The following is a 54,030-nucleotide window of genomic DNA, read 5'->3' as shown; positions in this document are numbered from 1 at the left end:
CCCGGGCGCGCGACCAGACCGTATGCGGCGCGATGGTCCTGACCGGCGCGATGAACGTCCTGATCGGCGGTGTGTGATGAGCGAACGGTTCATCGGGCGCGGCTGGGCGTTCCCCCTGCGGGTCGGCCCGACCGGCGGCATCGCCATGGTCGAGCGGGAACGGGAGCTCGAGGAAGCCATCCGGCTGGTCCTGGGCACCGCTCCGGGCGAGCGGCCGATGCGGCCCGAATTCGGCTGCGGCATCCACGAGTACGTCTTCGCCCCCGGCGACGGCGACACCGCCGGGCGGGTCGCCCAGCAGGTGCGCGAAGCCCTGGAGCGCTGGGAGCCCCGGATCGCGGTGGACGAGGTCGTCGTGGCCTTCGACGCCGTGGAGGCGGGCACCCTCTACATCGATGTGCACTACACGGTGCGCACCACCAACGACCGGCGCAACCTGGTCTTCCCCTTCTACACGATCCCCTCCGAGGAGGGGGCCGAGGAAATGGTCGCGGACTGATGGCCCTGCCCTCCCCCAACCTGGACGACCGTCGGTTCCAACAACTCGTCGACGAGGCGAAGCGGTACGTGCAGCAGCGCGCGCCCGAGTGGACCGACCACAACGTCTCCGACCCGGGCGTCACCCTGATCGAGACGTTCGCCTACCTCGTGGACCAGCTGCTGTACCGGCTGAACCGGGTCCCGGAGAAGAACTACCTGGCGTTCCTGGACCTGTTGGACATCCAGCTGTACCCGCCGTCGGCCGCCGTCGCCGACATCGACTTCTGGCTGTCCGCCCCGCAGCCCGACACGGTCACCCTGCCCGCCGGAACCGAGGTGACGACCGCCGCGGGCGAGAGCGAGGAAGCCGTGGTGTTCGCGACCACCGGCGATCTGCGCATCGTGCCGAGCGAGTTGATGCGCCTGGTCACCGCGCCCCGCACCGGTGACATGACCGACCGGACCGGCGCGCTCGCCGAGGGCCGCGACATACCGTGCTTCGGGGCTACGCCCGAGCCCGGCGACGCCCTGCTGTTCGGCCTGCCGACGGCGGTACCGCGCTGCGTGGTCGCGGTCCGCCTCGACAGCCGCGTCGAGGGCGTCGGCGTCGACCCGCGCCAGCCCCCGCTGGTGTGGGAGGCATGGGACGGCGGACGGTGGCAGCGCTGCGAGACCGACTCCGACAGCACCGGCGGTCTCAACCGGCCCGGCGAGATCATCGTGTACGTACCGGCCGGGCACACCGCGTCGCTGCTGAGCGGCACCCGCGCGGGCTGGCTGCGCTGCCGGGTCACCGAGCCCGAGCCCGGCCAGCCGTTCTACTCGGAGTCCCCGACCGTGCGCGAGGCCGCCGTCTTCACCGTCGGCGCCACGATGGCCGTGGAGCACGCCGAGCGGGTGACCGACGTACCGCTCGGCGCGTCGGAGGGGGTTGCGGGGCAGACCTTCCGGCTCGGCCGCCCGCCCGTGCTGCTCGACGGGGAACCGCCGGCGGTGGAGGTATCCTCCGCCGAAGGGTGGCAGCGCTGGGAGGTCGTGGAGCACTTCGGCCGCTCGGGTCCCGACGACCGGCACGTCCGAGTGAACGCCACCACCGGAGAGTTCGCCTTCCCGCCGGTGCTGCGCGAGGCCGACGGCACCCTGCGGCCCTGCGGGGCCGTGCCGCCCAAGGGCTCCCGGATCCGCGTGGCCCGCTACCGCACCGGGGGCGGCCCCGCGGGCAACGTCTCGCGCGGCGCGATCTCCGTACTGCGCAGCTCCGTCCCGTACGTCGCCCGGGTCATCAACCGGGAGGCCGCGCGCGGCGGTGTCGCCGGGGAGACGATCGACAACGCCAAGCTGCGGGCGCCGGAGACCCTGCGCATGCAGGAACGCGCGGTGACCGCCGAGGACTACGAGATCATCGCCCGCCAGGCGGCGCCCTCGGTGCGCCGGGTCCGCTGCCTGCCCGCCACGGACGGGGCGGGGGGGCCGGCCGGGGCGGGCGCGGTACGCGTCCTGGTGGTCCCGGACGCGGTGGCCGACGAGGGCGACCGGCTCCGCTTCGAGCAGCTGATCCCCTCCGACCAGGTGCTCGCCACGATCACCACCACCCTCGACGAACGGCGGCTGATCGGCACGCGCCTCGTCGTGGAGCCGCCCGTCTACCAGGGCGTCACCGTCGTCGCCCGGCTGTCGGCACCCGCCGCGGACGCCGACCGGGTGCGCGAGGCGGCGCTCGCCGCGCTGTTCCGCCACCTCAACCCCCTGCACGGCGGGCCCGACGGCGCCGGCTGGCCCTTCGGGCGGCCCGTCCAGTACGGCGAGGTGTTCGGCGTACTCCAACGCGCCATCGGGGACGTCCTGGTGGAGGAGATCCGGATGTTCGCCGCCGACCCGATCACCGGACGGCGCGGAGCCCCCGTCGACCGGATCGACATCGGTACGGGCGCACTGGTCTTCTCCTACCAGCACCAGGTGGTCGTGACGGAGCCGGAGCAGGGGGTGCGCGGATGAGCCGGGCCGCCGTCCCCGGCCTGCCCAGCCGGCACCCGATCGGCGAGCAACTGCCGGCGCTGTACGCCGACGACGACTTCGCCCAGCGGTTCACGGCGGGGCTGGACACCGTCCTCGCCCCGGTGTTCACGACCCTCGACAACCTGCCCTCCTACTTCGACCCCCGGCTGGCCCCGGCCGACTTCCTGTCCTGGCTGGCCTCCTGGGTCGGCGGTATCGACGACCCCCGGTGGCCGACCGGGCTGCGCCGTGAGGCGGTGGCGCGCGCGGTGGAACTGCACCGCTGGCGCGGCACCCGGCGCGGCCTGACCGAGGCCCTGCGCCTGGTACTGGGTGTGTCCGCCGAGGTCCGCGGGGACGGCGGGGCCACCTGGTCCCGTACGGCCGGCGGCGAGCTGCCCGCGGCTCCGGCCGGCGAGGTCCTGGTCCGGGTATGGCCGCAGCACGGGGCGGCGGTGGACGCGGACCGGGTCCGCGCGCTCGTGCGGACCCTGTGCCCCGTCCACACGGTGTGCCGGGTCGAGGTCCTGTCCGGACCGCCCGCGGACGAAGGGAAGTGACAGTGGTGCGTGCGTGTCCCGTGTGCGGGTCGTCCAACGGAGAGACGGACGACTTCTGCGGCAACTGCGGCGCCTACCTGGGCTGGTCGGGCTCGGCCCCCGCGCGGGGGCCGGCCGTTTCGGGGGCCGACGCCCCCGACCGGGCCGGCCACGCCCGCCCCGCGCCCGCCCCGGCAGAGTCCGCGGCTGCGCCCTCCGCGCCCGAGCCGGCCCCGCCCACGGCCGCCGCAGCGGAGTCCGGCCCGGCCGGTCCCGTGGCGGCTGCGGGCCCGGCCGAGCCGGACTCGGCCCCGCCGACCGCCCCGCCCCGGCCGGCCGCTCCGCCGACGCCGGCCGCCGCAGACCGGCAGCCCACCGCGGAGCCGTCGCACGCATCCACCCCGCCCGCGCCCGCCGCGCCCCCGGGCACGGAACCGGGACCGCCCGCACCTTCCGGGACGGAGGCCACTCCCCCGGTGCCCCCGGTGCCGCCGGTGCCCCTGGTGCCGCCGGCGCGGCCCCCCGCCGCCCCCCGGGCCGTCGCACCGCAAGCCGTCGCGCCCCGAGCGCCGGCCTCCCCGCAGCCCGTCCTGCCCGCGAAGGCCGTCGCCCCGCGCCCGGTCGTGCGTACCGCCGCGGTGAGCGACGACGTGTCCGGCCTGCCGTGCCCCGCCTGCGGCACGCCCAACCCGCCGGAGCGCCGGTTCTGCCGCCGCTGCGCGGCTCCGCTGACGCCCACCGCCGCACCGGCTCCCCTGCCGTGGTGGCGGACGATCTGGCCGTTCCGCCGCCGCACGCGCGGGGGTTCCGGCCGGATGACGCGCTTCCTCGTGGTCCTGGCCGTCGTACTGGCCCTCTGCGCGGGCGGCTTCCTGCTGCTGCCGGCCGGACGCCACCTGATCGAGGACACCCGCGACAAGCTCGGCAAGGCCAAGGCCGTGACCGCCGCCCGCGCCGAGGCGAGCGCCGAGGTGCCCGGGCATCCGGTGGGCCACAGCACGGACGGCCTCAGCAACCGCTACTGGGGCGCGCCCGGCCCCGGCGCCTCGGTGACGTACACCTTCGGCAAGCCGTTCCGCCTGGTCGACGTGATCATCACCAACGGCGCCTCGTCCGCGCCCGAGGAGTACGCGCGGCAGGCGCGGGCGCTCCAGATCGATATGGAGGTGACGACGCGGGACGGCCGCAAGGTCCACAAGAAGCTCGCCCTGAGCGACAAGCCCGGGCCCCAGACCTTCCCCACCGGCATCAGCGACGCCACCGCGGTCCGGCTGACCCTGGACGGACCCGCCGGGGCCGCACCGGAGCGCCATCTCGCCCTGGCGGAGGTGGAGTTCTTCCAGCGGAGCTGACGGCCCCCGGCGGGGCCGCACCGCAGTAGCGTGTCCGGATGGAGACGCACGTACGACTGGAGCCCTGGTCGGCCGGGGACTTCTGGCTGCTGGAGCGCAAGAACGAGCCCGTCATGACCGAGTTCCTGGGCGGCCCCGAGCCGGCCGCGAAACTCCTCGACCGACAGCGGCGCTACGAGGCCCTGAGCGCGCGGGAGCCGGCCGCCGGGCGAATGTTCCGCGTGGTGTGGACGCCCGACGGGGACCTCGCCGGGGACCCCGCCGGGGGCGGGGGCACCCGGAGCGTCGGGTCCGTGGGCTTCTGGGAGCGGGAGTGGCGGGGCGAGCCGGTCTACGAGTCCGGCTGGGGCGTCCTGCCCGAGTTCCAGGGCCACGGGCTGGCCGTGGCGGCGCTGACCGGGCTCCTGGCGTACGTCCGCGCCCACGGCTCCCGCGACAGCGTCCACGCCTTCCCGGGCACCGACCACCCCGCGTCCAACGCGGTGTGCCGTCGTGCCGGGTTCGAGTACCTGGGCGATGTCGACTTCGAGTACCCGCCCGGGGTGCCCCACCCGAGCTGCGACTGGCGCTACCGGGTGGGGCGCCCGCAGGGCGCGCTCCCGCCGGTCACACCGTCAGGATGATGCGGCCGCGGACCCCCGGGGTCCCGAGCCGGTCGTGGGCCTTGGCCACCTCCGCGAGCGGGAAGGTCTCCGCGACCCGGAGGGTCAGCTCGCCCGCGTCGGCCAGGGCCACCAGCCGGGCCAGATGGGCCCCGTCCGCCGCGACCTCCTGCTCCTCGACCCGGATGCCGCGCTCCGCGACCGGGGCGTGGTGCGGGATCAGGCCGACGTAGACCCCGCCGTCGCGTACGGCGCCGCCGAAGACCCCGGCGCGGACCGCGCCGTCCACCGGGTTCAGCCCGGCGGCGGTGACCTTGACGCGGAGCTGGCCGGCCGCGGGGCGCGGGGCCGGGACCTCGGCCAGGGCGACCTGCTCCGGCCCGCCGAAGCCGCTCACCACGGCCGCCAGCACCGTCTGCTCGCTCATCGTCGTCTCTCCCGTTCGTCTGTTCGCCCGTTCTCGGTGAGCACTAACCTAGGGAGAGTTACTCTCTATCCGTAAGTACGCACTCCAAGGTGCGTACCCGACCCGGAAGTGGGGCACCCATGGCCACCAGCACCGCCGCGGCCCGCCGCGACGAAGCCCGTACCGCCTACGACGCCTTCCTCCGGGAATGCCCCACCGGCCAGCTCCTGGCCCGCATCAGCGACAAGTGGGTCGGCCTCATCGTCAGCGCCCTCGGCCAGGCCGAGGACCGCTCCATGCGCTACAGCGACCTCGGCCGCAAGATCCCCGGCGTCAGCCAGAAGATGCTCACCCAGACGCTGCGCTCCCTCGAACGCGACGGCCTCGTCACCCGCACCGTCACCCCCACCGTCCCCGCCCGCGTCGACTACCGGCTCACCGACCTCGGCAGCAGCCTCGGCCGCCTCCTGTCCTCCGTGAAGCTCTGGGCCGAGAACCACTTCGACGAGGTCAGCGCCCATCGCGACACCCACGACCGGACCACCGCCACCTCGTAAATTCAGCCGCGGACGACGCCCCGGAAATGGCATGCTGGCCGGGTGAACGGACCCGGCATTGCGCTCACCCTCGCCCCCGAACTGCGCCTCTTCGCCCCGCCCAGCCGGCGCGCCGAACGCGTACCGACCACCACCGACGGCGCCTCCAGCCTCGGCCACGTCGTCGAATCGGCCGGCGTCCCGCTCACCGAAGTCGGCCGCCTGCTCGTCGACGGCCACGAGGTGCCCGTCTCCTACGTGCCCCAGGACGGCCAGAACGTCGAGGTGTTCGGGGTCGAGCGGCCCCAACAGGTCCCCGGCGCGCCGCTCCGCTTCCTCCTCGACGTCCACCTCGGCACCCTCGCGCGCCGCCTGCGCCTGCTCGGCGTAGACGCCGCCTACGAGAACGAGGACATCGGCGACCCCGCCCTCGCCACCCGCTCCGCCGCCGAGCGGCGCGTCCTGCTCTCCCGCGACCGCGGCCTGCTGCGCCGCCGCGAGCTGTTCGCCGGCGCGTACGTCTACAGCGACAACCCGGACGAGCAACTGCGCGACGTACTGGGCCGGTTCGCTCCCGCCCTCGCCCCGTGGACGCGCTGCACCGCCTGCAACGGCACGCTCCGCGAGGCCGACAAGGAGAGCGTCGGCGACCTCCTGGAACAGGGCACGCACCGCTCCTACGACGTCTTCGCGCAGTGCACCGCGTGCGAGCGCGTCTACTGGCGCGGCGCCCACCACGCCCGCCTGGAGCGGATCGTCGACGAGGCCCTCGTGGAGTTCGGCACGGCCTAGAAGGCGTAGGTGTCGCCCGTGTCCAGGGCCAGCACCACGTGCTCGTTGTTGGCGTGGTTCCGGTCGGTCGCACCGCCGTTCCACCACGTGTCGACCCGCACCGCCACCTCGGGCGTCCGCTCCCGCAGCTCCAGTTGCAGCGCGACGTGCCGCCCGCGCCCGTGCAGCGGCAGCGGTCCCGTCTCACACACGACCTCGCGCGAGCCCGCCCGTGCGCAGCCACCCGACAGCTCCTGCCGGTCCGCGAGCTCGGCCGACAGCCGCACCCGCAGCGTCGCGTTGGGCAGTGCGGCGGGCCCGTCGTTCTCCGGAACCAGCCAGATCCGCAGCCGCGACCCGGCCAGGGCCACCCGCCCGTGGTAGGCCACGTCGGCCTCCGGGCCGTCCGCCACCGGGCCGTCCGCCACCGACGCCTGCGCCGGCCCGGGGACCCCCGCGCCGAGGGCCAGGAGACCCGCCACCACCACACTTCGTACGGCACCACGGCGCACCGACACCACCTCCTCGCGCGGAGGCTAGCCACCCGCACCCCCGGCCGGTCGGACCATCACACGAACGAGGGCGCGCCCACCCCCATCTGCCGTGCGCGCCTTTGCGCCGGGCCCGCACGGGCCGGGCCGGGACCCGCCGGGCCGGGCCCGGATCCGCACGCCCCGCGCGGCCGCCGGGCCCGCCTATGCTGGCGGGTATTCGCCCGTACGAACGACCGAGGAGCCCGCACATGAGCACGGCCGCCACCCGAACCGCCGTAGTCACCGGCGCGAGCAGCGGCATCGGCGCGGCCACCGCCCGGCAGCTCGCCGCAGCCGGCTACCACGTCGTCCTCACCGCCCGCCGCAAGGACCGCATCGAGGCCCTCGCCGCCGAGATCACCGAGGCCGGCCACCGGGCCACCGCCCACGCCCTCGACGTCACCGACCGCGTCGCCGTCGACGCCTTCGCCGCTTCCCTCGAGCGCTGTGACGTCCTCGTCAACAACGCGGGCGGCGCCCTCGGGGCCGAGCCCGTCGCCACCGGCGACCCCGCCGACTGGCGCACGATGTACGAGGTCAACGTCATCGGCACGCTGCACGTCACCCAGGCGCTGCTCCCCGCCCTCACCGCCTCCGGCGATGGCACGGTCGTGGTCCTGTCCTCCACCGCCGGCCACTCCACGTACGAGGGCGGAGGCGGCTACGTCGCCGCCAAGAACGGCGCCCGCATCCTCGCGGAGACCCTGCGCCTGGAGATCGTCGGCCAGCCCGTCCGCGTCATCGAGATCGCCCCGGGCATGGTCAAGACCGAGGAGTTCGCGAAGACCCGGTTCCGCGGCGACGCGGAGAAGGCCGAGAAGGTCTACGCGGGCGTCGCGCAGCCGCTGTCCGCCGACGACGTGGCCGACACCATCACCTGGGCGGTGACCCGCCCCAGCCACGTCAACATCGACCTCCTGGTGGTCCGCCCCCGCGCCCAGGCCTCGAACACCAAGGTCCACCGCGAGCTCTAGACGGCTCAGAGGACTCCCGCCGCCTTCAGATGCGGCATGGGCGGGGGTCTCGCCCCAGGTGGTGAAGTCGTGCGTCCACATGATCAGCACCTTCGCCCCGCACGCCTCGGCCGCGAGCCGCACCTCGTCGTGGACCGCCCCGTACGGCGGCCTCAGCAGCTTCGGCGTCCGCCCGAAGGCCTCCTGGAGCCGCTCCGCGGCCCGTAACACCTCCGCGTCCCTGCCGGCCGCGTCGAGCGTGGTGAGGTCGGAATGGTTGACGGTGTGGTTCTCGACGGTGCCCCGCCCCTGGTCGGCGAGCGCGGTGAAGTACCCGGTGTCGTAGGCGGTCGCCCCGGAGAGCAGGAACAGAGCGGCGGGCACCCGCTTCTCCAGCAGGATCCGGGCCGCGGCCGGATCGTGGTTCCAGCCGTCGCCGATGGTGATGAAGACGACCTTCTCGCCGGTCGGCACGTGTGACACGACGGGCGGCATCCCCGGCTTCGCCTGGGCGGACCCGGCGACCCCGAAGGCGAGCGACAACGACGCGAGCGCGGCGACGACCACGCGGGATCTCCCCATACCACACAGATTGGTCTGCACCAATTTGCATGGTCAACCACTCCTCCGAAAAAGGAAGTTGCCACTCCGCCTACCCGAAGCCCGGACAGGCGTGGCGCACCATATGACATTCCGTCACGCGTTCGAGTGACCATCAGGCGATCAGCCCTGCACAACGGAGATCCACGTCTAGGTTCAGCGGGCAACACCAACAGCCCCCGACCGGGATGGCAGTCCCGCCCGAGGGCCTCACCAGCAAGGAAGAGAGACCTTCCCCATCACTGAACACGACCCTAGCGCCGCCACGCGCTTCATGGACCTCACGGACCCCCGCTACGCCTACATGTTCGGCTTCCTCCAGGCCGACGGACACCTCGCACAGGGCACGGGGCAGAAGGGCAAGCTCACCGCCGAGATCAACGCACGTGACATCCATATCCTCCGCGAGTTCCAGCAGCTCACGCCCTACTTCAGCTCCATCACCGAGCGCGTCAGGAGCACGAACTTCGCCGAGTTCCACCCCTCCGCCACATGGAGCCTCTGCTCCCTCGATGCCCGAAGTACGATCAACAGGCTCGGCATGCCCTACGGACGCAAGTCGAGGACGATCAAGCCGCCCCGCGTGGAATTCGCGCGCCGCGACTACCTTCGGGGGATCATCGACGCCGACGGATCCGTCGGCTTTACGGGCAAGGGCCTTCCGTTCGTCTCACTCACCACCGCCAGCACGACAGTGGGGGCGTACCTGTGCCACTTCGCGAAGAAGGTCACCGGGGCAGAGCGGACCATCAAGCGCAATGCCCGGGACGGGATCTACAACGTCCTCTACACGAAGGAAGCGGCGATCGAGCTTGCCGCACACCTGTACTACGACGGCTGCCTGGGCCTGGAGCGCAAGAAGGCCAAGGCAGCCGCAATGCGCGACTGGGTCCGGCCGACGAACATGCGGGGCGCCCCGCCCCGCCGACGCTGGACCCCGAAGGACGACGAGGTCCTCTTGCAGTTGAACGACGCTGCGGCGGCCGGGAGCGTTCTCGACAGGACCGAGCAGAGTTGCTCCATGCGCCTCTGGCGGCTACGGACCGGCAAAGCCTGAGCAGGACGACACGGAGGGGCCTGGGCCGATCACGACCCAGGCCCCTCCGCTCCCCCGAAATCCCCGCCCGACCTCAGCCCTTGATGCAGATGACCTGCTTGAGCTTGGCCACGACCTGCACCAGGTCGGTCTGCTGGTCGATGACCTGCTCGATGGACTTGTACGCGCCCGGGATCTCGTCCACGACGCCCGAGTCCTTGCGGCACTCCACGCCCTTGGTCTGCTCCGCCAGGTCCCGCGCCGAGAACCGCTTCTTCGCCGCCGTCCGGCTCATCTTCCGGCCCGCTCCGTGCGATGCCGAGTTGAAGGACTTCTCGTTGCCGAGGCCCTTCACGATGTACGAGCCCGTGCCCATGGAGCCCGGGATGATCCCGTAGTCACCGCTACCGGCGCGGATCGCGCCCTTACGCGTGACCAGCAGGTCCATGCCGTCGTACCGCTCCTCCGCCACATAGTTGTGGTGGCAGCTGATCTCGCGGTCGAAGGAGACCTTCGCCTTGCGGAACTCCTTCCGGAACACCTCCTTGAACAGGCTCATCATCACGGCGCGGTTGTACTTCGCGTACTCCTGCGCCCAGAAGAGGTCGTTTCGGTACGCGTCCATCTCCGGTGTGGCTGCGAGGAAAACCGCGAGGTCCCGGTCCACCAGGCCTTCGTTGTGCGAAAGCCCCCGAGCCACGTCGATATGGAAGGCCGCCAGCTCGTTGCCGATGTTCCGCGATCCCGAGTGCAGCATGAGCCACACCGAACCCGACGAATCTATGCAAACTTCGCAAAAGTGATTCCCTTGGCCAAGGCTTCCCATTTGCCGCATCGCGCGGTCCCGCCGGAACTTCACCGCATCCGTGACGTAGTCGAAGCGCTCCCACAGGTCCCCGAAGCCCGCCTCCGAGAAGCCGTAGAGCCGCGCCGGGTCCACCGCCTCGCGGTGCATCCCCGCCCCCACCGGAATCGCCCGCTCGATCTTCGACCGCAGCCCCGACAGGTCCCCCGGCAGGTCATTGGCCGTCAGGGAGGTCTTCACCGCCGACATGCCGCAGCCGATGTCCACGCCCACCGCCGCCGGGCAGACCGCGTCCTTCATGGCGATCACCGAGCCGACGGTGGCCCCCTTGCCGTAGTGGACGTCCGGCATGACGGCCAGGCCCTTGATCCAGGGGAGGGTGGCGACGTTGCGCAGCTGCTGCATCGCGCCGTCCTCGACCGACGCCGGGTCGGTCCACATCCGGATCGGGACCTTCGCCCCGGGTATCTCTACGTACGACATTAGGAATCAATCCCCCGAAAACCACAGAAAAGCCAGAAAGCGCAAAAGCCTCGCTCTTGATCCCAAATACGACAGAGGACCGGCGCCGGCACCAGCGTGTGCGATAGACATTGTGTCCAGCCGCGCCCAAGTCGCGGCAACGCATTTTCCTGACCGTCGGGGGCCCGCCGGTCGAAGGGAGCCAGTGGACGTGCAGCGCAAGGCGGTACGGCGGCGATTCCTGCCAGGCATCGCGATGCTCACCGCGCTCGCGGCCGGAGCGGCCGGCCTGACCGGTTGCACCGGCGGGAGCGGCGGCGGGGGAACCAGCGACTCGAAGGCCGGCGGGAGCTCCGCCGCGCCCGCCCAGCCGGGGAAGTACCGCAGTCTGCCCGCGCCCTGCAAGGCCGTCGCCGACAGCAAGAAGCTCAAGGGCATGCTCCCGGCCGGGGACAGCCTCACCCCGCAGCAGCGCGACCAGATGTACGCCGGCGTCGCGGACTCCTCGTACGACGGCGACCGGCACGTCGGCTGCCGCTGGACCGGCCAGAGCCCCGAGGAGACCCGGCTGCTGTCGGTCGGCTTCGAGCGCGTGGTCTCGTACGACCGCTCCGCCACCAGCGACGACGACAAGGCCAAGCAGGTCTACGTACGCCGGCTCACCGACGCGAAACTGCCCTTCCCCGGGCCGTCCGCGAGCCCCACCCCGGCGGCCCCCACCCCCGCTCCCCCGGCTTCGCCCACGCCCGCCTCCGGGGTTGCCTCGTCGCCCGGCGCGAGCCCGTCCGCCCCGGTCGAGCTCGGATCCCGCGTCCTGGAGGACCTCGGCAGCGACGCCTTCCTGGACGACAAGCTCAGCCCCGCCGGGGCCAGCGCCGCGCAGTCGCGCACCGTGCGGATTGTGTTCCGCACCTCGAATGTCCTCGTCACCCTGGAGTACAGCGTGCAGCCCGCACTGCCCGGCACGGTGCCGCCGAGCACCGAAACCCAGGACAAGGCACGGCAGTTGGCGCAGGCTCTGGCCGAGCGTTTCAGTGAGTGAACGGTGTGCGCCGCGCCCGCGGGTGACGGCGCGCACAGCAGGCGGCCACCCGGTCGGGCTACCGTTGCCCGGGTCCCGCGTCCGAAGAACACCCGACCAACGTACTGAAGGAACCATGCACCGATCAGCCTCGCGCCTCACCCGCGTTCTCGCCTGTGCAGCCGTCCCGGTGATCCTCACCGTCGCCGGGTGTTCGTCCGACTCGGGCAAGGACTCGGGCTCGAACGGCGGCAAGAAGTCCGGTTCGTCCTCGTCGGCCAAGCCCAACGCGAAGGCCTCCAAGACCCTGGAGAAGGCGAAGTACGCCACGCTCCCGGACCCCTGCAAGGCCCTCCAGCCGGGGACGATAGACACGCTCGTCCCCGAGGTGAAGGACAAGAACGGCACCGGGGCCAAGTCGAACGACCTGGCCAGCCGTGCCAGCTGCTCCTGGAACGGTCTGGACGAGGACGGCCTGAAGGGCTCGCAGTACCGCTGGCTCTCCCTCTCCTACTCCCGCTCGGACTCGGACGCCACGCTCGGCGACGCCAACAAGCGCGCCGAGGAGCACTACACCAAGCAGGTCGAGGCGGCGAAGACCACCGAGGGCGCTCAGGACCCGAAGGTGGAGGCGGCCGGCGGCATCGGCGACCAGGCCACTTCGGTCGTCTACACCGTGAAGAAGGACGTCGACTCCTTCAACACGACGGTCGTGGCGCGCGTCCAGAACGTGGTGGTCACGCTCGACTACAACGGTGCGGCGTACGAGGGTGCCGGCGCGCCGGACCACGCGAAGCTGCTGCAGGACGCGATCACGGCGGTCAAGGAGGCCGTGGCCTCGGTGGACACCGCGAACAAGGCGCCGGCGGAGCAGCCGCAGTCCCCGCAGCCCCAGTAGGGGCGACCGCGCGGCGGGGCGGGGCGGGGAGGCGGGGCCTCCTTGGGCGTTGACATCCGGTCACCCGTACGCTGTGCCTGCTGCAGCTCGGTAAAGGCACGGTAAGTGCCCGCACCCGGCAGCAGCGCTCTGCACTCTGCGCTCGGTATGTGCTCGACAAGGGGAGGGGATCGCGGGTGGCCGCGATGCAACTGACTCGTACGCACCGGATACTCATAGGCGTCGTGGTCGCGGGAGCCGTGGTCATCGCGGGGATCGGGTTCGCGGGCTCGTACTCCGCGGTGCGTGCGCTCGCCCTGCAGAAGGGATTCGGCAGCTTCTCGCTGGTGTTCCCGATCGGCATCGACGCGGGCATCTGCGTCCTGCTGGCGCTGGACCTGCTGCTGACGTGGCTCCGGATCCCCTTCCCGCTCCTGCGCCAGACGGCGTGGCTGCTGACGGCCGCGACGATCGCCTTCAACGGCGCAGCATCCTGGCCGGACCCGCTGGGCGTCGGGATGCACGCCGTGATCCCGATGCTGTTCGTCGTCACGGTGGAGGCCGCACGGCACGCGGTGGGCCGCATCGCCGACATCACCGCGGACCGGCACATGGAGGGTGTGCGCATCACACGGTGGCTGCTGTCGCCGATACCCACCTTCAAGCTGTGGCGCCGGATGAAGCTGTGGGAGCTGCGCTCCTACGAGCAGGCGGTCACGATGGAACAGGACCGGCTGATCTACCAGGCCCGCCTGGAGGCGCGGTACGGGCGCTCCTGGCGGCGCAAGGCCCCGGTGGAGGCGCTGATGCCGCTGAAGCTGGCGAAGATCGGCGTACCGCTCGCGGAAACGACCCCGGACGCGCTGGCGGCGACGGGCATCGAGCCGGCGGTGCTGCCTCCGGCGGCGCCGCAGCAGAACCAGCAGCAGATCCACCAGCAGGCTCCGGCCCTGGCGGCCGGACCGGCGGCCGGGCCCGAGCAGCAGGTCCCGCAGGGTCAGCAGGTCCCACAGGGCCAGCAGGTCCCGCTCCAGCAGCAGAACCCGGCCGGAACCGCCGCCGGCGCGGCCCAGCACACCGGCCCGGCCTTCGCCGTGGACCCGACGGCCATGCCCGCCGCCCACAACAGCGCCTGGTTCGCCGCTCCGCTGGCGCCGCAGGCGGCGTACGAGGGCGGCTACAACCCCCAGTACGTGGAGGGCCTGGAGCCGACCCCCGTCCTGCCCCCGATGGGCCCGGAGGAGGAGCGGCCCGCGCAGCAGGAGATCCTGATTCCGGCCCCGCGCGAGGAGGAGGCCCCGCAGGAGGGCCCCGAGACGCCGGACGAGGCCGAGTTCGCCGAGGTCGCGTACAAGGTGTTCTGCGCGCTGGTCGACGAGAAGCAGGACTACCCGTCGGCGGAGGCCCTCGACATACACCTGTCTGACGGTTACGGCGTGACGCACCCGCGCAGCGGCTCGCTGCTCCGCCGGATGATCCCGGCGTTCAAGCAGCGGTACCACAAGGACCGCGAGGCCGAGCACATCGCCTGACGGCGACGAACGGCGACGGACGGCGCAAGGGCCCGCACCCCGAGGGGTGCGGGCCCTTGCGCGTGGTTCCGCGGGATCAGACGGCGAGCAGCTTGCGCACGCGGTCCGCGCCCACTGCCAGCAGCAGCGTGGGCAGTCGCGGCCCGGTCTCCCGGGTGACGAGGAGCCGGTAGAGCAGCGCGAAGAACGTCCGCTGCGCGACCTTGAGTTCCGGCGTCGGCTTGGCGTCGGGCTCCAGTCCGGCCATGACCTTCGGGACTCCGTAGACGAGCGTGGTCAGCCCGTCCAGCGACCAGTGCGAGTCGAGTCCGTCGAGCAGCAGCCGCAGCGACTCGCGGCCCTCGTCGTCCAGGGAAGACAGCAGCTCGGTGTCGGCCTCCTCGCGTACGAGGGTCCGCTGGTCGGCCGGGACCTGGGTGGTGATCCAGTTCTCGGCGCGGTCCAGGCGCGGCCGTACCTCGTCGAGCGAGGTGAGCGGCTGCGACGGGTCGAGGTCCGTCAGGATGCGCAGGGTCTGCTCGTCGTGGCCGGCGGTGACGTCGACGACGGACGCGAGCGTCCGGTACGGCATCGGCCGCGGGGTGCGCGGCAGCTCGGCGGCGGCGGTGCGCACGGCGCGCGTGTGCGCGGCGGCGTCGGCGGGCAGGACGGAGCCGTCGGCGACCTTGGCCTCCAGCTTGTCCCACTCGTCGTAGAGCCGCTGGATCTCCTGGTCGAAGGCGATCTTGAAGGACTGGTTGGGGCGGCGGCGCGCGTACAGCCAGCGCAGCAGCTGCGGCTCCATGATCTGCAGCGCGTCGGCCGGGGTCGGGACCCCGCCCTTGCTGGAGGACATCTTGGCCATGCCGCTGATGCCGACGAACGCGTACATCGGTCCGATCGGCTGCTCGCCGCCGAAGATGTGCACGATCTGGCCGCCGACCTGGAAGGACGAGCCGGGCGAGGAGTGGTCGACACCGGACGGCTCGAAGACCACGCCCTCGAGGGCCCAGCGCATCGGCCAGTCGACCTTCCAGACGAGCTTGCCGCGGTTGAACTCGCTGAGCTTGACCGTCTCGGTGAACGCGTCCTCGGCGCAGACGTAGGTCATCTCGGTGGTCTCGTCGTCGTACGAGGTGACCGTGGTGAAGTCCTTGCCGCACTCGCCGCAGTACGGCTTGTACGGGAAGTACCCGCCCCCGCCGGTGCTGCCGTCGTCCTCGGCGGCCGCGCCGGAGCCCTCGGCGGCCTCCAGCTCGGCCTCGTCGGCCTGCTTCTGCTGGGGCTTCTTGCCGCCCGGCTTCTGCTTGGTGCGGTACTGGTCGAGGACGGCGTCGATGTCGCCGCGGTGCTTCATGGCGTGCAGCACCTGCTCGCGGTACGCGCCGGAGGTGTACTGCTCGGTCTGGCTGATCGGGTCGTACTCGACGCCCAGCTCGTCCAGGGCGCCGATCAGGGCGGCCTTGAAGTGCTCGGCCCAGGAGGCGTAGGGGGATCCGGCCGGGGCGGGGACGGAGGTCAGGGGGCGGCCGATGTACTGGCCGTAGGTCTCCTCGTCCACGCCCGGGATGCCCTTGGGCACCTTGCGGTAGCGGTCGTAGTCGTCCCAGGAGATCAGGTGCCGGACCTCGATGCCCCGGCGGCGGATCTCGTCCGCGACCAGGTGCGGGGTCATGACCTCGCGGAGGTTGCCCAGGTGGATCGGGCCGGAGGGCGAGATTCCGGACGCGACGACGACAGGTTTGCCGGGTGCTCGGCGCTCCGCCTCGGCGATGACCTCGTCCGCGAAACGGGAGACCCAGTCGGTCTCGGTGCTGCTCTGAGCCACGACACGTCCTTCTACTCGAATGCTGGCTTCAGCCATTCTCCCAGACGGATCGGGCCGCTCCGGGGTTGCTCCGCGGCCCCATATCCAGAAGAACCGGCAGCGGCCGCGTGGGATACTCGGCACTTGTCGGAACAACCAAGTGCACCCACCGGCACAACCTCACAGGAACGGCAGCTCATGGCCTCGGTCCCTTCCCTCGCTTCTTCCGTCAATCAGCGCGTCGCGGACGCCCTTGCCTCGGCCCTGCCGGAGGCCGGTGGCGCGGACCCGCTGCTGCGACGAAGCGACCGGGCCGACTTCCAGGCCAACGGCATCCTGGCGCTCGCGAAGAAGGCCAAGGCCAACCCGCGCGAGCTGGCGGCGACCGTGGTCGAGGGCATCCCGACCGGTGACCTGATCCAGGAGATCGAGGTCTCCGGCCCCGGCTTCCTCAACATCACCATCACCGACCGGGCGATCATCGAGACCCTCGCGGCGCGCGCCGGCGACGACCGCCTCGGCGTCCCGCTCGTGGCTAACCCCGGCACCACGGTGATCGACTACGCGCAGCCGAACGTCGCCAAGGAGATGCACGTCGGGCACCTGCGGTCCGCCGTGATCGGCGCCGCGATGGTGGAGATCCTGGAGTTCACCGGCGAGAAGGTGGTCCGCCGCCACCACATCGGCGACTGGGGCACCCAGTTCGGCATGCTCATCCAGTACCTGCTGGAGCACCCGCACGAGCTGGACCACGAGTCGGACGCGGAGGTCTCCGGCGAGGAGGCCATGTCCAACCTGAACCGCCTCTACAAGGCCTCGCGCGCGCTCTTCGACTCCGACGAGGAGTTCAAGACGCGGGCCCGGGCCCGGGTGGTGGACCTCCAGGCGGGCGACCCGGAGACCCTCTCCCTCTGGCAGCGGTTCGTCGACGAGTCGAAGATCTACTTCTACTCCGTCTTCAACAAGCTGGACATGGACATCCAGGACCCCGACGTCGTCGGCGAGTCCGGCTACAACGACATGCTGGTGGAGACCTGCAAGCTGCTGGAGGAGTCGGGCGTCGCCGTCCGCTCCAACGGCGCGCTCTGCGTGTTCTTCGACGACGTCAAGGGCCCGGACGGCAACCCGACCCCGCTGATCGTGCAGAAGTCGGACGGCGGCTTCGGCTACGCCGCGACCGACCTCTCCGCGATCCGCGACCGGGTGGGCAACCTCGGCGCGACCGAGCTGATCTACGTGGTCGACGCACGCCAGTCCCTGCACTTCAAGATGGTCTTCGAGACGGCGCGCCGGGCGGGCTGGCTGAACGACGGGGTCAAGGCCGTGCAGCTGGCCTTCGGCACCGTGCTCGGCAAGGACGGCAAGCCGTTCAAGACCCGTGAGGGCGAGACGGTCCGGCTGGTGGACCTGCTGGACGAGGCCGTCGAGCGGGCGACGGCCGTGGTCCGGGAGAAGGACAAGGACCGTGGCCTGCTCACCGAGCGGGAGATCGTCGAGAACGGCCTCCAGGTCGGCATCGGCGCGGTCAAGTACGCGGACCTCTCCACCTCCGCCGCGCGCGACTACAAGTTCGACCTGGACCAGATGGTCTCGCTGACCGGTGACACGTCCGTGTACCTCCAGTACGCGTACGCCCGGATCCGGTCCATCCTGCGCAACGCGGGCGACCGTTCCCCGGTGGCCCACCCGGAGCTGGCGCTGGCGCCGGCCGAGCGGGCGCTGGGCCTGCACCTGGACGGCTTCGGCGAGCTGATCGCCGAGGCTGCCGCGGAGCACGCCCCGCACAAGCTGGCCGCGTACCTCTACCAACTGTCGTCCCTGTTCACGACGTTCTACACCGAGTGCCCGGTCGTGAAGCCGGAGCCGGAGCTCGTGGTGGGTGAGAACCGCCTGTTCCTGTGCGAACTGACGGCCCGCACCCTGACGAAGGGCATGTCCCTCCTCGGCATCCGCACCCCCGAGAAGCTCTGACCTCCCACCACTGCTGGCACAGGGGTGCCGCCCCCGGCCTTCCGGCCGGGGGCGGCACCGTTTCAGCCGAGGATGCGCCGTACCGGCACCAAGGTTCCGCCCGAGGGCCCCGGCACATCCGCCCCCGGGCCCTCGCGTTCCCCGTCGCTGTCCGGACCCCGACGGCTAGGGTGGACGTGTCCGATCCGAGGAGGAACCGGAAATGACGAGCGCGACACCTGAGCCCGGCGGATCAGTGCCGCCGATGCCGGAGTACACGCCGAAGGCGTTGCGCGCCGCCATAGCCGCCCACGCCCCGGATCTGCTGCCCGACTTCGACGACACCTGGCGGCAGCAGATCGCCGACGCCTACGACATCGCGCCGGTGCCCGCGTTCATGGCCCGATGGTGGGGCGAGTACGCCCTTGCGCGCGATCCCGAGCTGGACCGCCACGTCAACGATCTCGAAAAGCGGGCAGCCGAAGCCGTCGACGCCGAAGCGGCCCACAAGCTCCTCGGCGAAGCGTCCCGCATCCGCCACGAGCTGCGCACGCGGAAGCCCGGCGAGTGAGCGAAGAGTTCACCGGGCCGCCGTGGGCCGTGGACTGTACCCAGGACGCCGAGAAATACCGGCTCGGCCTGCCCGACCCCGCCCGCGAGGCGCTGTGGGAGGTCCTTTTCGAGCTACGCACGTCGCACACCCCGTACCGCGGGGAGCACGTGGAACCCGCGCGGTCCACCGTCCCCCGGGGCCCCCACATCGCGTATTTCGACGGCTTCCGCGGCTGGATCCGTTTCACGTTCCTTCCCCGGGTGGCCGAGCCGCAGATCGTGGTCGAGGAGATCTTCTGGCAGTAGAGGCCGACGGGGGCGGGCCGGTCGGGCAATCGTTCACCCGAACGGCTCGATTCGGGCCGTGCGGGCCGGGTAGGGGACGGCCCGTCCTTCCCCCATCCGCCACCGGAGGCATCCGTGCCCGACATGAACGGCCCCTACAAGCCCGGCACCCCCTGCTGGATCGACCTGATGGTTCCCGACCAGCAGGCCGCCCTCGACTTCTACTGCGATCTGTTCGGCTGGCAGGGCGAGGTCGGCCCGGCCGAGCAGGGCGGCTACTCCGTCTGCACCCTCAAGGGGCAGCCCGTCGCCGGCATCATGAAGGCGAGCAACCCGGACGGCACCGTCCCGGACCCGATGCCGCCGACCGTGTGGACCACGTACCTGTCCACCGACGCCATCGACGCCACCCTCAAGACCGCCACCGACGCCCACGGCACGGTCATGATCGGCCCGATGGACGTCATGGACCTCGGACGGATGGCCGTGGCGGCCGACCCGACCGGCGCCGTGTTCGGCCTGTGGCAGCCCGGCACCTTCGACGGCGCCGGCATCGTCAACGAGCACGGCGCCCTCATCTGGAACGAGCTGAGCACCAGCGACGTCCCGGCCGCCGCCGCGTTCTACTCCGCGATCCTGCCGATCAGCACGGCCTCCTCCCAGATGCCCGGAGCCGAGGGGTACACGGAGTTCCAGGTCGCCGGCCGCGTGGTGGGCGGAATGATGAACCTGGACAAGACCCCGCCCGGCACTCCCCCGAACTGGCTGCCGTACTTCCAGGTCGACAACGTCGACGAGATCCAGGCGGCCGCCGTACGGTCCGGGGCCACCGTCCTCGCCCCCGCCTTCGACATGGTGGCCGGCCGCATGGCCGTGCTGGCGGACCCGCAGGGCGGACCCTTCGCGGTGATCACGGCGACCGCCCCGGATCAGACCGCCTGACGCGACCGGGCGCACGGGGGACGCTCTCCCCGTGCGCCCTCCCCCTTCCGGAACTCGCACCAGACGACCTTGCCGGGGGTCCGCGCCAGGACCCCCCAGTCGTCGGCGAGCGCGGCGACGAGGGTCAGCCCGTGCCCGTGCGGTCCCCCATCGATCCGGGACAACCCGGGCCCGCTGTCGTGCACCTCGACGCGCAGGGTCGCGTCCTCGAAGCCGAACAGCCGCAGCAGGTAGCCGCGGCCGGACGGGACGCCGTACCGCAGGGCGTTGGTCGCCAACTCGCTCACGCAGAGCGACATTTCGTCGAGGACGTCGATGGCGCCCCACGCCTGCAAGGTGTCACGTGTGAACTGGCGCGCAGCTGCGACGGTTCGAGGTGAGCGCAGGTAGAGCCGCTCGCGCACGAGTGCCGCCTGAATAGTTGGATTCACGGGACGATCGTCGCGGTGTGTGACTAGCGTGTGGCTGAGCGCCGACCCGTACTCCTTGATGAGTACGGGTCCGCACGGGGTATTCCGCCTGCGTGGGTGGGGAGTTCGCTGTCATGCCACCGAGGAAACGAGCACGGCCGAACGCGACGACCATGAAGATGGTCGGCGCGATGGTGGCCGCCGCGCGGATCGCCAAGAACCTGACGCAAAAGCAGCTCGGAGAGCTGGTACGGCTCGACGCGGAGACCATCGCCTCCATCGAGCAGGGCCGCCGCGCGCTGATGCCGAACGTCGCCGAGCTGATGGATCTGCATCTGGGCCTGCCGGGCCTGCTGACGGTCGCGGCGCTGGAGATGCCGACCATCGACGCGACGCCGCCGTGGGCCGAGGAGTACATGGACCTCGAAGCCGCGGCCATCGCGCTCTCCTGGTTCGACAACCAGGTCGTTCCGGGACTGCTCCAGACGGAGAACTACGCCCGGGCCGTCTTCAGGTGCCGCGTCCCGGCCCATCCGGAAGCAGAGATCGAGGCGCTGACGGCCCGCCGCATCGCACGTCAGGGAATCATGCACCGCAGCACGCCGCCGACCCTGAGCTTCGTGATGTGGGAGGCCGTGCTCTGCGACCGCATCGGCGGGGACGAGGTGTACGCGGAGCAGGTGCGCCACCTCCGTGCCTGCGCCGACCTACCGGACGTGAGCCTCCAGGTCATGCCACTGGGCCGCACCTCGCACGCGGGCCTCAACGGCCCGTTTATCCTCCTGGAGACCCCGAACCATCAGCACCTCGGCTACACCGAAACCCAACGCGGCAGCCAGTTGATCTCGGACCCCGATGAGGTCAGCATCCTGGCGCGCAAGTATGCAATGCTGCGAACGCAGGCCCTCAACACCGAGCAGACACGAGGCCTGTTGGGCCGCCTGCTAGGAGAGACATGAGCGCCACGACTGCACTCCAGTGGTTCAAGTCCAGCTACAGCGGCGATGAGGGCGGCGCCTGCCTGGAGGTTGCCGTGGCCTGGATCAAGTCCAGCTACAGCGGCGGCGACGGCGACGCATGCCTCGAATTCGCCACCGGTCAGGACACGGTCCACGTCAGGGACTCGAAGGTCCAGGACGGCCCCGTCCTGGACCTCGCCCCCGCGAGCTGGGCGCAGCTGACCGGGTGGGTCAGCCAGTAGCGCGGCCGGCCACGGCCGTCACTCCGCCCGCTCGGCGACCAGCGGCGCGAGGCCGTCCAGGATGCGGTCCAGGCCGAAGCGGAACTGGAAGTCCGGCTCGCCCGAGCCGCTGAACGCGTCGGAGTCCAGCAGCCGCGTCACCGCCGGGTGGCTGTCCGGGCCGGCGAGCAGCCGCAGCGTTCGGACGTACTGGGCCAGGGCCTGCGCCGGGGCCACGCCCGACTTCACGATGGCGTCGATCATGTCCGCGGCCATGGTGGCCTCGTTCCGCACCAGGCTCCCGATCAGGATGATCGTGGAGAGCTTCTCGCCCTCCCTCAGGCCCGTACCGGCCATCGCCGCGAGCCCACGGTCCATCCAGGCCAGCTGGTTCGGGGTAGCGGGCGGGGCCGTGATCGGGATGCGCAGGATCCAGGAGTTGGCCATCAGGACGGCCCGCTGCGCGTACGCCCAGTCCGTCAGCAGCTCGCGCCACCCCCACCCCTCCGCCTCCGGCGGCAACGGCGGCGGGGTGCCGACCCCCGCGTCGGACATGAGGACGTAGAGCTCCTCCTTGGCGGCGACGTACCGGTAGAGGGACATCGTCGAGACGCCCAGCTCCTTGGCCACGCGGCCCATGGAGACGGCGTCCATGCCCTCACCCGCGGCCAGCGTCACGGCCGCCTCCACGATCTTCGGCAGCGTGAGCGTGGGGCGCGGCCCCTTGCCGGGGCGGTCGCGCAGGCCCCAGGCCATCTCCAGGCTCGCCGGAAGCCCGGTCCCGCTGTCCTCGTCCTCCATGACCGCCCACTCCTTGATTGACCCCCATCCTAGTTCTGTGTATTACTTACACAGAAGAGCGTAAGGCATACGCAGAAACAGCGAAGGGAGCACTGTCCCCCATGACCACGCACGCCTCCGGCGGCCTCGGCATCCACGCGACCGGCCTCACCAAGTCCTACGGAGACCTCCGTGTCCTCGACGGCATCGACCTGGCCGTCCCGCGCGGCAGCGTCCTCGCCCTCCTCGGCCCCAACGGCGCCGGCAAGACCACCACCGTCCGGATCCTGGCCACCCTCACGGCGCCCGACTCCGGCGCCGTCCGCATCGCCGGGCACGACACCGCCACCGACCGCTCCCGGGTCCGCGAACTCATCTCCCTCACCGGCCAGTTCGCCGCCGTCGACGAGCTCCTGACCGGCGCCGAGACCCTGCGCATGATGGGCCGCCTGGCCGGGCTCTCCCCGCGCGCCTCCCGTACGCGCGCCGACGAGCTCCTCGCCCGGTTCGGCCTCACCGAGGCGGCCGGCCGCACCGCGAAGACGTACTCGGGCGGCATGCGGCGGCGGCTCGACCTCGCCGCGAGCCTGGTCTCGCGGCCCGAGGTGATCTTCCTCGACGAGCCGACCAACGGCCTCGACCCGCGCAGCCGCCAGGACCTGTGGGACCTCGTACGGGAACTGCGCGCCGACGGGACCACCGTCCTGCTCACCACCCAGTACCTGGAGGAGGCCGACCGGCTCGCCGACCGCGTCGCCGTCCTCGCCGACGGCCGCATCGCCGCCGAGGGCACGCCCTGCGAACTCAAGTCGCGCGTCGCGGGCCACCGGCTGGACCTCACCCTGACCGACCGGGCCGCCTACGACACCCTCAGCCCGCGCGCGGTCCACCACGCCCCGGACGAGCTCACCCTCGGCCTGCCCACGGACGGCACCGCCGCCCACGTCCGGGCGCTGCTCGACGAACTCGACCCGGACCGCACCGATATCGACCGCTTCACCCTGCGCAGTGCCACCCTCGACGACGTCTTCCTCGCCCTGACGGGAGCCCACCGATGACCGCCGTGCCCGCGAGCGCCTTCGCCCTGGCGGGCCGCAGCCTGCGCATCAGCAGCCGTCGGCCCGACGCGCTGATCGCCGCCCTGATGCTGCCCGTCATGCTGATGCTGATCTTCGTCTACTTCTTCGGCGGAGCCATCGACACCGGGACGGCCTACGTGACGTACGTGGTCCCCGGCGCCATGCTGCTCTGCGCGGGCTTCGGCGCGGCCTCCACCGCCGTCAGCGTCTGCGAGGACATGACGAACGGCGTCATCGACCGCTTCCGCTCCCTCGACATCGGCGCCATCCCCATCCTCGCCGGGCACGTCGCGGCCTCCGTGGCACGCAACCTGATCTCCACCGCCCTGGTCCTCGCCGTGGCCCTCGCGATCGGCTTCCGGCCCCAGGCGGGCCCGGCCGCCTTCCTCGCCTCGGCCGGCCTGCTGCTGACGTACATCACGGCGATCTCGTGGCTGGCGGCCGCACTCGGGCTGCTCGCCAAGTCGCCGGAGGCGGCGGGCGGGTTCACCTTCCTGATGATGTTCCTGCCGTACCCGTCCAGCGCGTTCGTCCCCATCGAGACCATGCCCGGCTGGCTCCACGGCTTCGCCGACCACCAGCCGCTGACCCCGGTGATCGAATCCCTGCGCGCCCTGCTCCTGGCGCAGCCCGCCGGTGACGCCCCGTGGATCGCCCTGACCTGGTGCGCGGCCATCACGGCCGGGGCCGTGACCCTGTCCACGGTCCTGTTCCGCGGCCGGACCCGCTGAGGGGCTCCTCGCAGGGAGAAGCCCCTCAGCACGCCGACGGCGCGTACCCGCTCAGCCGCTCAGCGGGTAGGAGTTGCGGCCCGACGCCTCGTCGATCTCGGTGTGGGCCTTCTGCAGCATCTGCGACGCGATATCCATGAGCGCGCGAGCGCCCGCGATCTCTTCCCCGACCCTCAACTGCTCCGGGTCGGAGGGATGGCGCAAGGCATAGCCCCGCGCCCTGATCTCGGAGCCGTCCCCGAGCCTGACCAGGGCCGCCGCACTCGTGCGGTGGCCCTCCTCGGTGAATTCGAGCTCCACATGCCACCCGACGAGCGTGGACATGGTGCATCACCTCCAGGGGGTCACCCTTCCCTCCAGGGTGCGCCCTCCACGGACCCGGCGCGAGCCGGGGCCCGCGGGCCCTCAGCCGCCGGCCAGCCCCGTCGCCACCGCCTGGAACCAGGCTCCGTACGAGAACGGCTCGGGCGGGTTGACCTCCATGCCGAGCTCCGCGGCGGCCAGGGCGTAGTCGCCCTCGTCCATCGGGAGGGCGAGCAGCTCGTGGAGCTCACCGACGAGGCGGGCGACGAGCTGCGGATCGGTGGTGGTGGCGTAGTCCGCGACCGCCGCCTGGTGGTCCGGGAACTCGTCGACGATGTCCTGGGAGAACCAGCCGCCCAGCAGCTGCGCGGTCTCCGGGAACCTCGCGTGCCACTCCCAGTGCGTCCGCGGGGTCGCCGGCGGCGGCACCTCGCCGTCCTCGACGCTCTGCTTGAGGTGGTCGGCGAGCACGAGGAGCCACGCGCCGATGGCGGACTGCGGGATTCCGACGTCGGGGACGGCGTAGAACTCGTTGAGGTCGATCCGCAGGCGCCCCGGGGGGTTGCGGCCGTACTCGCGCAGCTGGCGCTCCGCCTCCGCGACGGCCCAGGGACGGGTGTGCCAGGTGTGGCGCAGGTAGGCGTCGAGCGCGGGGCTGCGCCGCTCGGCCGTGTCCTCACCCTGCTGGCCGAGGTAGGCGCGCATCACCTGATCCAGCTCGCCGTAGCGCCGGTCGTGTTCGAGGGGCTTCATGGCCACGGTCGGTTTGCCTCTACAGGTAGAACGGGAGGGTGGTCTGGACGACGAAGCCGTACGGGCTGGCGGGCTCTCGGCGCAGTACGACGCGGGCGGCCCGGACGTCGACGGGCTCCCGTCCGGCGAGCAGCATCGCCTCCAGCTGCACCCGGCCGACGGGCTCCTCACGGGACGGCCAGGCGGCCTCGATGGTCAGGCGCGCCCGCGTTCCCTGGGCGAGCCAGCGGTGGATGGCCTGCTCATTGGCGGTCACCACCTGCTGGGTGGCCCACTGGGCGGTCTCCCGGTCGGGGTAGGTGGCGGATCGGGTCAGCATCGGATCATTGTCTCAATTCGCGTTGAACGACCAGAAGACACCGACGGCGAGGACGTCCTCGGCCCAGTCCTCGTGCAGTCGGGGGCCGCACCTGGCGAGGGTGTAGACGTCCTCCAGGAGCCGTAGCAGCGCGACTTCCCAGGTGGCGGCCCCGGTGCATCGGGTCGGCATGGATTCCTCCTCTCAGGGCTCAGATGTCGTCGAATGCCCAGAACAGCCCGACCTCGGTGTCGGAGACGACGACCAGGCCGCAGTCCTCCCCGTAGATCGTCATGGGCGACCAGCCCATGGGCTGCCCGAAGTCCAGCGTGCCGACGTGCCCGATAGAGCTGACGTTGGTGTGACAGGTGAACGCGTCCCCGTAGCGGGCGAGGATGGTGCGGGCCAGGCCCTGAAGCTCTTCGAAGCTCTCGGTGAACCTTTCGAGGTTCCGCAGGGTGCAGCCGCCGTCGGTGAGCGCGAGGAGGAGGTTCTCGGCACTCGCACGGTCGATCTCGCGCAACCGTTTCCCGATGTCGGCCGGGGTGAGCGGGCGGGACGGATCGGCCCTGAAGGACGGACGGCAGAACGGGAAGTCGGGGTGTTCCTGAGAGCGCTCGTTCGCGGTGTCGTCGTGCCCCGCCCAGCCACGCGGGTCGGGGGCGGCGCGCTCCATGACGGCGAGCACGTCGGCCCGCCAGTCCTCGTGCTTACGCGGACCGGTGGCGATGAACGCGTACCCGTCCGCGTACAGGTGCTGTACCGCAGATTCCCAGGATTTCTGGTCAGTGGTCATCTTCGAGAGCCTTCCTCACAAAGCGCTGGGCATGGACGTCATGACGGTGAACGGAGGATTGCGGCTGCTGTCGTACTTGATCCTCGTGTCGATGCCCTTCACGTCGACCGCCTTGGCGTTCATGCCTCCCTGCTTGTATCCGGACAGCGGATCGGTATCGTCGGTCGGCTGCCTGCTCACACTGCGGCCGCTGACCTCGCCGTTGGGCGCCGGCGCCAGGAAGGGCTGCACTTTGCCCTCTTCGGGTGGCGGCGGCCCCTTGATCCAGGCTTCGATCGCCTCGGCGTTGTAGTTGAGGTTGTATTCGGTGAGTTCCTGCGCCCGCTGGTAGTTCGGGAAGGCCGAGGAGCCGCTCAGCTTCGGCTTGCCGTGCGGCCAGGCCTGGGTCGGGCCGTTCTGCTGCTGGTCGCGCAGGCGCTGCACCAGCTGCAGGTCCGTCTTGCCCACGTGCTTGTCCAGTGTGTGGCCGTCGGCCATGTACTCGTTGGCCGCCAGGTCCAGCGTGTACTTACCGGTGGCCGAGTCGATCTTCAGCCAGGTCTGCGAGGTGCTCTTGAAGTCCTCCAGGGACCGGGCGCCGAAGCCGTGGGCGCGGGCGACGCCGGCCTCGTACTTCGGGGCGCTCATGTGCGCTTCGTCCAGGCCCGCCTTGAGCGCGTTCATGCGTGTGGTGAGGCCGTCCACGATGCCGGTGTACTTGTCCACGATCCGGTTGAGCTTGGCCTTGTCCAGGTTCAGGACCGTCTTGACGTCGAACTTCAACAGGAAGCCGGTGGCCCCGCCGATCCCGCTGGCCACGCTGGTGACAGCGCCCGCGATGGTCTTGAGGCTGGGCTTCTCCTTGGCCTTCTCGATGTCGTCGATGATGCTCATGGCGGCCTTCTTCATGGCCCGCTTGAGCTCTTCGAAGACGTCGTGGTTCAGTTCGACGGCCGCTTCCGCGTACTCGCGGAGGCAGTCGCTGATCTTGATCGCCACGTCCTTGAGCACGGTCATCACCGGCTCGCTGCCCGTGGGCACCTTTGCCCCGTACCCGCCCGAGGTGTGCGCCCACTGGTAGCCGTGCCGGGACTGGCCCCAGTCCGTCCCGCCCCACAGCGCGCTGCAGAACGTCCGCATGGCGGCTTCCCAGTCGGCCTTCTGGTGGTTGGTGATCGTGCCCATGGCCATGGTCAGCTCGTCCGCCGCGCCGGTCACGATGGTCGAGGCGTTCATCCAGCTGTGGCAGTGCGAGTTGAGGTAGTGCTGCTGCGGGAAGGGGTGGACGTCCGCCACCTTGCCGATACGGAAGATGTTCTTCGCGACGGGCTGCAGGACGTCCCGGACGATCTCCGGTATGCCCTCCATCGCACCGCGGATCAGGTCGTCGCCGCCGTCGTCGTCACCCCACTTGATGTCGGGGACGCTGTCGAACTTCGGCTCCTTGTCGATGACGGTGGGCAACGGGCGCTGTTCCGCGGCCTGTCCGGGCTTGGGGTGGGACGCCGCATCGGCCTTGGTGTAGGCGTTGGCGGTCTCCGTGAAGCCGACGGCGACGCCGCCGACGCTGACCACGCTCTTGCCCCACACCTCCAGCCAGCGGTTGCCGATCTTCTTGTAGGCCTCGGCGAACGACTCGGCCGCGGTACCCGCCCCGCCGGCGTCCGGGTACTCCTTCAGCTCCTGCAGGAGCGTGTTCGCACCGCGCATCATGGGGTCCTGCGCCTTGGCGATCCGGCCCGAGACGTTCCAGAGCTGCGGCGGCTTGACGTCGATGTTGCCGCCGCCCGCGGGCGCCGCGGGGGTGGGGCCCGGTGTGGGGCCGGCCATCAGGCGCCGCCTCCCCAGCCCTGCAGCACGGACTTGTTCGCCGCGGCGTAGTTCAGGTGCCCCTTGACCACGACCTCGTGCAGCCAGGCCTGGGCAGCCTTGAGGTCCTGGGCCGAGCGGTCCCACTTGTCCAGCTCGTCGATGAAGGCCTCGCGGGCCTCCCCGTCCCAGCTCAGCACGGCCTTCTTGGCACGCCCGTAGAGCAGGTCCAGCTTCTCGTTGAGGTCCTTGAGAATCGTCTCCAGGTCTCCCGACAGGGGTCCAGGTCGTCCGCGAGCGTGGTGAGCCCGTCCTCCGAGACCCTGAGATCGCCGTCCTGCATGTCCACCCCCCCCTCCATGGCGCTGCCGCGCCACTTACCCACGTACGCACAGGATTCTCGCAGGTCATCGGAGCGGATACCTGAGTATGCGCACTCATGTTCGGGCCCTGCCAGCCGAGTTCGGCGTATGGGGACGGCGCCCGGGCGCGCACGGGTCCCTCGCTCAGGCGGGGTCGTCCGGGGGCGTCGCCGGCTTGGTGTGGAGGACCGCGCGGGCCTGTTCCGCGGCGCGGGTGATGCCTTCGGAGACGAAGTCCATGAAGCGGGCGATGTTCTCCAGGCGGTTGGCGGCCGGGGTGTCGGGGCCGAGGATGCTCACGCCCTGGCGGGCGGTCGCGATGATCTGCTCGTTGACGCGGGCGGAGGCGATCGTCGCCTGGTACCAGACGTCGTCGTCGACGAAGTAGCGCTCGCGGCGGCGCTCGTCGCGCTCCCTGCGGACCAGTCCCTGGCCTTCGAGGAACGTGATCGCCTTGGAGATGGACGCCGGGCTGACCTGGAGGCGCTGGACGAGTTCGGCCGCGGTGAGGCTGCCCGAGTCCGTTATGTACAGGCAGGCCATCACCCGGGCCATCATCTTCGGCGTTCCCGCCCGGACGAGGACGTCGGTGAACACCTCCTCGTACTCGCGCACCGCTTCGGCGTCGCGCCCGTGGACCTGCGGAGGCGCCTCACCGCTGCGGGGCACGGACTGCCTGCGGTGGGCGCGGCGTTCGGTGGCGCGGTGGGCCAGGTCGGCGCGGTAGGCGCCAGGGCCGCCGTTGCGCATGACCTCGCGCGAGATCGTCGAGGTCGGACGGTCCAGGCGCCTGGCGATCTCGGCGTAGGCGAGGTCGTCCGCCAGTCCCAGCGCGATCTGCCGGCGTTCCTGCTGGTTGAGCCTGCCTCCCGGCATCGAGGTCTCCTTCATGGTGGTCCGTGGTGTCTCCCACTATAGCGTTCACTTCCATTCCATTGCAACGAACAACATGCGGACTGTTGCGTTAAGCGCGAAACCATTGCAATGAATTCCCGCCCGTGACCTGCTAGTTCAGCATTTGCGCGCAACAGATCTGTTGCCAGAAACGCAAACGCAACGTAGCTTTTCACTCATCAGAAACAGCGGGGCGCACGGAGCGCCACCGCGACCATGAAGGAGAAGCACCATGCAGAAGTTCGCCACCTCGGCCCCGATCTCCGCCGTCCTGAACATCCCCGCCGGACGCATCCGCCTCATCGCCGCCGACCACGCCGACGCCACCGTCGAGATCCTCCCCGCCGACCCCGCCAAGAGCCGCGACATCAAGGCCGCCGAGCAGACCACCGCCCGCTTCGAGAACGGCGTCCTGCGCATCGAGGCCGCCCCCGCCAGGAACCGCGTCCTCGGCAACCCGGGATCGGTCGAGATCACCGTCCAACTCCCGGCCGGCTCCCGCATCGACGCCAAGGCCGCCACCGCCGAGTTCCGCGGCGTCGGACGCCTCGGCGAGGTCACCTACGAAGCCGCCCACGGCACCGTCAAGCTCGACGAGACCGCCGGCGCCCGCCTCGCCCTCCAGGCCGGCGACATCACCGTCGGCCGCCTCGCCGGCGACGCCGCGATCAGCACCCAGAAGGGCGACCTCCACATCACCGAGGCCACCGGCGGAAACCTCGAACTCTCCACCCTCTCCGGCGACGTGAACATCGGCGCCGCCCGCGGAGTCTCCGCCTCACTGGACGCCGGCACCACCTACGGCCGCATCCACAACACCCTGCAGAACAACGGCGCCGCCGACCTGACCGTCCGCGCCACCACCGCCCACGGCAACATCACCGCCCGCAGCCTCTAAGGAGAAACCGACATGACCGACCTGGCGATCGCGGCGAACGGGCTGCGCAAGTCGTACGGCGACAAGACCGTGCTCGACGGCATCGATCTGGCCGTCCCCGAAGGAACGATCTTCTCCCTGCTCGGCCCGAACGGCGCCGGCAAGACCACCGCCGTCAAGATCCTCTCCACCCTCGTCACCCCCGACGCCGGCGACCTGCGCGTCGCCGGTCACGACCTCGCCACCCACCCGCAGGCCGTGCGCGCCGCCATCGGTGTCACCGGCCAGTTCTCCGCCGTCGACGGTCTGATCACCGGCGAGGAGAACATGCTCCTCCTCGCCGACCTGCACCGGCTGTCCCGGCGCGAGGGCCGGCGGGTCACCGCCGAACTCCTGGAACGCTTCGACCTGGTGGAGGCCGCCAAGAAGCCCGCCTCCACCTACTCCGGCGGCATGAAGCGCCGCCTCGACATCGCGATGACCCTGGTCGGCGGCCCGCGGATCATCTTCCTCGACGAACCGACCACCGGCCTCGACCCGCGCAGCCGCCACAACATGTGGCAGATCATCCGCGAGCTCGTCACGGGCGGGGTGACCGTCTTCCTCACCACCCAGTACCTGGAGGAGGCCGACCAGCTCGCCGACCGCATCGCCGTCCTCAACGACGGGAGGATCGCCGCCGAGGGCACCGCCGAAGAACTCAAGCGCCTCATCCCCGGCGGACACGTCCGGCTCCGCTTCACCGACCCCGCCGCCTACCGCTCCGCCACCCTCGCCCTGCCCGGGGTCACCCGCGACGACGAAGCACTCGCGTTGCAGATCTCCAGCGACGGCAGCCAGCGCGAGCTGCGCACCCTCCTCGACCGCCTGGAGAGCGTCGGCATCGAGGCCGACGAACTCACCGTCCACACGCCCGACCTCGACGACGTGTTCTTCGCCCTCACCGGCGACGGCGCCCGCATCCCCCACCAGCCCACGCAGCCCACCCGGCCCGACCAGCCCGAGGAGAACGTCCGATGAGCTCCCTCTCCCTCGCCATCCGCGACTCGAACACGATGCTGCGCCGCAACCTCCTGCACGCCCGGCGCTACCCCTCGCTGACCCTGAACCTGCTGCTCACCCCGGTCATGCTGCTCCTGCTCTTCGTTTACATCTTCGGCGACGTGATGAGCGCGGGCATGGGAGGCGGCGGCGCCGACCGCTCCGAGTACATCGCCTACGTGGTCCCCGGCATCCTGCTCATGACCATCGGCAGCACGGTCATCGGGGCCGCGGTGTCCGTCTCCACCGACATGTCCGAGGGGATCATCGCCCGCTTCCGCACCATGGCGATCTACCGCGGCTCCGTGCTCATCGGGCACGTCGTCGGCAGCGTCCTGCAGTCGATCGCCAGCGTGGTCCTCGTCGGCGCCGTCGCCGTGGCCATCGGCTTCCGCTCCACCGACGCCACCGCCCTGGAATGGCTGGCCGCGTTCGGACTGCTCTCGTTCTTCGCCCTGGCAGTGACCTGGATCGCGGTCGGGATGGGCATGGTCAGCCCCAACGCCGAGGCCGCCAGCAACAGCGCGATGCCGCTGATCCTGCTGCCGCTCATCTCCAGCGCCTTCACCCCGATCGACGCGATGCCGGGCTGGTTCCAGCCGATCGCCCAGTACCAGCCCTTCACCCCGGCCATCGAGACCCTGCGCGGCCTGCTCCTCGGCACCGAGATCGGCTACAACGGCTGGCTCGCGGTCGCCTGGTGCCTCGCCCTGACCGCCCTCGGCTACCGCTGGTCGACCGCCTCGTTCAACCGCGACCCGAAGTAACCGCCATGACAGCACGACCCGTTCCGCCCCAGGGCGGCGTGCCCCGACACCACGGTCGGAGTACGCCGCCCGTCGGCGTTGCGACCCACCCCGACCTGAGTACTCGCACTCATGTGGCCATTCCGGCACGCCGGTTGACTGGCCGCATGACGCACACGCAGCTCCACACGCGGCTCCCCGATACCGCGCGCCCACCGCGTGCGTTCGTCGCGCCGCTCCTCGCCACCCTGCTGACACTGCCCATGGCGGCCGTCGCGTTCTTCTTCGTCGGAATCTCCCCGATGGCCTGCGACTCCTGCGGCACCGGGGCGAGCGACCGGTTCGACGCCTCCTACCAGGTCGCCTTCCCCGTCTTCGGGTTCGGCCTGCTGGTGGCGCTGGCCGCACTCGTCGCCGCGTGGGCGCTGCCCCGGCAGCGGCGGTACACCGCCGCCGGGGTGTGGCTCGCCGTGAGCGCCCCGGCCGCCGTCGTCCTCGACCTCATCGTCTTCCACGGCCTCGTCGACCGGCCGTAACGACCGCAGTCGTCAGCGCGTCTCGCGCAGCCAGCCCGCGACCTCGGTCGCCCAGTACGTGAGGATCGTGTCGGCGCCCGCCCGCTTGATGCCCAGCAGGGTCTCCAGGATCGCCCGCTCGCGCTCGATCCAGCCCTTCTCCGCCGCCGCCTCGATCATCGCGAACTCGCCGCTGATCTGGTACGCCGCCACCGGTACGTCCACCGCCTGCGCGACCCGGTACAGGATGTCGAGGTAGGGACCGGCCGGCTTGACCATCACCATGTCCGCGCCCTCCTCCAGGTCGAGGGCGAGCTCCCGCAGCGACTCCCGGGCGTTCGCCGGGTCCTGCTGGTACGTCTTGCGGTCGCCCTGCAGCGAGGAGGCGACGGCCTCGCGGAAGGGACCGTAGAAGGCGGAGGTGTACTTCGCCGTGTACGCGAGGATCGAGACGTCCTCGTGCCCGGTCTCGTCCAGCGCGTCACGGATGACGCCGACCTGCCCGTCCATCATCCCGCTGGGTCCGACCACGTGGACGCCCGCGTCCGCCTGGACCTGCGCCATCTCCGCGTACCGCTCCAGCGTCGCGTCGTTGTCGACGCGCCCGTGCTCGTCCAGCACACCGCAGTGGCCGTGGTCCGTGTACTCGTCCAGGCACAGGTCCGACATGATCACCAGGTCGTCCCCGACCTCGGCCTTCACATCGCGGATCGCGACCTGCAGGATCCCGTCCGGCTCGGTGCCCGCCGTACCCAGCGCGTCCTTGTTCTCGTCGGCCGGGACACCGAACAGCATGATCCCCGAGACCCCGGCCCGGGCCGCCTCCACGGCGGCCTTCCGCAGCGTGTCCCGGGTGTGCTGCACGACGCCCGGCATCGCGGAGATCGCCAGGGGCTCGCTGATGCCCTCCCGGACGAACGCCGGGAGGATCAGGTCCGAGGGGTGCAGCCGGTTCTCCGCGACCATCCGCCGCATCGCCGGGGTGGTGCGCAGCCGGCGGGGCCGCGAACCGGGGAAGGATCCGTACGCGCTCATCTTCAGTCGCCTCTTCGAGCATCGACAGCAGTCCGGACCAGGGTAGAGCCCGGCACCCCCGTGCCCGGGCTCCACCCGTCCCCGCACCGCCGGCCGGGCCGCACCCGCGCCGGCCCGCCCGCACCCCCGCCGGACGGTCAGTGCGCGATCTCCACCGACAGGTACGGGGCCAGCGCCCGCAGGAAGTCCGGCGCGTCGAACATCGCGGCGGCCGAGGCCACACCCGTCGTCCGGGCGCGCCCGGACAGCAGCCGCTCGACGGCCTCGACCGCCAGCGGCGCCGTGACCGCGTAGATGTCGCGGCCCCGGGCCGTGGCCCGGCGCTCGATGCCGCCCGCGCGGACCAGGACGTCGACCACGAAGGTCTGGTCCGAGCGGCCGAGGTCGTCGACCGCCTCCGGCGCCGGCGTGTCCGCCCCGGCCAGGTCCCGCGCGGCCTCCGCGGCCATGTACGTACGCACCTCGGGCACGGCCACGTGGCTGGGCACGGTGACGACATCGGCCATGGTGAACTCCGCGATCACCGTCCGCCGGCCCAGCGGCTCGGGGAAGTCCCACTCCTGCTGCGCCAGTTGATCGTCGTGGTACTGCAGCGCACCGTCCGTGAACCGCACCCGGCGGCCCGCCCGGCGCTCGTGGGACACCTCGCCGGCCACCCGCGTGCCCTCCGTGGGCCGCCAGCTGCTCAGCCCGTACGCGACGTGCACCTCGTCCGCCGCCGTCCACCCGCCCATGGCCGCGCTCACCAGCAGGTCGCCCAGGCCCCCGTAGAAGGCCATGGCCGGCACCACGGGCACCTCGGCCTTGCGGGCCGCCTCCGCGTGGTCGGCGAACATCGCCGCGTTCGCCTCGATCTCCGCCGCGACGTCCACGTACGGGATCCCCGCGCGCAGCGCCGCCTCGACGACCGGGCCGCCCGTCACCGCGAACGGTCCGGCGGCGTTGACGACGGCCGCCGCTCCGGCGAGGGCCCGGTCCAGGGAGGCCGGGTCGTCCACGGTGGCCGGGCGGACGAGCACGTCCGCGCCGCCCTCGGCCGCCAGCGCCTCCAACCGGTCCGCGTCCCGGCCGGAGACGACGGTGGCGATGCCGCGCCTGCGCAGCTCGGCGACGATGAAACGACCGGTGTGTCCCGTCGCCCCGTAGACCACCACCGCGCCCGCCGTACCCGCCGTACCCCTCGTGCTCATCGCTGTCCCCGTCCCCTGCGTTGCCTGCGTCCGCTGCGGCCCGTACGCCCTGTGCGGCTCGATGGACCCAGTCTCGAGGCGGGCCGGCCCCGACCGTGATGGTCCGGAACGACATCACCCGTACACTTTCGGACATGCCCACCGTCGCCCTGGCGGCCGCCGGCCGCATGCTGCACTTCGAGCTGGCCGTGGCCTACGAGATCTTCGGCAATCCCCCGCCCGACGCCCCGCAGGGCTGGTACGACGTCCTGCTCTGCGGCCCCGGCCCGGTGCGCGTCGGCCCCTTCACCGTCGAGCCCGACCACGGGCTGGATCGCCTGGCCCGGGCCGACACCGTGATCGTGCCCGCCTGCGCCGATGTCGACGAGCCGCCGCCGCCCGAGCTGGTCGAGGCCGTGCGCGCGGCCCATGCGGCGGGCGCCCGCGTCGCCTCCCTGTGCACCGGGGCCTTCGTCCTCGGCGCCGCGGGCCTGCTCGACGGGCGCCGGGCCACCACGCACTGGGCGCACGCCGCGGAACTGAGCGCACGCCATCCGCGGGCCGAGGTCGACGCCGACGTCCTCTACACCGACAACGGCAGCCTGCTCACGGCCGCGGGCAAGGCCGCCGCCGTGGACCTGTGCCTGCACCTGATCCACCTCGACCACGGCGCCGCCGTCGCCAACGCCATCGCCCGCCGCCTCGTCATGGCCCCCCACCGGACCGGCGGCCAGGCCCAGTTCGTGACCACCCCGGTCCAGGCCACGGGCGGCGACCACCAGCTCGCCGATGTGCTCGCCTGGGCCCAGCAGCGCCTGGACCGGCCGCTGACCGTCACCGACATGGCGCGCCGGGCCAGTACGAGCCCCCGCCACCTGGGGCGGCAGTTCCGGGCGGTCACCGGACAGACCCCGCTGCAATGGCTGCTGACCCAGCGCGTACGCCGCGCCCAGGAGCTGCTGGAGGCCACCGACGAGACCGTCGAGGCGGTCGCCGTCGCCACCGGCATGGGCACCGCCACCACCCTGCGGCGCCAGTTCAAACGGGTCGTCGGCGTCCCGCCCGACACCTACCGCCGCACGTTCCGCACCGCGAACCCCACCTGACCGGCGCGCCGCCTCACCGATCGGGTTCGTTCCTGAACCTCCACCGCCACAGGCCGTCGGCCCGGGGGTCTTCGGCGAGCTCCGCACCCAGCGGGCCCACCTTCTCGTACGCCTCCGGCGTGCGCGGGTGGTCCCGGCAGGCCAGCGCGAAGGCGGCGCTGAGCCGTTCGTCCTGCTCGTCGGCGTCGAGGAGCTCCACCAGCGCCCCCGTGACGGCCGGCGAGCGGTCGCGTCCCGACCTGACGGAGTACGCGGCCCGCTCCCGCACCTGCGGGCGCTCGTCCCGGAGCAGGGCGAGCAGCACCTCGCGGTCCTCCTCCACGTCGCAGTCCAGCACCTCCGCCGCCCGCGACCGCACCGCGCCGTCCGGGTCCCGGCCGAGGCGGCGCACCACCCGTGCCGTCTCCGGGTCCCCCGGCGCCTCGAACATCCACGGCACCCGGCGGCGCACGCGGGGGTCCGGGTGTCCGGCGTACCGCAGGCCGAACGCCCGCGCCTGCGCAGGGCACGCGTCGCCCAGCAGGCGGAGCACCATCGCCAGCACCCCGGCGTCCGGTTCCACCGCCGCCCAGCCGGGGAGCAGCTCGGCGAGCCGCTCCCCGTACCAGCGGTGGTGCGGGAACGAGCCGGCCATCAGCGCGCCCATGCTCAGGAAGTCGGCGACGAACGCCCGGTACGCCGGTGCCGGGTGCCGGTGGAAGTCCACCACCGCACCCCAGGTTTCGGCGCTCTGCCGCAACAGGAGGATCCACCGGGCCGCGGCCCGGTCAACGTGCTCCCCGCCCCCGTCCCCGCCCCCGTCCCCGTCGGCCTGCCGCACGGCCCGGGCCACCAGTTCCCCGACCGGCGGCAGGATCCGCAGATCCGACTCCAGGAGGGTCAGGATCGCGCCGTGCCCGTCCCGTACGGTCCGCCCGCCGAGGGTGACCTCCCGGATCAGGCCGGACTCCCCGACCCGCACGATCTCGCTCCGTGCCGGTCCGTCCGCCCCCGTCAGCCGCCGCAGCTCCGCCTCCGCACCGGCCTCGTACCACCGCCGGGCGGCAGCGAGTGGCCGCTCGCGATCCCGCATCGGTGCGGCGCCGCGCACCGCCTCCCACACCGCCGGGGAGCCGCCCGCGACGGCCCGCAGCAGCGGGGTCGTCCCGTCCGGGAGCGGCCGGTCCGGGTCCGCGCCGGCCGCCACCAGCACCTCGGCGGTCTCCGCCGCGTACGCCGCGACCGCCGCGCACAGCACCGGCAGCCCGTCCCCGCCCGCCGCGTCCGGGTCCGCGCCCTCTGCCAGCAGGGCCCGTGCCGTCTCCGCGTCACCCGCCGCCACCGCGTGCGCCAGCCGGGCGTCCATCTCCGTCATCCGTCCCCCCTCGTCACGGCGGTGATCCTCGCCGGGACCAGGCGGACCGACAACCGGATTCCGCCCGGGCCGGACATGGGGAAGGGGCCCGGATGCGATCGCACCCGAGCCCCTTCCCGGTGTCCTGCGGCGGGGCAGGGCCCGCCTAAGCCGCTCACGTCGTACGACGCCGCCGCGCCCCCGGCCGTCGCTCGCTCGGCCGGAACACCGTCTCGCCGGCCTCCTTGGCCGCCTCGCGGCGCGCCGCACCGTACTCGGCGAGGGCCTCCGCCAGCTTCGAGACCGACGGCTCCGGGGACAGCACGTCCACGCGCAGCCCGTGCTCCTCCGCCGTCTTGGCCGTCGCCGGCCCGATACAGGCGATGACGGTCACGTTGTGCGGCTTCCCGGCGATCCCGACCAGGTTGCGGACCGTGGACGAGGACGTGAAGAGCACGGCGTCGAAGCCGCCGCCCTTGATCGCCTCACGCGTGTCCGCCGGCGGCGGCGACGCGCGCACCGTCCGGTAGGCGGTGACGTCGTCGACTTCCCACCCGAGCTCGATCAGCCCGGCGACCAGCGTCTCGGTCGCGATGTCGGCACGCGGCAGGAACACCCGGTCGATCGGGTCGAAGACCGGGTCGTAGGGCGGCCAGTCCTCCAGCAGTCCGGCGGCGGACTGCTCACCGCTGGGCACCAGGTCCGGCTTCACGCCGAACTCCACGAGCGCGGCGGCGGTCTGCTCGCCCACCGCGGCGACCTTGATGCCCGCGAAGGCGCGCGCGTCGAGCCCGTACTCCTCGAACTTCTCGCGGACGGCCTTCACGGCGTTGACCGAGGTGAAGGCGATCCACTCGTAGCGGCCCGTCACCAGGCCCTTGACCGCGCGCTCCATCTGCTGCGGGGTGCGCGGCGGCTCCACGGCGATGGTCGGCACCTCGTGGGGCACCGCGCCGTAGGAACGCAGCTGGTCGGAGAGCGAAGCGGCCTGCTCCTTGGTGCGCGGTACGAGCACCCGCCAGCCGAACAGCGGCTTCGACTCGAACCAGGACAGGTCCTCGCGCCGCGCGGCGGCGCTGTGCTCACCGACCACGGCTATGACGGGCCGGGCGCCCTCGGGCGAGGGGAGCACCTTGCCCTGCTTGAAGACCTGGGCGATCGTGCCCAGCGTCGCGCACCAGGTCCGCTGCCGCGTGGTGGTACCGGCGACGGTCACGGTCAGCGGGGTGTCGGGCTTGCGGCCGGCGCTCACCAGCTCGGCGGCGGCCGCCGAGACGGTCTCCAGCGTCGCGGACACGACGAGGGTGCCGTCGCTGGCGCCCGCCTCGCTCCAGCAGCGCGCCGAGGCGGTCCTCGCGTCGACGAACCGCACGTCCGCGCCCTGCTTGTCGCGCAGCGGGACACCGGCGTACGCGGGTACGCCCACCGCCGTCGCGATACCGGGCACCACCTCGAAGGGGATGCCGGCGGTGGCGCAGACGAGCATCTCCTCGGCGGCGTTGCCGTCGAGGCCGGGGTCGCCCGTGACGGCACGCACGACCCGCCTGCCGGAGCGTGCGGCCTCCATGACAAGATTGGCCGCGTCCCGGATTACCGGGACCCCGGCGGCTGCTGACACTTCGTCAGCAATCGTCAGCTGCGGCGTGTCGACATTCGCGCGCGCATGCGTCCGTACGACCTCGAGCACCTCGGGCTCCGCGATCAGTACGTCCGCGGCGGCGAGCGCCTCGACGGCGCGCAGCGTCAGCAGGCCCGGGTCACCCGGGCCGGCACCGAGGAAGGTGACCCGTCCGTGGGCGGCGACGGCCGGATAGGCGGAGGTGGTCGGAATTGAGGGGTTCAAAGCGATCGCTCCCCCATCAGACCGGCCGCGCCCTTGGCCAGCATCTCGTCCGCGAGTTCGCGGCCGAGCGCCATGGCCTCGTCGTACGACTGGGGCACGGGACCGGTGGTGGACAGCTGCACCAGCGTGGTGCCGTCGAGGGTTCCGACGACGCCGCGCAGGCGCATCTCATTGACAATCTCCCCGTCCGCCAGCAGGTCGGCGAACGCGCCCACAGGTGCGCTGCAACCGGCCTCCAGGGCGGCGAGCAGGGAACGCTCGGCGGTCACGGCGGCCCGGGTGTGCGGGTCGTCGAGTTCGCCGAGCGCGGCGACGAGGTCCGTGTCGGACGCGAGGCACTCCACGGCCAGGGCGCCCTGGCCGGGAGCCGGCAGGACGCTGTCGACGGACAGCAGGTCGGTCGCTTCGTCACCGCGACCGATCCGGTTCAGCCCGGCGGCCGCCAGGGCGACCGCGTCCAGCTCACCGTCGCGGACGAAACCGATCCGGGTGTCGACGTTGCCGCGGATCGGCACCGTCTCGATCCGCTTGCCGAGCGACAGCGCCAGGTGGTTGAGCTGGGCGGTGCGCCGCGGCGACCCGGTACCGATCCGGGCACCGTCGGGCAGCTGCTCGAAGGTCAGACCGTCCCGGGCGACGAGCGCGTCCCGCGCGTCCTCGCGGCGCGGCATGGCCGCGATCACCAGGTCGTCGGGCTGCGCGGTCGGCAGGTCCTTCAGCGAGTGCACGGCGAAGTCGACCTCACCGCGCAGCAGCGCGTCGCGCAGGGCCGTGACGAACACGCCCGTCCCACCGATCTGCGAGAGGTGCTCGCGCGAGACGTCGCCGTAGGTCGTGATCTCCACGAGCTCGACGGCCCGGCCGGTGACGGCCCGTACCGCGTCGGCGACGTGCCCCGACTGGGACATGGCCAGCTTGCTCCGCCGCGTACCGAGCCGCAGCGGCTGGTCGGGACGTGTGTTCATGATGCCCGTCCTGGGTCGTCGTCGTTCATCGGATCGGCCGCGTCCGCCCGGCTGACGGAAGCAACCGTCTGAGGGTCGAGGTCGAAGAGTTCGCGCAGCGCTTCCGCGTACCCGGCGCCGCCGGGCTCGCTCGCCAGCTGCTTGACGCGCACGGTCGGCGCGTGGAGGAGCTTGTCCACGACGCGGCGCACGGTCTGGGTGACCTCGGCGCGCTGCCGTTCGTCGAGGTCGGGCACCCGCCCGTCGAGCCGCGCCACTTCCATGGCCACGACCTCGGCCGCCATGGCCCGCAGGGCGACCACGGTGGGCGTGATGTGCGCGGCCCGCTGCGCCGCCCCGAAGGCCGCCACTTCCTGGGCGACTATCCCGCGTACGGCGTCGACGTCGGCCGCCATCGGGGCGTCGGCGGACGCCTCCGCGAGCGACTCGATGTCCACGAGCCGTACGCCCGGGATCCGGTGCACGGCCGCGTCGATGTCCCTGGGCATGGCCAGGTCGAGCAGCGCGAGGCGTACGACGGCCGGGTCGGCCTTCGTACGGGTGCTCCTGCGGGGCTGCCGCTGAGCGGCGGCCTCGCCCTGGTCGGCCCAGGTCCCGTGCAGCTCGAGGGAGCTGGCGTCGACGCCGGTCAGCGCGGAGCGCCCGTCCGGCCCGACGGGACACCCGTCGGGCTCGACGGCACCGGAGATGGTCCGCACGGCCCCGGCATCGGCGAGCCGGCCGTGTGTCTGCACGGCGGCGGCCAGGCGGGCCACGACATCGGCCGAATCCAGCCCCGCCCGGGGGCCCCTCCCAGCGGTAGCTGGGGGAGTTTGAGGCGCGGAGGTCCGGGGGCGGAGCCCCTGGGGGGCCTGGGGCGCAGCCCCGGCCTCGTCCCGCTCGGCCGGCGCGAGCCCACCCGCGCCCCAGGACACGGCGGCGAGCACGTCGTCGGCGCTCAGCACGAGCCCCGTCGCACCCGTGCAGGACACCACCAGGTCGACTCGTGTCAGCTCATCCGCGACCCGCGCCATCGGCACGGCCACGGCCGACACCCCGGTGCCCGAGGCAACCAGAATCTCCGCCAGCCGCTCCGCCCGGTCCGCGGTCCGGTTCGCCACGACGATCTCCGCGACACCGACCCGCGCCAGCGTCGCCGCGGCCAGCGAGGACATCGACCCGGCGCCGATCACCAGCGCCCGCTTGCCGGCGGCCCACTCGCCCACCGGCACGTGCACGGCCAGCTGCTCCAGCCCGAAGGTCACCAGCGACTGCCCGGCCCGGTCGATCCCGGTCTCGGAGTGCGCCCGCTTGCCGACCCGCAGCGCCTGCTGGAAGAGGTCGTTGATCAGCCGGCCGGCGGTGTGCAGCTCCTGCCCCAGCGCCAGCGCGTCCTTGATCTGGCCGAGGATCTGCCCCTCACCCACGACCATCGAGTCCAGTCCGCACGCCACCGAGAACAGGTGGTGCACCGCCCGGTCCTCGTAGTGCACGTACAGGTACGGGGTGAGCTCCTCGAGCCCCACCCCGCTGTGCTGCGCGAGCAGCGTGGACAGCTCGGCGACGCCGGCGTGGAACTTGTCCACGTCCGCGTACAGCTCGATCCGGTTGCAGGTGGCCAGCACGGCCGCCTCGGTCGCCGGTTCGGCGGCGAGGGTGTCGTGCAGCAGCTTCACCTTGGCATCGACGGACAGGGAGGCCCGCTCCAGCACGCTCACGGGCGCGCTGCGGTGGCTCAGCCCTACGACGAGCAGACTCATGCCGGCATCACCGCCGGCACGTCGCCCTCGGGCCCGCCCTTGCGCGTCTCGGCGGTGCTGCGCCCGGCCGGCGCCGCCACGGCCGCGGCGGGGGCTGCGCCGCCCACGGAGGAGCCGCCGGCGGCAGCGGCGGCCGCTTCCTCACCGGCCTTGCGCTGCTCGTGGAAGGCGAGGATCTGGAGCTCGATGGAGAGGTCGACCTTGCGCACGTCCACGCCCTCGGGCACGGACAGCACGGTGGGCGCGAAGTTCAGGATGGAAGTGACACCGGCCGCGATCAGCCGCTCGCTGACCTGCTGCGCCGCACCCGCGGGGGTCGCGATCACGCCGATCGAGACGCCGTTCTCCTCGATGATCTTCTCCAGATCATCGGTGTGCTGCACGGACATGCCGGCGACCGGCTTGCCGGCCATGGCCGGGTCGGCGTCGATGAGGGCCGCGACACGGAAGCCGCGCGCGGAGAAGCCGCCGTAGTTGGCGAGGGCGGCGCCGAGGTTACCGATACCGACGATGACGACCGGCCAGTCCTGGGTCAGGCCGAGCTCGCGGGAGATCTGGTAGACGAGGTACTCGACGTCGTAGCCGACGCCGCGGGTCCCGTAGGAACCGAGGTACGAGAAGTCCTTGCGCAGCTTCGCGGAGTTGACTCCGGCGGCGGCCGCGAGCTCCTCGGAGGACACCGTGGGCACCGATCGCTCGGAGAGCGCGGTGAGGGCGCGCAAGTACAGCGGAAGCCGGGCGACAGTGGCCTCGGGAATACCTCGGCTGCGGGTCGCCGGTCGGTGAGTTCGGCCAGTTGCCACGATGCTCCTGCGGGATGAGCGGGGCTGCAGGCGGCCACTTGTCCCAGGACCGCCCCGTCGACAGCAGGCTATGCCTTTGTGAACGCGTGCACAAAGATTGTGTCCGCTTTGTCCGACCAAAGTGACCGGGGTCACGCGACTCGGGCGCGGAGAGACGGAACCGGCGGCACGCCGAACCCGTTCAAATCCCAAAGGGGGCAAAGCCGTGCACACTCCTCACAGATACGCCCCGAGACCCCACAAATCGCCCATGATGGTAACCGGGAAGAGGGTCAGCCCTCCAACGCCCGCCGGAGCCGGTCGGGGTTCACCCTCCAGAAGGTGTGCTGTTCGCCGTCAACGAGCACCACCGGAATCTGCTCCCAGTGCAACCGGTAGAGCTCCTCGTCCTGCGAGATGTCCTTCTTCTCCCACTGCGCACCCGTCTCGGCGCACACCTGGGCCACCACCACCTCCGCCTCGTCGCACAGGTGGCACCCCGGCTTCCCGATCAGCGTCACCACCCGCTCCCCGGGACGCTTCTTTTCCTTACGGCGCAACAAAGGGCTCATGCCGCCATTCTCCCGCGCCCTCGCGTAACAGGAGCGCCCCGAAGAGTTCACGCCTGCGCATCCCATCGGTTCGGGAACTCCCGAACACAGTGGCTATGCTCGCGTCATGGCCGCTCTCGGATGGCTCCCCCCTCGTCGGCGCTCCGCCACCGCACTCAGCGTGCTGGCGGGCGAGGCCTCGGCCGAGGCCGCCCGCAAGACCGCCCTGGCCGGGGCCGAACCGCCCACCGAACCCGAAACGGAACCGGGAACCCTCACCGAAGAGGGCCCCGAACCGACCCCGGAAGAGCCCGCCTTCCCGGTCGCCGGTGACGATCTCGCCGCCGCCTTCTTCGACCTCGACAACACCGTCATGCAGGGCGCCGCGATCTTCCACTTCGGCCGCGGCCTCTACAAGCGCGAGTTCTTCCGGCGCCGTGAACTCGCCCGCTTCGCCTGGCAGCAGGCCTGGTTCCGGCTCGCCGGGGTCGAGGACCCCGAGCACATGCAGGACGCCCGCGACAGCGCCCTGTCCATCGTCAAGGGCCACAGGGTCTCCGAGCTGATGTCGATCGGCGAGGAGATCTACGACGAGTACATGGCCGAGCGGATCTGGCCGGGCACCCGCGCCCTGGCCCAGGCCCACCTCGACGCCGGCCAGAAGGTGTGGCTGGTCACGGCCGCCCCCGTGGAGACCGCCACGATCATCGCCCGCCGCCTCGGCCTGACCGGGGCCCTGGGCACCGTCGCCGAGTCCGTCGACGGGATCTACACCGGGCGCCTGGTCGGCGAGCCGCTGCACGGCCCCGCGAAGGCCGAGGCCGTCCGCGCCCTGGCGGCCGCCGAGGGACTCGATCTCGAACGCTGCGCCGCGTACAGCGATTCGCACAACGACATTCCGATGCTGTCACTGGTCGGACATCCGTACGCGATCAATCCCGACACAAAACTGCGCAAGCATGCCCGGACCAACGACTGGCGGCTGCGCGACTATCGGACCGGCCGCAAGGCCGTGAAGGTCGGCGTCCCGGCGGCCGCCGGCGTCGGCGCGATCGCGGGCGGCGCGGCCGCCGCCATCGCCCTGCACCGTCGCCGCAAGTAACAACACCAGGCCCGGGGCCCGCGCGTCCCGGGCCCACCGGCGCTCCGGCCCCGACACGGGCATTCGCTCACTTCTACCCGCGCCCTCCGCGCGGCACTCCGGCATGCCCGGCTCGGTCGTGAGCCCCCTTGGAAGCGTCCATTCCGCGTATCCAAGTGATCAAGAATCGATCACCATCTGCGACTGAATATGCCCTCGACACGCAACAGAAGTGTCGGAACCGGTGATTTGAGCAACTGGGTGTAGCACTGCCTGTACGAAGCGTTATTCTCCTCAAACGCATGCCACCGGCCATCTGTCGCCACGACGGGTGAACGGTCCCGCACTGCACGTGATGGAAGCTCTGCCTCTGGGAGTCCCGTGTACCCACCTGTCGGGGTTGACGCCTCGGGCCTGGCTCAGCTGCGCGATACGGTCCTCGACCACCTGCGCGGCTTCGTCCCCACCGCGTACGCAATCCCCGCCTTCGCCGCCGCGGTCCCTGCCGGCCTCGGCCCGGCCGGTCCTTGCTATGCCCTGACCGACGGCGGCGCGACGGTGGGCAGACGAGGTCGCGCCGCCGGCACCGCCACCCAGGCCACCCACCGCCGCCCCACGGCGGACAGCGACCAGGCCCGCATGATGGACCTGGTCGAACGCGCCCAGGCGGGCGAGGCCGACGCCTTCGGCCGCCTGTACGACCAGTACAGCGACACGGTCTACCGGTACATCTACTACCGCGTCGGCGGCAAGGCGACCGCGGAGGACCTCACCAGCGAGACGTTCCTGCGCGCCCTGCGCCGGATCTCCACCTTCACCTGGCAGGGCCGCGACTTCGGCGCCTGGCTCGTGACGATCGCCCGGAACCTGGTGGCGGACCACTTCAAGTCCAGCCGCTTCCGGCTGGAGGTCACCACCGGCGAGATGCTCGACGCGAACGAGGTCGAGCGCAGCCCCGAGGACTCCGTCCTGGAGTCCCTCTCCAACGCGGCCCTGCTGGAGGCCGTGCGCAAACTCAATCCGCAGCAGCAGGAGTGCGTGACCCTGCGCTTCCTGCAGGGCCTCTCGGTCGCCGAGACGGCCCGGGTGATGGGGAAGAACGAGGGCGCCATCAAGACGCTCCAGTACCGGGCGGTCCGCACCCTGGCCCGCCTCCTCCCCGAAGACGCCCGCTGACCCTCCGACACACAACCTCACATTCGGTGACCCCTCGATGACGCTGTGGTCAGATCATCCTTCGTCCGTAACCCAAGTGCCGCGACGCTCGTTGTGCGGAATGCAGGCTCCCTGTGGACACGCTTTGCCCGAAGCCGCTCACCCGAAAGTGTGGACGTGCTCAAGGAAGGCAACCTTCCGGACACCTTGGGGAGTCGATCGTCATGACGAGAGGAGGTGCCGCCAGTGATCGCGAACGTAACCCCGCACCGGCGGGCGAACGCCTTCGCCCAGGCCCTGGAGGATCGGACCCCGTCCGACCTTCCGGAACCGGACTCGGCGGCCGAGCAGTCCGAGGCACCTGCCGAACCTGCCGACCACGACCGATTGTTGGCCCTGGCGAGCGTGCTCGGCGAAAGAATGCCGCGCCCAGTGCTGGACCCCGAGGTCAAAGTGGTGCAAAGAGCCCAGCTCATTGCCGCCATGGAGGCCATGGTGCTGGAGGAGAGGGCCGGGGGCGGTGCCGCCTCGGACCCTCAGGTGCCCGAACAGCGGACCGGCCGCGGCGCCCACCGGGCGACCCCGCTCGGGAAATTGCGGCCCCGCTCCCGCTGGTCCAAGGGCATCGCAGCGGGCGGCCTCACCGTAGGTGTGGCGGCAGGGGCCTTCAGCGGAGTGGCCGCTGCCAGTACCGACGCCCTGCCCGGTGACCACCTCTACCCCGTGAAGCGGGGCATGGAGGACCTGAAGCTGGGGATGGCCGACGACGACGCGGACCGGGGCGAGCTCTATCTCGACCAGGCCTCCAGTCGCCTGTCGGAAGCCCGCAGGCTGATGGAGCGGGGCCGGCTGGGCGACCTGGACCACGAGTCCCTGGGCGCCATCCGCCGGGCGCTGTCGGGCATGAAGCACGACGCGGAGGCAGGCCACCGCCTCCTCCAGGCCGCGTACGAACGGGACGGCTCGCTCGGCCCGATCCAGAAGCTGTCGTCGTTCTCCCGCTCCCACCGCGACGCATGGGGCAAGCTCCGCGAGAAGCTCCCGGCACAGCTCACGGACGTGGGCGGTGAGGTGGAGTCGGTCTTCCAGGCCATAGACGAAGACGTGGCGCCGCTCCAGAGCCTGCTCCCCAAGCCCCCGGAGCAGTCCCGCGGTACGGGCGGCACCCCCGGCTCGTCCCCCAGGACGGGCAGCACCAGCGGCACGCAGCATTCCGCTCCGGCCGCCGGCACGCCCTCCGGCAGTCCCGCGACGCCGTCTCCCTCGGGCAGCTCCCGGACACCCGCCGGTGGCCTCCTGGGCGGTACGGGCGACCTGCTCAACCCGCCCGCGGGACAGTCGGCCCCGCCGGCTTCGGGCTCCTCCGAGAACCCGAAGCCGGACATCACCATCCCGCCCCTGCTCCCGGGTCTCCTCCCGGGCCTGGGCCTGGGCACGGAGGACGCCGAGTAGGAGGAAGGGCGGGGCTGCCCAGGCAGCCCCGCCCTTTCCGGCACGCCTCAGAAGAACACGGACCGCCGCTGCACCAGCAGCTTGTAGAGCGTGTGCTGGATCTGCTCCCGCACCTGGTCCGTGAGGTTGAACATCAGCATCGGATCCTCCGCCGCCTCCGCGGCGTACCCGTCCGTCGGGATCGGCTCGCCGAACTGGATCGTCCACTTCGTCGGCAGCGGCAGCGCCCCGAGCGGCCCCAGCCACGGGAACGTCGGCGTGATCGGGAAGTACGGGATCCCCAGCAGCCGCGCCAGCGTCTTCGCGTTGCCGACCATGGGGTAGATCTCCTCCGCCCCCACGATCGAGCACGGCACGATCGGCGTCCCCGCCCGCAGCGCCGTCGACACGAAGCCGCCCCGCCCGAACCGCTGCAGCTTGTACCGGTCCCCGAACGGCTTCCCTATCCCCTTGAAGCCCTCCGGCATCACACCGACCAGCTCGCCGGCCTCCAGCAGCCGTTGCGCGTCCTCCGCGCACGCCAGGGTGTGCCCCGCCTTGCGGGCCAGCTCGTTGACCACGGGCAGCATGAACACCAGGTCCGCCGCCAGCAGTCGCAGGTGCCGCTCCGCCGGGTGGTGGTCGTGCACGGCGACCTGGAGCATCAGCCCGTCCAGCGGCAGCGTCCCGGAGTGGTTCGCGACGATCAGCGCGCCGCCCTCCGCCGGGATGTTCTCGACGCCCTTGACCTCGACCCGGAAGTACTTGTCGAACAGCGGCCGCATCAGGGACATCAGGACCTGGTCCGTCAGTTCCTTGTCGTAGCCGAAGTCGTCGACCTCGTAGTCCCCGGTGACCCGCCGCCGCAGGAACGCCAGCCCGCCGGCGATCCGCCGGTCCCAGCCGTCGCCGGGCGCCGCGGGCGGAGCCGGCTCGGGAGCCGCCGGCGGCTCCACCACCGGGTCGGCGGCGGGCACCGCCCGCACCCTGCGGGGGATCCGCCGCCGCGGCCGGTCCTCGTCGAAGGGAATGACCTTGGCGTCCGCCACTATCGCTTCGCTCCTTCAGCCGCGTAGGCGTCGTCCTTGAGCCCGTCGAGCCCATCTGCGTCCAGCATGGCCGCCACCCGGTCCACGGCCCGCGCGACCCGCTCCGGCGGCAGCAGCCCGGTCCCCCGGCTCCGCGCGAAGTCCGCGAAGGTCTCCGCGGTCGTGTAGAGCGGCTCGAAGCCGAGCACTTCACGCATCTGCGTGGTCTCCACGACCCGGCCGTGGGTGAGCAGCCTTATCTGCTCCGGCGAGAAGTCGCTGGCTCCCACCGCCCGCAGCGCGGAGCCCACCCAGTTCAACGCGGGCAGCAGCAGCGGCAGCGTGGGCCTCCCGAGCCGCCGCGAGCACTGCGACAGCAGCAGCACGCCGTCACCCGCGATGTTGAAGGTCCCGCTGTTCAATGTCCCGCGCCTCGGCTCCTGCGCCGCCAGCCGCAGCACTTCGAGGACATCGTCCTCGTGCACGAACTGCAGCCGCGGGTCGTACCCCAGCACGGTCGGCATCACCGGGATCGAGAAGTATTCGGCGAGCGCCGAGTCGGCGTAGGGCCCCAGGATGTTCGCGAACCGCAGCACGCACACCGCGACGTCCGGGCGTCTGCGCGCGAAGCCCCGTACGTAGCCCTCGACCTCGGCGGCGTCCTTCGCGAAGCCGCCCGCCGGCAGCGATTTCGGTTCCGTGGTCTCGGTGAAGACGGCCGGATCCCGGGAGGTGCCGCCGTACACACTGGTACTGGACTTCACCACGAGCCGTCGGACCGTCGGCGACTTCTGGCAGGCCCCGAGGAGCTGCATGGTCCCGATGACGTTCGTTTCCTTGACGGTGCTGTGCGCGCCGCCCGTGCCCGCGCTGCCTCCGGTGACCGCCAGATGCACCACCGTGTCCACGGCGTGCTCGGCCAGCACCCGGGCGATCGCCGACTGTCTGATGTCCGTACGGACGAACTCCGCCGATCCGAGCCGGTGCGGCGGTGTCACCGCGTCCACCGCGATCACCCGCTCGACGTCCGGGTCACGCTGGATCCGGCGCACGAAGCGGCCGCCCAACTGCCTGGCTGCCCCGGTGACGAGTACGACCTTCCCCACGAGCTCAGCGCCTCCCTCGAAGAAGTCCCCCGGCTGCACCGCAGCCCCTCCACCAGGATGGTGGAGGGGCTGCGGAGAACACGTACAGCTGCCGTTTACTTCTTGTTACGGCGCTGGACGCGGGTGCGCTTGAGCAGCTTGCGGTGCTTCTTCTTAGCCATCCGCTTGCGCCGCTTCTTAATAACAGAGCCCACGACTACCCTCGCTCACTTCTCTTCACTGGTGCGGGGCGTCTGGGCCCACACGACCTACGTCGGCCTAGCCTACCCGCCCGAGCTCTGAGCTTGTAATCCGAGCGCTTCCGCGTTGTAGCCAGGGGCGTCCCGAGCCTCAGTCTCAGGCCGACTCCACCCCCACATAGGACTCTCGGAGGTACTCGTGAACCGCGTTCTCGGGGACCCGGAAGGACCGGCCCACCCGGATTGCGGGCAGATGACCGTTGTGCACCAGGCGGTACACGGTCATCTTCGACACTCGCATCACCGAGGCGACCTCCGCCACGGTCAGGAACTGAACCTCACTGAGAGGCCTCTCGCCAGCAGCCATGACACACCTTGACCTTCCGCGCATGACGGGCACCGGCTTCCCCTCCGGTTACTCCTCGTCGTCGCACGCTCACTCCCCAGAGTAGGGGCGCGTGATACGAGTGGGGAAGAGGAGCTACGGCCACTCCTGCCGACCCGTCAGACTCGCGCGGCCCAACACGTACCGCGCAAGCGGTCGGTAGTAGTCCGCTCGCACCGCGTCATCAAGTGGAACGGCCACCGAGACCCGCCCCTCGGCCTCCCCGACGAACAGCGCCGGATCATCCGTATCGGCCAGCCCGATCGCCTCCACACCCAGCTGACCTGCACCGCAGACCCACCCGTGGTCCCCCACCACCAGCTCCGGCAACGGCCCGCCGGCCTCCGCGAGGGCCCCCAGCGCCACCCGAACCGGCAGTGGCGAATGGGTGTGCACGCCGGTCGCACTCCCCGGCACCCGCACGCCGGGTTCCCGCACCAGTGCGACCCCCCGTACGTATTCGATGCTGTGCGTGCGTACGCCGAACCGGGTCGCCATGTCGACACGCACCCCCTGCGCCGGGGTGAGGACAACACATCCCGCCGCCGACAACGCCTCGGCCAATCCGGCGTAGAAGCCCAGGAGCCGATGCGGGTGACCCGTCCCGAACAGCACGGGCGAGCGCGAGCGCGCCGCCTCGCACAGCCGCCTCGCGAAGGCCTCCAGTGCCGCCACCGTGCGCTCCGGATCGATCACGTCCGGCCCGCTGACGTGCGCGGGGTCCGCCGAGACCCCGCACTTGTCCGCCATCAGCCTCAGCAGATCACCCTCGCCCCAGCCCCACTCCGGATCCAGCCCCAGCATCACCCGCGGATCCCGCGCCGCGAACAGCCGGTAACTGCGCAGGCTCTCCTCCCGGGAGGTGGCGACGGGCCCGGCCAACCGGGCGGCCAGCAGATGCGCACGCAGCGCGCCGGTGCTCAACACCCTCCGATGCTGCCGCAACACATCTGGCGGGTCATCAATTCCGGCGAACAGCCCCACAGTTGGCGTAACGATGCACCGCAACCGCCGCAACGGCCGCCCCCGTGTCGACCCAGCCGTCAGGTCAGCATTCCGCGCAGCGGGAAGACCGCCCGCCGGGTCGCCAGAACGGCTTGATCCGTCCGGTCCGCCGGATCGTAGCCCGCCTCCCAGTCCGGCCACGACGCCGTTCGCCCGTCCGTCATCCGGGCCGGCGCCGACTGGCGCGTCCGCGCGTACACCTCGTCCCGCCACGACGCCGGCACCGCCGAATCCGGATCCACCGGCCGGTGCGCCGCGATCCCCACCAGATGCGTCCACGACCGCGGCACGACGTCCACCACCGCGTACCCGCCCCCGCCCAGCGCCAGCCACCGCCCGTCCGCGTACTCGTGCGCGAGCCGGTGACAGGACTCCTGGACCGCCCGCTGGGCGTCCAGCGAGACCGCCAGGTGCGCCAGCGGGTCCTCGAAGTGCGTATCGGCCCCGTGCTGGGTCACCAGCACCTGCGGCCGGAAGTCCGCCAGCAGCTCCGGCACCACCGCGTGGAAGGCCCGCAGCCACCCCTCGTCCCCGGTCCCGGCGGGCAGTGCGATGTTCACCGCCGACCCTTCCGCCTCCGGACCACCGGTCTCCTCCGGCCAGCCCGTCTGCGGGAACAGCGTCCGCGGGTGTTCGTGCATCGAGACGGTCAGCACCCGCGGATCGTCCCAGAAGGCCGCCTGCACGCCGTCCCCGTGGTGGACGTCCACATCCACGTACGCGACCCGCTCGGCCCCCAGCTCCAGCAGCCGCGCCACCGCCAGCGAAGCGTCGTTGTACACGCAGAAACCGGCCGCACCGCCCGGCATGGCGTGGTGCAGCCCGCCCGCGAAGTTCACCGCGTGCTCGGCCTCACCGCTCCAGATCGCCTCGGCACCCGCCACGGACTGCCCGGCGATCAGCGCGGACGCCTCGTGCATCCCGTGGAACGCCGGATCGTCCATGGTCCCCAGCCCGTACGAACCGTCCGCGGCCCCCGGATCCTCGGACACCTCGCGCACCGCGGCGACGTAGTCCTCCCGGTGGACCAGCCGCAGCGTCGAGTCCCCGGCCGCCGGGGCCGCCCGTACCTCCATGGCCCGGTCCAGCCCGAAGGCACGCACCAGGCCCATGGTCAGCGCCAGGCGCACCGGGTCCATCGGATGGCTCGGTCCGAAGTCATACCTCGTTACCGCCTCGTCCCACATCAACAGCCCGGTCACCGGCTCGCCGCTCATGCCGCACACCGTATCGGGCGGGCTCGGAGCCGAACGAGCGGGCTTGGAACAAGGTCACCAGGACCAGAGCCATCGGCACCAGCATCGCGCCCCGGTAGCTCCAGGCATCACCGACCGCCCCGACGAGCGGGGACCCGATCAGGAAGCCGACGTAGTTGAAGATGTTCAGCCGTGCGACGGCCGTGTCGGACGCCCCCGGGAACAGTCGTCCCGCGGCGGCGAAGGTCTGCGGCACGATCACGCACAGCCCGATCCCCAGCAGCGTGAAGCCGAGCATCCCCACCCACGCCCCCGGCGCCGCGGCCACCACCGCGAACCCGGCGGCCGCCACCAGCGTCCCGGCCCGCACCACGGCCGCTGCCCCGAAGCGCCGCACGCCGAGGTCCCCGACGGCCCGCCCGACGAGAGTGGTCACCATGTAGACGTTGTAGGGGACGGTCGCCATCTGCTCCGAGCTCCCGAGCACGTCCTGGAGGTACTTGGCACTCCAGTTCGCCACCGTCGAGTCCCCGATGTACGCGCACGCCATCACCAGGCAGAGCGGCAGCAGCAGCTTGAACCCGCCGGCCCCCAGCCCCTTCTCGGCGGTCTCCCCCGCCCCCGTCCCGTCCGGCCCCGTCCCGTCGACGTAGCGCCGGCTCGCCAGCAGCGCGAGCGGCAGCAGCACGACCACGGCCGGCAGATAGCTGACGAACAGGTCCAACTGCCAGTGCGCCCCCGCCCACGCGGCCGACGCCCCCAGGATCCCGCCCAGGCTGTACGCGGCGTGGAAGCCCAGCATGATGCTCCGCCCGTACGCCCGCTGCAGGCTGACCCCGAGCATGTTCATCGAGGCGTCCAGCGCCCCCACCGACAACCCGAACGCCCCCAGGGCCACCGCCACGTGCCACATCTGGCCGCCGGCCGCGACACCCAGCAGCGACAGCAGCACCAGCGGCTGCGCCCACCGCAGTACGACGCTGGGCGCGACCCGCTTCACCAGATGCTCGGTGGCCACGCTCGACGCCCCCGCGAGGACCGGCACGGCCGCGAGGAAGGCGGGCAGCAGGCCGTCGGATATCCCGTACCGGTCCTGGATGGCCGGGATCCGCGTCACGAGCAACGCGAAGGCGACACCTTGCACGAAGAAACTGAACCCCAGAGCGCCGCGGCCACGCCGCAGCCGCACATCATCCGTCATGGCGGGTCAGCGTAGGGCCACGGGCTACCCGTGGGTAGAGAGATCACATACCGAGTCCGGCCTCCAGCCCGAGCAGTCCGGTGAGCTGCTTCATGTCACCGAAGTACCCGGTGGCCCCGGGGAGCCGGTCGGCGGGCAGCATCGCCGTGAACGCGTACACGTCCATGCCTGCGGCCGCCGCGGCCTGGACCCCGAGCGGACTGTCCTCGATGACCACGCAGCGGGCGGGCTCCACACCCATCTGCCGCGCCGCGTGCACGTACAGATCGGGAGAGGGCTTGCCCTGGCCGACGTCCTGCGCGCTGAAGATCCACTCCTCCTCGAACCACCCGTCGAGCCCGGCCACCCGGTGTCCGACCCGGATCCGCTCGTGGCTTCCGGAGGAGGCCAGGCAGTACCCGACCCCTTGAGCGGTCAGCGCCCCCAGCACCTCCTCGACGCCGGGGACGGGCTTCAGCTCCTGCTCGAACGCGGCGACGGTCCGCGCGTGCAGCGTCTCGTCGAAGTCGGCCGGCAGCTGCTGCCCGGTCCGCTCCACGACGAGGTCGTGCACCCGGTGCACGGCGGACCCCATGTAGTCGCGGACCGACTCCTCGTAGGTGGTCGGGTGCCCCAGCTCGGTCAGGTACCCGGCGAGGACACTGTTGGCGAGCGGCTCGCTGTCCACCAGCACGCCGTCGTTGTCGAAGATGACGAGGTCGTAGCCCATACCCCCACACTACGAACTAAAGGGACGTAGAGCCCGTCTCGCCGGGCCGCTGACGACGCATCACCGGACTGCTGCGGCCATTCGGACGACAGGCGGGAAGCGTGAGCCATGAGGCGTACGGGGGCAGGCCGGCCGATCCGGGCCGTAAACGCAGAAAAGCCCCGCACCGAGCCCATAAGGGCTGGTGCGGGGCTTCCGCAATAATTGTTCGGCGGCGTCCTACTCTCCCACAGGGTCCCCCCTGCAGTACCATCGGCGCTGAAAGGCTTAGCTTCCGGGTTCGAAATGTAACCGGGCGTTTCCCTAACGCTATGACCACCGAAACACTATGAAATTTGAACGCTGGCATTAACACAGCTGTTCGTTATTTCAGAACTAACACAGTGGACGCGAGCAACTGAGGACAAGCCCTCGGCCTATTAGTACCAGTCAGCTTCACCCGTTACCGGGCTTCCACATCTGG

At 71.6% G+C, this 54,030-nt stretch carries 59 protein-coding genes, 1 rRNA gene and 1 pseudogene (1 of these 61 only partly in view); 29 read left to right on the top strand and 32 right to left on the bottom strand.

Translation table 11 applies throughout. The features are described from left to right. The 6 genes in view from ACIQZO_RS06545 to ACIQZO_RS06520 are tightly spaced (at most 38 nt apart) and all read left to right on the top strand, a layout consistent with a single transcriptional unit that may run on beyond the window. Nucleotides 1–77, top strand: the 3' portion of a protein-coding gene (locus tag ACIQZO_RS06545) for a PAAR domain-containing protein (RefSeq protein ID WP_403621099.1). It extends 241 nt beyond the left edge of the window; only the last 77 of its 318 coding nucleotides appear in the window; its start codon lies beyond the left edge, outside the window; the stop codon is at nt 75–77. Next, nucleotides 77–499 carry a GPW/gp25 family protein gene (locus ACIQZO_RS06540; RefSeq protein ID WP_190184825.1) on the top strand — a complete coding sequence of 141 codons (423 nt, stop codon included), beginning with the start codon at nt 77–79 and terminating at the stop codon, nt 497–499. The genes ACIQZO_RS06545 and ACIQZO_RS06540 overlap by 1 nt, the downstream gene beginning before the upstream one ends. Continuing rightward, a complete protein-coding gene (locus ACIQZO_RS06535) occupies nt 499–2,475 on the top strand; it encodes a putative baseplate assembly protein (protein ID WP_403621096.1) in 1,977 nt (658 codons plus the stop codon). The genes ACIQZO_RS06540 and ACIQZO_RS06535 overlap by 1 nt, the downstream gene beginning before the upstream one ends. Beyond that, nucleotides 2,472–3,035 carry a phage tail protein gene (locus ACIQZO_RS06530; RefSeq protein WP_403621093.1) on the top strand — a complete coding sequence of 188 codons (564 nt, stop codon included), beginning with the start codon at nt 2,472–2,474 and terminating at the stop codon, nt 3,033–3,035. The genes ACIQZO_RS06535 and ACIQZO_RS06530 overlap by 4 nt, the downstream gene beginning before the upstream one ends. 5 nt (nt 3,036–3,040) lie before the next feature. Beyond that, on the top strand, nt 3,041–4,366 hold the full coding sequence (locus ACIQZO_RS06525) for an NADase-type glycan-binding domain-containing protein (RefSeq protein WP_403621090.1): 1,326 nt from the start codon (nt 3,041–3,043) through the stop codon (nt 4,364–4,366). A gap of 38 nt (nt 4,367–4,404) precedes the next feature. After that, nucleotides 4,405–4,989: a GNAT family N-acetyltransferase gene (locus tag ACIQZO_RS06520; protein ID WP_403621087.1), complete on the top strand. Its 585-nt coding sequence runs from the start codon at nt 4,405–4,407 to the stop codon at nt 4,987–4,989. On the opposite strand, the gene ACIQZO_RS06515 is transcribed toward ACIQZO_RS06520, so the two are convergent. Then, nucleotides 4,973–5,395, bottom strand: a complete 423-nt coding sequence (locus ACIQZO_RS06515; protein WP_403621084.1) for a zinc-binding dehydrogenase — start codon at nt 5,393–5,395, stop codon at nt 4,973–4,975. The genes ACIQZO_RS06520 and ACIQZO_RS06515 overlap by 17 nt on opposite strands. A 119-nt stretch (nt 5,396–5,514) precedes the next feature. On the opposite strand from ACIQZO_RS06515, the gene ACIQZO_RS06510 reads away from it, so the two are divergent. Both ACIQZO_RS06510 and ACIQZO_RS06505 read left to right on the top strand, forming a co-directional pair. Further along, complete coding sequence (locus ACIQZO_RS06510) at nt 5,515–5,931, top strand: winged helix-turn-helix transcriptional regulator (RefSeq protein WP_403621081.1); 417 nt, start codon at nt 5,515–5,517, stop codon at nt 5,929–5,931. Nucleotides 5,932–5,973: 42 nt separating this feature from the next. Continuing rightward, entirely contained in the window at nt 5,974–6,702 is a 729-nt protein-coding gene (locus tag ACIQZO_RS06505) for a Mut7-C RNAse domain-containing protein (RefSeq protein WP_403621078.1), read from the top strand. On the opposite strand, the gene ACIQZO_RS06500 is transcribed toward ACIQZO_RS06505, so the two are convergent. After that, nucleotides 6,699–7,193, bottom strand: coding sequence for a hypothetical protein (locus ACIQZO_RS06500; protein ID WP_403621075.1), 495 nt, complete (start codon nt 7,191–7,193; stop codon nt 6,699–6,701). The two genes, ACIQZO_RS06505 and ACIQZO_RS06500, sit on opposite strands and share 4 nt — an antisense overlap. A 230-nt stretch (nt 7,194–7,423) precedes the next feature. On the opposite strand from ACIQZO_RS06500, the gene ACIQZO_RS06495 reads away from it, so the two are divergent. Then, nucleotides 7,424–8,188, top strand: a complete 765-nt coding sequence (locus ACIQZO_RS06495; RefSeq protein ID WP_403621072.1) for an SDR family NAD(P)-dependent oxidoreductase — start codon at nt 7,424–7,426, stop codon at nt 8,186–8,188. Between the two features lie 147 nt (nt 8,189–8,335). Here ACIQZO_RS06495 and ACIQZO_RS06490 read toward each other — a convergent pair. Continuing rightward, nucleotides 8,336–8,662: pseudogene (locus ACIQZO_RS06490) on the bottom strand (polysaccharide deacetylase family protein); the annotation flags it as partial. Nucleotides 8,663–9,041: 379 nt separating this feature from the next. Here ACIQZO_RS06490 and ACIQZO_RS06485 point away from each other — a divergent pair. Then, entirely contained in the window at nt 9,042–9,824 is a 783-nt protein-coding gene (locus tag ACIQZO_RS06485; protein WP_403621069.1) for a hypothetical protein, read from the top strand. A gap of 73 nt (nt 9,825–9,897) precedes the next feature. Here the strand turns inward: ACIQZO_RS06485 and ACIQZO_RS06480 are convergent, their stop codons facing one another. After that, on the bottom strand, nt 9,898–11,091 hold the full coding sequence (locus ACIQZO_RS06480; RefSeq protein WP_403621066.1) for an RtcB family protein: 1,194 nt from the start codon (nt 11,089–11,091) through the stop codon (nt 9,898–9,900). Between the two features lie 190 nt (nt 11,092–11,281). Here ACIQZO_RS06480 and ACIQZO_RS06475 point away from each other — a divergent pair, with 190 nt between their 5' ends. From ACIQZO_RS06475 to ACIQZO_RS06465, 3 genes are all read left to right on the top strand, one after another. Continuing rightward, nucleotides 11,282–12,112 carry a DUF3558 domain-containing protein gene (locus ACIQZO_RS06475; protein ID WP_403621063.1) on the top strand — a complete coding sequence of 277 codons (831 nt, stop codon included), beginning with the start codon at nt 11,282–11,284 and terminating at the stop codon, nt 12,110–12,112. A gap of 115 nt (nt 12,113–12,227) precedes the next feature. Continuing rightward, nucleotides 12,228–12,989 (top strand): DUF3558 family protein, encoded by a 762-nt coding sequence (locus tag ACIQZO_RS06470; protein WP_403621060.1) that lies wholly within the window; start codon nt 12,228–12,230, stop codon nt 12,987–12,989. A 185-nt stretch (nt 12,990–13,174) separates the two neighbouring features. Further along, the gene (locus tag ACIQZO_RS06465; RefSeq protein WP_403621057.1) at nt 13,175–14,500 is read left to right on the top strand and encodes a DUF2637 domain-containing protein; all 1,326 of its coding nucleotides are present in this window, start codon (nt 13,175–13,177) and stop codon (nt 14,498–14,500) included. A gap of 76 nt (nt 14,501–14,576) precedes the next feature. Here the strand turns inward: ACIQZO_RS06465 and lysS are convergent, their stop codons facing one another. Beyond that, complete coding sequence (gene lysS / locus ACIQZO_RS06460; RefSeq protein ID WP_403621054.1) at nt 14,577–16,343, bottom strand: lysine--tRNA ligase; 1,767 nt, start codon at nt 16,341–16,343, stop codon at nt 14,577–14,579. Nucleotides 16,344–16,484: 141 nt separating this feature from the next. On the opposite strand from lysS, the gene argS reads away from it, so the two are divergent. The 4 genes from argS to ACIQZO_RS06440 all read left to right on the top strand — a co-directional run bounded on the left by argS (nt 16,485) and on the right by ACIQZO_RS06440 (nt 20,015). Then, a complete protein-coding gene (gene argS / locus ACIQZO_RS06455; protein ID WP_403621051.1) occupies nt 16,485–18,257 on the top strand; it encodes an arginine--tRNA ligase in 1,773 nt (590 codons plus the stop codon). Between the two features lie 202 nt (nt 18,258–18,459). Then, nucleotides 18,460–18,807 (top strand): DUF6247 family protein, encoded by a 348-nt coding sequence (locus ACIQZO_RS06450; RefSeq protein WP_403621048.1) that lies wholly within the window; start codon nt 18,460–18,462, stop codon nt 18,805–18,807. Then, nucleotides 18,804–19,094 (top strand): hypothetical protein, encoded by a 291-nt coding sequence (locus ACIQZO_RS06445; protein ID WP_403621045.1) that lies wholly within the window; start codon nt 18,804–18,806, stop codon nt 19,092–19,094. Before ACIQZO_RS06450 ends, ACIQZO_RS06445 begins: the two co-directional genes overlap by 4 nt. Before the next feature lie 123 nt (nt 19,095–19,217). Then, on the top strand, nt 19,218–20,015 hold the full coding sequence (locus tag ACIQZO_RS06440) for a VOC family protein (RefSeq protein WP_403622088.1): 798 nt from the start codon (nt 19,218–19,220) through the stop codon (nt 20,013–20,015). On the opposite strand, the gene ACIQZO_RS06435 is transcribed toward ACIQZO_RS06440, so the two are convergent. Next, nucleotides 20,003–20,446, bottom strand: a complete 444-nt coding sequence (locus ACIQZO_RS06435; RefSeq protein WP_403621042.1) for an ATP-binding protein — start codon at nt 20,444–20,446, stop codon at nt 20,003–20,005. The genes ACIQZO_RS06440 and ACIQZO_RS06435 overlap by 13 nt on opposite strands. 113 nt (nt 20,447–20,559) lie before the next feature. On the opposite strand from ACIQZO_RS06435, the gene ACIQZO_RS06430 reads away from it, so the two are divergent. Then, entirely contained in the window at nt 20,560–21,384 is an 825-nt protein-coding gene (locus tag ACIQZO_RS06430) for a helix-turn-helix domain-containing protein (RefSeq protein ID WP_403621039.1), read from the top strand. Beyond that, nucleotides 21,381–21,626: a DUF397 domain-containing protein gene (locus ACIQZO_RS06425; protein WP_403621036.1), complete on the top strand. Its 246-nt coding sequence runs from the start codon at nt 21,381–21,383 to the stop codon at nt 21,624–21,626. Before ACIQZO_RS06430 ends, ACIQZO_RS06425 begins: the two co-directional genes overlap by 4 nt. A gap of 18 nt (nt 21,627–21,644) precedes the next feature. Here the strand turns inward: ACIQZO_RS06425 and ACIQZO_RS06420 are convergent, their stop codons facing one another. Continuing rightward, a complete protein-coding gene (locus ACIQZO_RS06420) occupies nt 21,645–22,406 on the bottom strand; it encodes a TetR/AcrR family transcriptional regulator (RefSeq protein ID WP_403621033.1) in 762 nt (253 codons plus the stop codon). Between the two features lie 101 nt (nt 22,407–22,507). Between ACIQZO_RS06420 and ACIQZO_RS06415 the strand changes: the two genes are divergently transcribed. Together ACIQZO_RS06415 and ACIQZO_RS06410 are read left to right on the top strand one after the other, a co-directional pair. Further along, on the top strand, nt 22,508–23,443 hold the full coding sequence (locus tag ACIQZO_RS06415; protein ID WP_403621030.1) for an ATP-binding cassette domain-containing protein: 936 nt from the start codon (nt 22,508–22,510) through the stop codon (nt 23,441–23,443). Next, nucleotides 23,440–24,195, top strand: a complete 756-nt coding sequence (locus tag ACIQZO_RS06410; protein ID WP_403621027.1) for an ABC transporter permease — start codon at nt 23,440–23,442, stop codon at nt 24,193–24,195. The genes ACIQZO_RS06415 and ACIQZO_RS06410 overlap by 4 nt, the downstream gene beginning before the upstream one ends. A gap of 51 nt (nt 24,196–24,246) precedes the next feature. Here ACIQZO_RS06410 and ACIQZO_RS06405 read toward each other — a convergent pair whose 3' ends face one another. The 8 genes from ACIQZO_RS06405 to ACIQZO_RS06370 all read right to left on the bottom strand — a co-directional run bounded on the left by ACIQZO_RS06405 (nt 24,247) and on the right by ACIQZO_RS06370 (nt 29,371). Continuing rightward, nucleotides 24,247–24,519 (bottom strand): DUF1876 domain-containing protein, encoded by a 273-nt coding sequence (locus ACIQZO_RS06405; protein WP_403621024.1) that lies wholly within the window; start codon nt 24,517–24,519, stop codon nt 24,247–24,249. A gap of 81 nt (nt 24,520–24,600) precedes the next feature. Beyond that, nucleotides 24,601–25,257: a contact-dependent growth inhibition system immunity protein gene (locus tag ACIQZO_RS06400; protein ID WP_403621021.1), complete on the bottom strand. Its 657-nt coding sequence runs from the start codon at nt 25,255–25,257 to the stop codon at nt 24,601–24,603. Between the two features lie 13 nt (nt 25,258–25,270). Continuing rightward, the gene (locus ACIQZO_RS06395; RefSeq protein ID WP_393852077.1) at nt 25,271–25,570 is read right to left on the bottom strand and encodes an RNase A-like domain-containing protein; all 300 of its coding nucleotides are present in this window, start codon (nt 25,568–25,570) and stop codon (nt 25,271–25,273) included. Nucleotides 25,571–25,582: 12 nt separating this feature from the next. Then, entirely contained in the window at nt 25,583–25,741 is a 159-nt protein-coding gene (locus ACIQZO_RS06390; RefSeq protein ID WP_403621018.1) for a hypothetical protein, read from the bottom strand. Nucleotides 25,742–25,760: 19 nt separating this feature from the next. Continuing rightward, nucleotides 25,761–26,345 (bottom strand): hypothetical protein, encoded by a 585-nt coding sequence (locus tag ACIQZO_RS06385; protein ID WP_403621015.1) that lies wholly within the window; start codon nt 26,343–26,345, stop codon nt 25,761–25,763. A 15-nt stretch (nt 26,346–26,360) separates the two neighbouring features. Beyond that, nucleotides 26,361–28,154 carry an RNase A-like domain-containing protein gene (locus ACIQZO_RS06380; protein WP_403621012.1) on the bottom strand — a complete coding sequence of 598 codons (1,794 nt, stop codon included), beginning with the start codon at nt 28,152–28,154 and terminating at the stop codon, nt 26,361–26,363. Continuing rightward, on the bottom strand, nt 28,154–28,333 hold the full coding sequence (locus ACIQZO_RS06375) for a hypothetical protein (RefSeq protein WP_403621009.1): 180 nt from the start codon (nt 28,331–28,333) through the stop codon (nt 28,154–28,156). Before ACIQZO_RS06375 ends, ACIQZO_RS06380 begins: the two co-directional genes overlap by 1 nt. A gap of 306 nt (nt 28,334–28,639) precedes the next feature. Then, a complete protein-coding gene (locus ACIQZO_RS06370; protein ID WP_403621006.1) occupies nt 28,640–29,371 on the bottom strand; it encodes a helix-turn-helix domain-containing protein in 732 nt (243 codons plus the stop codon). Nucleotides 29,372–29,621: 250 nt separating this feature from the next. Between ACIQZO_RS06370 and ACIQZO_RS06365 the strand changes: the two genes are divergently transcribed. The 4 genes from ACIQZO_RS06365 to ACIQZO_RS06350 all read left to right on the top strand — a co-directional run bounded on the left by ACIQZO_RS06365 (nt 29,622) and on the right by ACIQZO_RS06350 (nt 32,589). Next, on the top strand, nt 29,622–30,287 hold the full coding sequence (locus ACIQZO_RS06365) for a DUF4097 family beta strand repeat-containing protein (RefSeq protein ID WP_403621003.1): 666 nt from the start codon (nt 29,622–29,624) through the stop codon (nt 30,285–30,287). A 12-nt stretch (nt 30,288–30,299) separates the two neighbouring features. After that, nucleotides 30,300–31,286, top strand: a complete 987-nt coding sequence (locus ACIQZO_RS06360; RefSeq protein WP_403621001.1) for an ATP-binding cassette domain-containing protein — start codon at nt 30,300–30,302, stop codon at nt 31,284–31,286. After that, nucleotides 31,283–32,074, top strand: coding sequence for an ABC transporter permease (locus tag ACIQZO_RS06355; RefSeq protein ID WP_403620998.1), 792 nt, complete (start codon nt 31,283–31,285; stop codon nt 32,072–32,074). Before ACIQZO_RS06360 ends, ACIQZO_RS06355 begins: the two co-directional genes overlap by 4 nt. A 146-nt stretch (nt 32,075–32,220) precedes the next feature. Then, nucleotides 32,221–32,589, top strand: coding sequence for a hypothetical protein (locus ACIQZO_RS06350; protein WP_403620995.1), 369 nt, complete (start codon nt 32,221–32,223; stop codon nt 32,587–32,589). 12 nt (nt 32,590–32,601) lie between these two features. Here the strand turns inward: ACIQZO_RS06350 and hemB are convergent, their stop codons facing one another. Continuing rightward, the gene (gene hemB / locus ACIQZO_RS06345; RefSeq protein ID WP_403620992.1) at nt 32,602–33,603 is read right to left on the bottom strand and encodes a porphobilinogen synthase; all 1,002 of its coding nucleotides are present in this window, start codon (nt 33,601–33,603) and stop codon (nt 32,602–32,604) included. A 137-nt stretch (nt 33,604–33,740) separates the two neighbouring features. Then, nucleotides 33,741–34,793, bottom strand: coding sequence for a saccharopine dehydrogenase NADP-binding domain-containing protein (locus tag ACIQZO_RS06340; protein ID WP_403620989.1), 1,053 nt, complete (start codon nt 34,791–34,793; stop codon nt 33,741–33,743). 134 nt (nt 34,794–34,927) lie between these two features. Here ACIQZO_RS06340 and ACIQZO_RS06335 point away from each other — a divergent pair, with 134 nt between their 5' ends. Next, nucleotides 34,928–35,878: a GlxA family transcriptional regulator gene (locus ACIQZO_RS06335; RefSeq protein ID WP_403620988.1), complete on the top strand. Its 951-nt coding sequence runs from the start codon at nt 34,928–34,930 to the stop codon at nt 35,876–35,878. A gap of 13 nt (nt 35,879–35,891) precedes the next feature. Here the strand turns inward: ACIQZO_RS06335 and ACIQZO_RS06330 are convergent, their stop codons facing one another. The 6 genes from ACIQZO_RS06330 to ACIQZO_RS06305 all read right to left on the bottom strand — a co-directional run bounded on the left by ACIQZO_RS06330 (nt 35,892) and on the right by ACIQZO_RS06305 (nt 43,112). Then, on the bottom strand, nt 35,892–37,232 hold the full coding sequence (locus ACIQZO_RS06330) for a HEAT repeat domain-containing protein (RefSeq protein ID WP_403620985.1): 1,341 nt from the start codon (nt 37,230–37,232) through the stop codon (nt 35,892–35,894). A 154-nt stretch (nt 37,233–37,386) separates the two neighbouring features. Further along, entirely contained in the window at nt 37,387–39,054 is a 1,668-nt protein-coding gene (locus ACIQZO_RS06325; protein ID WP_403620982.1) for a uroporphyrinogen-III synthase, read from the bottom strand. Next, nucleotides 39,051–40,019: a hydroxymethylbilane synthase gene (gene hemC, locus ACIQZO_RS06320; RefSeq protein ID WP_403620979.1), complete on the bottom strand. Its 969-nt coding sequence runs from the start codon at nt 40,017–40,019 to the stop codon at nt 39,051–39,053. The genes ACIQZO_RS06325 and hemC overlap by 4 nt, the downstream gene beginning before the upstream one ends. Continuing rightward, complete coding sequence (locus tag ACIQZO_RS06315; RefSeq protein WP_403620976.1) at nt 40,016–41,758, bottom strand: glutamyl-tRNA reductase; 1,743 nt, start codon at nt 41,756–41,758, stop codon at nt 40,016–40,018. The genes hemC and ACIQZO_RS06315 overlap by 4 nt, the downstream gene beginning before the upstream one ends. Next, on the bottom strand, nt 41,755–42,561 hold the full coding sequence (locus ACIQZO_RS06310) for a redox-sensing transcriptional repressor Rex (protein WP_403620973.1): 807 nt from the start codon (nt 42,559–42,561) through the stop codon (nt 41,755–41,757). Before ACIQZO_RS06310 ends, ACIQZO_RS06315 begins: the two co-directional genes overlap by 4 nt. A 272-nt stretch (nt 42,562–42,833) precedes the next feature. After that, complete coding sequence (locus tag ACIQZO_RS06305; RefSeq protein WP_403620970.1) at nt 42,834–43,112, bottom strand: glutaredoxin family protein; 279 nt, start codon at nt 43,110–43,112, stop codon at nt 42,834–42,836. A 106-nt stretch (nt 43,113–43,218) separates the two neighbouring features. Here ACIQZO_RS06305 and ACIQZO_RS06300 point away from each other — a divergent pair, with 106 nt between their 5' ends. From ACIQZO_RS06300 to ACIQZO_RS06290, 3 genes are all read left to right on the top strand, one after another. After that, entirely contained in the window at nt 43,219–44,193 is a 975-nt protein-coding gene (locus ACIQZO_RS06300) for an HAD family hydrolase (RefSeq protein ID WP_403620967.1), read from the top strand. A 360-nt stretch (nt 44,194–44,553) separates the two neighbouring features. Then, complete coding sequence (locus tag ACIQZO_RS06295) at nt 44,554–45,348, top strand: ECF subfamily RNA polymerase sigma factor, BldN family (RefSeq protein ID WP_403620964.1); 795 nt, start codon at nt 44,554–44,556, stop codon at nt 45,346–45,348. A 225-nt stretch (nt 45,349–45,573) separates the two neighbouring features. Continuing rightward, nucleotides 45,574–46,779, top strand: a complete 1,206-nt coding sequence (locus tag ACIQZO_RS06290; protein ID WP_403620961.1) for a DUF5667 domain-containing protein — start codon at nt 45,574–45,576, stop codon at nt 46,777–46,779. 47 nt (nt 46,780–46,826) lie between these two features. Here ACIQZO_RS06290 and ACIQZO_RS06285 read toward each other — a convergent pair whose 3' ends face one another. The 9 genes from ACIQZO_RS06285 to rrf all read right to left on the bottom strand — a co-directional run bounded on the left by ACIQZO_RS06285 (nt 46,827) and on the right by rrf (nt 53,890). After that, nucleotides 46,827–47,807 carry a lysophospholipid acyltransferase family protein gene (locus tag ACIQZO_RS06285; protein ID WP_403620959.1) on the bottom strand — a complete coding sequence of 327 codons (981 nt, stop codon included), beginning with the start codon at nt 47,805–47,807 and terminating at the stop codon, nt 46,827–46,829. Further along, entirely contained in the window at nt 47,807–48,892 is a 1,086-nt protein-coding gene (locus ACIQZO_RS06280; protein WP_403620956.1) for an NAD-dependent epimerase/dehydratase family protein, read from the bottom strand. Before ACIQZO_RS06280 ends, ACIQZO_RS06285 begins: the two co-directional genes overlap by 1 nt. Before the next feature lie 95 nt (nt 48,893–48,987). Continuing rightward, complete coding sequence (locus ACIQZO_RS06275; RefSeq protein ID WP_003948845.1) at nt 48,988–49,086, bottom strand: 30S ribosomal protein bS22; 99 nt, start codon at nt 49,084–49,086, stop codon at nt 48,988–48,990. Between the two features lie 142 nt (nt 49,087–49,228). Continuing rightward, nucleotides 49,229–49,438 carry a helix-turn-helix domain-containing protein gene (locus ACIQZO_RS06270; protein ID WP_008738568.1) on the bottom strand — a complete coding sequence of 70 codons (210 nt, stop codon included), beginning with the start codon at nt 49,436–49,438 and terminating at the stop codon, nt 49,229–49,231. 114 nt (nt 49,439–49,552) lie between these two features. Continuing rightward, complete coding sequence (locus tag ACIQZO_RS06265; protein WP_403620953.1) at nt 49,553–50,383, bottom strand: phosphatase; 831 nt, start codon at nt 50,381–50,383, stop codon at nt 49,553–49,555. Nucleotides 50,384–50,499: 116 nt separating this feature from the next. After that, the gene (locus ACIQZO_RS06260; RefSeq protein WP_403622085.1) at nt 50,500–51,648 is read right to left on the bottom strand and encodes an acetoin utilization protein AcuC; all 1,149 of its coding nucleotides are present in this window, start codon (nt 51,646–51,648) and stop codon (nt 50,500–50,502) included. Next, entirely contained in the window at nt 51,620–52,858 is a 1,239-nt protein-coding gene (locus ACIQZO_RS06255) for an MFS transporter (protein WP_403620950.1), read from the bottom strand. Before ACIQZO_RS06255 ends, ACIQZO_RS06260 begins: the two co-directional genes overlap by 29 nt. Nucleotides 52,859–52,901: 43 nt before the next feature. After that, the gene (locus ACIQZO_RS06250) at nt 52,902–53,567 is read right to left on the bottom strand and encodes an HAD family hydrolase (RefSeq protein ID WP_403620947.1); all 666 of its coding nucleotides are present in this window, start codon (nt 53,565–53,567) and stop codon (nt 52,902–52,904) included. A gap of 206 nt (nt 53,568–53,773) precedes the next feature. Then, nucleotides 53,774–53,890 (bottom strand): 5S ribosomal RNA (gene rrf, locus ACIQZO_RS06245). Nucleotides 53,891–54,030: the final 140 nt, after the last annotated feature.

The organism is Streptomyces sp. NPDC097617 (assembly GCF_044761485.1).
Taxonomy (GTDB): domain Bacteria; phylum Actinomycetota; class Actinomycetes; order Streptomycetales; family Streptomycetaceae; genus Streptomyces.
The sequence above is the reverse complement of the archived record's forward strand: the minus strand, read 5'-3'. Positions and strand labels throughout refer to the sequence as shown.

What these genes read in the sequence shown, in the direction of transcription:
- argS (WP_403621051.1), top strand. Translation starts at nt 16,485, where the DNA reads ATGGCCTCGGTCCCTTCCCTCGCTTCTTCCGTCAATCAGCGCGTCGCG.
- ACIQZO_RS06540 (WP_190184825.1), top strand. Translation starts at nt 77, where the DNA reads ATGAGCGAACGGTTCATCGGGCGCGGCTGGGCGTTCCCCCTGCGGGTC.
- ACIQZO_RS06350 (WP_403620995.1), top strand. Translation starts at nt 32,221, where the DNA reads ATGACGCACACGCAGCTCCACACGCGGCTCCCCGATACCGCGCGCCCA.
- lysS (WP_403621054.1), bottom strand. Translation starts at nt 16,343, where the DNA reads ATGGCTGAAGCCAGCATTCGAGTAGAAGGACGTGTCGTGGCTCAGAGC.
- ACIQZO_RS06395 (WP_393852077.1), bottom strand. Translation starts at nt 25,570, where the DNA reads ATGCTGACCCGATCCGCCACCTACCCCGACCGGGAGACCGCCCAGTGG.
- ACIQZO_RS06300 (WP_403620967.1), top strand. Translation starts at nt 43,219, where the DNA reads ATGGCCGCTCTCGGATGGCTCCCCCCTCGTCGGCGCTCCGCCACCGCA.
- ACIQZO_RS06480 (WP_403621066.1), bottom strand. Translation starts at nt 11,091, where the DNA reads ATGTCGTACGTAGAGATACCCGGGGCGAAGGTCCCGATCCGGATGTGG.
- ACIQZO_RS06420 (WP_403621033.1), bottom strand. Translation starts at nt 22,406, where the DNA reads ATGGAGGACGAGGACAGCGGGACCGGGCTTCCGGCGAGCCTGGAGATG.
- ACIQZO_RS06390 (WP_403621018.1), bottom strand. Translation starts at nt 25,741, where the DNA reads ATGCCGACCCGATGCACCGGGGCCGCCACCTGGGAAGTCGCGCTGCTA.
- ACIQZO_RS06250 (WP_403620947.1), bottom strand. Translation starts at nt 53,567, where the DNA reads ATGGGCTACGACCTCGTCATCTTCGACAACGACGGCGTGCTGGTGGAC.
- ACIQZO_RS06355 (WP_403620998.1), top strand. Translation starts at nt 31,283, where the DNA reads ATGAGCTCCCTCTCCCTCGCCATCCGCGACTCGAACACGATGCTGCGC.
- ACIQZO_RS06305 (WP_403620970.1), bottom strand. Translation starts at nt 43,112, where the DNA reads ATGAGCCCTTTGTTGCGCCGTAAGGAAAAGAAGCGTCCCGGGGAGCGG.
- ACIQZO_RS06495 (WP_403621072.1), top strand. Translation starts at nt 7,424, where the DNA reads ATGAGCACGGCCGCCACCCGAACCGCCGTAGTCACCGGCGCGAGCAGC.
- ACIQZO_RS06535 (WP_403621096.1), top strand. Translation starts at nt 499, where the DNA reads ATGGCCCTGCCCTCCCCCAACCTGGACGACCGTCGGTTCCAACAACTC.
- ACIQZO_RS06465 (WP_403621057.1), top strand. Translation starts at nt 13,175, where the DNA reads ATGCAACTGACTCGTACGCACCGGATACTCATAGGCGTCGTGGTCGCG.
- ACIQZO_RS06365 (WP_403621003.1), top strand. Translation starts at nt 29,622, where the DNA reads ATGCAGAAGTTCGCCACCTCGGCCCCGATCTCCGCCGTCCTGAACATC.
- ACIQZO_RS06260 (WP_403622085.1), bottom strand. Translation starts at nt 51,648, where the DNA reads ATGTGGGACGAGGCGGTAACGAGGTATGACTTCGGACCGAGCCATCCG.
- ACIQZO_RS06515 (WP_403621084.1), bottom strand. Translation starts at nt 5,395, where the DNA reads ATGAGCGAGCAGACGGTGCTGGCGGCCGTGGTGAGCGGCTTCGGCGGG.
- ACIQZO_RS06360 (WP_403621001.1), top strand. Translation starts at nt 30,300, where the DNA reads ATGACCGACCTGGCGATCGCGGCGAACGGGCTGCGCAAGTCGTACGGC.
- ACIQZO_RS06520 (WP_403621087.1), top strand. Translation starts at nt 4,405, where the DNA reads ATGGAGACGCACGTACGACTGGAGCCCTGGTCGGCCGGGGACTTCTGG.
- hemB (WP_403620992.1), bottom strand. Translation starts at nt 33,603, where the DNA reads ATGAGCGCGTACGGATCCTTCCCCGGTTCGCGGCCCCGCCGGCTGCGC.
- ACIQZO_RS06380 (WP_403621012.1), bottom strand. Translation starts at nt 28,154, where the DNA reads ATGGCCGGCCCCACACCGGGCCCCACCCCCGCGGCGCCCGCGGGCGGC.
- ACIQZO_RS06485 (WP_403621069.1), top strand. Translation starts at nt 9,042, where the DNA reads ATGGACCTCACGGACCCCCGCTACGCCTACATGTTCGGCTTCCTCCAG.
- ACIQZO_RS06385 (WP_403621015.1), bottom strand. Translation starts at nt 26,345, where the DNA reads ATGACCACTGACCAGAAATCCTGGGAATCTGCGGTACAGCACCTGTAC.
- ACIQZO_RS06470 (WP_403621060.1), top strand. Translation starts at nt 12,228, where the DNA reads ATGCACCGATCAGCCTCGCGCCTCACCCGCGTTCTCGCCTGTGCAGCC.
- ACIQZO_RS06335 (WP_403620988.1), top strand. Translation starts at nt 34,928, where the DNA reads ATGCCCACCGTCGCCCTGGCGGCCGCCGGCCGCATGCTGCACTTCGAG.
- ACIQZO_RS06405 (WP_403621024.1), bottom strand. Translation starts at nt 24,519, where the DNA reads ATGTCCACGCTCGTCGGGTGGCATGTGGAGCTCGAATTCACCGAGGAG.
- ACIQZO_RS06430 (WP_403621039.1), top strand. Translation starts at nt 20,560, where the DNA reads ATGCCACCGAGGAAACGAGCACGGCCGAACGCGACGACCATGAAGATG.
- ACIQZO_RS06315 (WP_403620976.1), bottom strand. Translation starts at nt 41,758, where the DNA reads ATGAGTCTGCTCGTCGTAGGGCTGAGCCACCGCAGCGCGCCCGTGAGC.
- ACIQZO_RS06530 (WP_403621093.1), top strand. Translation starts at nt 2,472, where the DNA reads ATGAGCCGGGCCGCCGTCCCCGGCCTGCCCAGCCGGCACCCGATCGGC.
- ACIQZO_RS06410 (WP_403621027.1), top strand. Translation starts at nt 23,440, where the DNA reads ATGACCGCCGTGCCCGCGAGCGCCTTCGCCCTGGCGGGCCGCAGCCTG.
- ACIQZO_RS06330 (WP_403620985.1), bottom strand. Translation starts at nt 37,232, where the DNA reads ATGACGGAGATGGACGCCCGGCTGGCGCACGCGGTGGCGGCGGGTGAC.
- ACIQZO_RS06425 (WP_403621036.1), top strand. Translation starts at nt 21,381, where the DNA reads ATGAGCGCCACGACTGCACTCCAGTGGTTCAAGTCCAGCTACAGCGGC.
- ACIQZO_RS06415 (WP_403621030.1), top strand. Translation starts at nt 22,508, where the DNA reads ATGACCACGCACGCCTCCGGCGGCCTCGGCATCCACGCGACCGGCCTC.
- ACIQZO_RS06440 (WP_403622088.1), top strand. Translation starts at nt 19,218, where the DNA reads ATGAACGGCCCCTACAAGCCCGGCACCCCCTGCTGGATCGACCTGATG.
- ACIQZO_RS06450 (WP_403621048.1), top strand. Translation starts at nt 18,460, where the DNA reads ATGACGAGCGCGACACCTGAGCCCGGCGGATCAGTGCCGCCGATGCCG.
- ACIQZO_RS06370 (WP_403621006.1), bottom strand. Translation starts at nt 29,371, where the DNA reads ATGCCGGGAGGCAGGCTCAACCAGCAGGAACGCCGGCAGATCGCGCTG.
- ACIQZO_RS06340 (WP_403620989.1), bottom strand. Translation starts at nt 34,793, where the DNA reads ATGAGCACGAGGGGTACGGCGGGTACGGCGGGCGCGGTGGTGGTCTAC.
- ACIQZO_RS06510 (WP_403621081.1), top strand. Translation starts at nt 5,515, where the DNA reads ATGGCCACCAGCACCGCCGCGGCCCGCCGCGACGAAGCCCGTACCGCC.
- ACIQZO_RS06255 (WP_403620950.1), bottom strand. Translation starts at nt 52,858, where the DNA reads ATGACGGATGATGTGCGGCTGCGGCGTGGCCGCGGCGCTCTGGGGTTC.
- hemC (WP_403620979.1), bottom strand. Translation starts at nt 40,019, where the DNA reads ATGAACACACGTCCCGACCAGCCGCTGCGGCTCGGTACGCGGCGGAGC.
- ACIQZO_RS06270 (WP_008738568.1), bottom strand. Translation starts at nt 49,438, where the DNA reads ATGGCTGCTGGCGAGAGGCCTCTCAGTGAGGTTCAGTTCCTGACCGTG.